49 protein-coding genes and 1 pseudogene (2 of these 50 only partly in view) are annotated in these 57,174 nt (G+C 65.3%); 15 read left to right on the top strand and 35 right to left on the bottom strand.

The annotated features are described in order from the left end of the window. Positions 1-445, bottom strand: partial view of an ATP-dependent Clp protease adaptor ClpS gene (locus ACVMB1_RS31000; protein ID WP_244559033.1) — the 5' portion only. It extends 236 nt beyond the left edge of the window; 445 of the gene's 681 nt are visible here — the first part of the coding sequence; it begins with the start codon at positions 443-445; the stop codon falls past the left edge of the window. Positions 446-755: 310 nt separating this feature from the next. On the opposite strand from ACVMB1_RS31000, the gene ACVMB1_RS30995 reads away from it, so the two are divergent. After that, positions 756-3,101: a mechanosensitive ion channel family protein gene (locus tag ACVMB1_RS30995; RefSeq protein ID WP_076834943.1), complete on the top strand. Its 2,346-nt coding sequence runs from the start codon at positions 756-758 to the stop codon at positions 3,099-3,101. A 53-nt stretch (positions 3,102-3,154) separates the two neighbouring features. Here ACVMB1_RS30995 and ACVMB1_RS30990 read toward each other — a convergent pair whose 3' ends face one another. After that, positions 3,155-4,318: an IS4 family transposase gene (locus ACVMB1_RS30990; protein WP_057015126.1), complete on the bottom strand. Its 1,164-nt coding sequence runs from the start codon at positions 4,316-4,318 to the stop codon at positions 3,155-3,157. 426 nt (positions 4,319-4,744) lie between these two features. Here ACVMB1_RS30990 and ACVMB1_RS30985 point away from each other — a divergent pair, with 426 nt between their 5' ends. Both ACVMB1_RS30985 and ACVMB1_RS30980 read left to right on the top strand, forming a co-directional pair. Beyond that, positions 4,745-5,845: an LLM class flavin-dependent oxidoreductase gene (locus tag ACVMB1_RS30985; RefSeq protein ID WP_076831185.1), complete on the top strand. Its 1,101-nt coding sequence runs from the start codon at positions 4,745-4,747 to the stop codon at positions 5,843-5,845. A 109-nt stretch (positions 5,846-5,954) separates the two neighbouring features. Then, complete coding sequence (locus ACVMB1_RS30980; RefSeq protein WP_057018925.1) at positions 5,955-6,509, top strand: flavin reductase family protein; 555 nt, start codon at positions 5,955-5,957, stop codon at positions 6,507-6,509. Positions 6,510-6,722: 213 nt separating this feature from the next. Here the strand turns inward: ACVMB1_RS30980 and ACVMB1_RS30975 are convergent, their stop codons facing one another. After that, the gene (locus ACVMB1_RS30975) at positions 6,723-7,199 is read right to left on the bottom strand and encodes a hypothetical protein (protein WP_057018924.1); all 477 of its coding nucleotides are present in this window, start codon (positions 7,197-7,199) and stop codon (positions 6,723-6,725) included. A 392-nt stretch (positions 7,200-7,591) separates the two neighbouring features. Here ACVMB1_RS30975 and ACVMB1_RS30970 point away from each other — a divergent pair, with 392 nt between their 5' ends. Next, positions 7,592-8,347 (top strand): SDR family oxidoreductase, encoded by a 756-nt coding sequence (locus tag ACVMB1_RS30970; RefSeq protein ID WP_141342809.1) that lies wholly within the window; start codon positions 7,592-7,594, stop codon positions 8,345-8,347. Positions 8,348-8,356: 9 nt separating this feature from the next. On the opposite strand, the gene ACVMB1_RS30965 is transcribed toward ACVMB1_RS30970, so the two are convergent. The 5 genes from ACVMB1_RS30965 to radC form a co-directional block, all read right to left on the bottom strand. Further along, on the bottom strand, positions 8,357-8,761 hold the full coding sequence (locus ACVMB1_RS30965) for a hypothetical protein (RefSeq protein WP_076831180.1): 405 nt from the start codon (positions 8,759-8,761) through the stop codon (positions 8,357-8,359). Beyond that, positions 8,761-10,344 carry a tetratricopeptide repeat protein gene (locus ACVMB1_RS30960; RefSeq protein WP_076831177.1) on the bottom strand — a complete coding sequence of 528 codons (1,584 nt, stop codon included), beginning with the start codon at positions 10,342-10,344 and terminating at the stop codon, positions 8,761-8,763. The genes ACVMB1_RS30965 and ACVMB1_RS30960 overlap by 1 nt, the downstream gene beginning before the upstream one ends. An 83-nt stretch (positions 10,345-10,427) precedes the next feature. Further along, the gene (locus ACVMB1_RS30955) at positions 10,428-12,293 is read right to left on the bottom strand and encodes a sigma-54-dependent Fis family transcriptional regulator (RefSeq protein ID WP_076831175.1); all 1,866 of its coding nucleotides are present in this window, start codon (positions 12,291-12,293) and stop codon (positions 10,428-10,430) included. Positions 12,294-12,538: 245 nt separating this feature from the next. Next, positions 12,539-14,662 carry a glycogen debranching protein GlgX gene (glgX, locus tag ACVMB1_RS30950; protein ID WP_456849649.1) on the bottom strand — a complete coding sequence of 708 codons (2,124 nt, stop codon included), beginning with the start codon at positions 14,660-14,662 and terminating at the stop codon, positions 12,539-12,541. A gap of 364 nt (positions 14,663-15,026) precedes the next feature. After that, the gene (gene radC / locus ACVMB1_RS30945) at positions 15,027-15,740 is read right to left on the bottom strand and encodes a RadC family protein (protein WP_076831172.1); all 714 of its coding nucleotides are present in this window, start codon (positions 15,738-15,740) and stop codon (positions 15,027-15,029) included. A gap of 124 nt (positions 15,741-15,864) precedes the next feature. On the opposite strand from radC, the gene ACVMB1_RS30940 reads away from it, so the two are divergent. Beyond that, positions 15,865-16,584, top strand: coding sequence for a DNA-3-methyladenine glycosylase I (locus ACVMB1_RS30940; RefSeq protein WP_076831169.1), 720 nt, complete (start codon positions 15,865-15,867; stop codon positions 16,582-16,584). A gap of 25 nt (positions 16,585-16,609) precedes the next feature. Here ACVMB1_RS30940 and map read toward each other — a convergent pair whose 3' ends face one another. Together map and ACVMB1_RS30930 are read right to left on the bottom strand one after the other, a co-directional pair. After that, entirely contained in the window at positions 16,610-17,434 is an 825-nt protein-coding gene (gene map, locus ACVMB1_RS30935) for a type I methionyl aminopeptidase (protein WP_076831166.1), read from the bottom strand. A 166-nt stretch (positions 17,435-17,600) separates the two neighbouring features. Then, complete coding sequence (locus ACVMB1_RS30930) at positions 17,601-18,917, bottom strand: mechanosensitive ion channel family protein (protein WP_076831164.1); 1,317 nt, start codon at positions 18,915-18,917, stop codon at positions 17,601-17,603. Positions 18,918-19,138: 221 nt separating this feature from the next. Here ACVMB1_RS30930 and ACVMB1_RS30925 point away from each other — a divergent pair. Then, positions 19,139-20,933: pseudogene (locus tag ACVMB1_RS30925) on the top strand (potassium/proton antiporter). A 9-nt stretch (positions 20,934-20,942) separates the two neighbouring features. Here the strand turns inward: ACVMB1_RS30925 and ACVMB1_RS30920 are convergent. The 6 genes from ACVMB1_RS30920 to mepA all read right to left on the bottom strand — a co-directional run bounded on the left by ACVMB1_RS30920 (position 20,943) and on the right by mepA (position 26,411). After that, on the bottom strand, positions 20,943-22,247 hold the full coding sequence (locus tag ACVMB1_RS30920) for a hypothetical protein (protein ID WP_141342811.1): 1,305 nt from the start codon (positions 22,245-22,247) through the stop codon (positions 20,943-20,945). A gap of 94 nt (positions 22,248-22,341) precedes the next feature. Then, positions 22,342-23,013, bottom strand: a complete 672-nt coding sequence (modC, locus tag ACVMB1_RS30915) for a molybdenum ABC transporter ATP-binding protein (RefSeq protein ID WP_057019517.1) — start codon at positions 23,011-23,013, stop codon at positions 22,342-22,344. 103 nt (positions 23,014-23,116) lie between these two features. Next, the gene (modB, locus tag ACVMB1_RS30910; RefSeq protein ID WP_076831159.1) at positions 23,117-23,812 is read right to left on the bottom strand and encodes a molybdate ABC transporter permease subunit; all 696 of its coding nucleotides are present in this window, start codon (positions 23,810-23,812) and stop codon (positions 23,117-23,119) included. Between the two features lie 2 nt (positions 23,813-23,814). Continuing rightward, positions 23,815-24,600 carry a molybdate ABC transporter substrate-binding protein gene (gene modA / locus ACVMB1_RS30905; protein ID WP_076831188.1) on the bottom strand — a complete coding sequence of 262 codons (786 nt, stop codon included), beginning with the start codon at positions 24,598-24,600 and terminating at the stop codon, positions 23,815-23,817. A gap of 208 nt (positions 24,601-24,808) precedes the next feature. Then, on the bottom strand, positions 24,809-25,318 hold the full coding sequence (locus tag ACVMB1_RS30900; protein ID WP_076831155.1) for a hypothetical protein: 510 nt from the start codon (positions 25,316-25,318) through the stop codon (positions 24,809-24,811). Between the two features lie 130 nt (positions 25,319-25,448). Then, on the bottom strand, positions 25,449-26,411 hold the full coding sequence (gene mepA, locus ACVMB1_RS30895) for a penicillin-insensitive murein endopeptidase (protein ID WP_057019514.1): 963 nt from the start codon (positions 26,409-26,411) through the stop codon (positions 25,449-25,451). A 195-nt stretch (positions 26,412-26,606) separates the two neighbouring features. Between mepA and ACVMB1_RS30890 the strand changes: the two genes are divergently transcribed. Together ACVMB1_RS30890 and ACVMB1_RS30885 are read left to right on the top strand one after the other, a co-directional pair. After that, on the top strand, positions 26,607-27,044 hold the full coding sequence (locus tag ACVMB1_RS30890) for a L,D-transpeptidase (RefSeq protein ID WP_225163662.1): 438 nt from the start codon (positions 26,607-26,609) through the stop codon (positions 27,042-27,044). 353 nt (positions 27,045-27,397) lie between these two features. Beyond that, positions 27,398-29,599, top strand: a complete 2,202-nt coding sequence (locus ACVMB1_RS30885) for a putative bifunctional diguanylate cyclase/phosphodiesterase (protein ID WP_143271106.1) — start codon at positions 27,398-27,400, stop codon at positions 29,597-29,599. An 86-nt stretch (positions 29,600-29,685) separates the two neighbouring features. On the opposite strand, the gene ACVMB1_RS30880 is transcribed toward ACVMB1_RS30885, so the two are convergent. The 5 genes from ACVMB1_RS30880 to ACVMB1_RS30860 form a co-directional block, all read right to left on the bottom strand. Beyond that, positions 29,686-30,849 (bottom strand): IS4 family transposase, encoded by a 1,164-nt coding sequence (locus ACVMB1_RS30880; RefSeq protein WP_057015126.1) that lies wholly within the window; start codon positions 30,847-30,849, stop codon positions 29,686-29,688. A 128-nt stretch (positions 30,850-30,977) separates the two neighbouring features. Next, positions 30,978-32,141, bottom strand: coding sequence for an IS4 family transposase (locus tag ACVMB1_RS30875; protein WP_229193596.1), 1,164 nt, complete (start codon positions 32,139-32,141; stop codon positions 30,978-30,980). A gap of 259 nt (positions 32,142-32,400) precedes the next feature. Continuing rightward, entirely contained in the window at positions 32,401-32,847 is a 447-nt protein-coding gene (locus ACVMB1_RS30870) for a DUF1801 domain-containing protein (RefSeq protein WP_076831150.1), read from the bottom strand. A gap of 35 nt (positions 32,848-32,882) precedes the next feature. Further along, a complete protein-coding gene (locus ACVMB1_RS30865; protein WP_076831147.1) occupies positions 32,883-33,665 on the bottom strand; it encodes a sulfite exporter TauE/SafE family protein in 783 nt (260 codons plus the stop codon). An 11-nt stretch (positions 33,666-33,676) separates the two neighbouring features. Further along, positions 33,677-34,282 carry a TetR/AcrR family transcriptional regulator gene (locus ACVMB1_RS30860; RefSeq protein WP_057019535.1) on the bottom strand — a complete coding sequence of 202 codons (606 nt, stop codon included), beginning with the start codon at positions 34,280-34,282 and terminating at the stop codon, positions 33,677-33,679. A 107-nt stretch (positions 34,283-34,389) separates the two neighbouring features. Here ACVMB1_RS30860 and ACVMB1_RS30855 point away from each other — a divergent pair, with 107 nt between their 5' ends. Beyond that, positions 34,390-35,301: a sterol desaturase family protein gene (locus ACVMB1_RS30855; RefSeq protein WP_076831144.1), complete on the top strand. Its 912-nt coding sequence runs from the start codon at positions 34,390-34,392 to the stop codon at positions 35,299-35,301. Between the two features lie 21 nt (positions 35,302-35,322). Here ACVMB1_RS30855 and ACVMB1_RS30850 read toward each other — a convergent pair whose 3' ends face one another. From ACVMB1_RS30850 to lepA, 6 genes are all read right to left on the bottom strand, one after another. Next, on the bottom strand, positions 35,323-37,290 hold the full coding sequence (locus tag ACVMB1_RS30850; RefSeq protein ID WP_456849647.1) for a methyl-accepting chemotaxis protein: 1,968 nt from the start codon (positions 37,288-37,290) through the stop codon (positions 35,323-35,325). A gap of 179 nt (positions 37,291-37,469) precedes the next feature. Next, on the bottom strand, positions 37,470-38,387 hold the full coding sequence (locus tag ACVMB1_RS30845; protein WP_076831142.1) for an NADP-dependent oxidoreductase: 918 nt from the start codon (positions 38,385-38,387) through the stop codon (positions 37,470-37,472). Positions 38,388-38,739: 352 nt separating this feature from the next. After that, positions 38,740-39,912 carry an acyl-CoA dehydrogenase family protein gene (locus ACVMB1_RS30840; protein ID WP_076831139.1) on the bottom strand — a complete coding sequence of 391 codons (1,173 nt, stop codon included), beginning with the start codon at positions 39,910-39,912 and terminating at the stop codon, positions 38,740-38,742. A 161-nt stretch (positions 39,913-40,073) separates the two neighbouring features. Beyond that, positions 40,074-41,300, bottom strand: a complete 1,227-nt coding sequence (locus ACVMB1_RS30835) for an MFS transporter (RefSeq protein WP_076831136.1) — start codon at positions 41,298-41,300, stop codon at positions 40,074-40,076. Between the two features lie 252 nt (positions 41,301-41,552). Continuing rightward, positions 41,553-41,882, bottom strand: a complete 330-nt coding sequence (locus ACVMB1_RS30830; protein ID WP_076831133.1) for a hypothetical protein — start codon at positions 41,880-41,882, stop codon at positions 41,553-41,555. Positions 41,883-41,982: 100 nt separating this feature from the next. Next, positions 41,983-43,794 (bottom strand): translation elongation factor 4, encoded by a 1,812-nt coding sequence (gene lepA, locus ACVMB1_RS30825; protein ID WP_057019506.1) that lies wholly within the window; start codon positions 43,792-43,794, stop codon positions 41,983-41,985. A gap of 238 nt (positions 43,795-44,032) precedes the next feature. Between lepA and ACVMB1_RS30820 the strand changes: the two genes are divergently transcribed. Both ACVMB1_RS30820 and ACVMB1_RS30815 read left to right on the top strand, forming a co-directional pair. After that, complete coding sequence (locus ACVMB1_RS30820) at positions 44,033-44,245, top strand: M15 family metallopeptidase (RefSeq protein WP_349629221.1); 213 nt, start codon at positions 44,033-44,035, stop codon at positions 44,243-44,245. Between the two features lie 109 nt (positions 44,246-44,354). Further along, complete coding sequence (locus ACVMB1_RS30815) at positions 44,355-45,968, top strand: glycosyltransferase family 39 protein (protein ID WP_076831131.1); 1,614 nt, start codon at positions 44,355-44,357, stop codon at positions 45,966-45,968. 184 nt (positions 45,969-46,152) lie between these two features. Here ACVMB1_RS30815 and ACVMB1_RS30810 read toward each other — a convergent pair whose 3' ends face one another. The 5 genes from ACVMB1_RS30810 to ACVMB1_RS30790 form a co-directional block, all read right to left on the bottom strand. Next, positions 46,153-46,479: an HPr family phosphocarrier protein gene (locus ACVMB1_RS30810; protein ID WP_028335869.1), complete on the bottom strand. Its 327-nt coding sequence runs from the start codon at positions 46,477-46,479 to the stop codon at positions 46,153-46,155. Then, the gene (locus ACVMB1_RS30805; protein WP_021076632.1) at positions 46,476-46,877 is read right to left on the bottom strand and encodes a PTS sugar transporter subunit IIA; all 402 of its coding nucleotides are present in this window, start codon (positions 46,875-46,877) and stop codon (positions 46,476-46,478) included. The genes ACVMB1_RS30810 and ACVMB1_RS30805 overlap by 4 nt, the downstream gene beginning before the upstream one ends. A gap of 214 nt (positions 46,878-47,091) precedes the next feature. Continuing rightward, positions 47,092-47,532: an HPr kinase/phosphorylase gene (locus ACVMB1_RS30800; protein ID WP_076831128.1), complete on the bottom strand. Its 441-nt coding sequence runs from the start codon at positions 47,530-47,532 to the stop codon at positions 47,092-47,094. Further along, on the bottom strand, positions 47,529-49,337 hold the full coding sequence (locus ACVMB1_RS30795; protein ID WP_057019534.1) for a sensor histidine kinase: 1,809 nt from the start codon (positions 49,335-49,337) through the stop codon (positions 47,529-47,531). The genes ACVMB1_RS30800 and ACVMB1_RS30795 overlap by 4 nt, the downstream gene beginning before the upstream one ends. Positions 49,338-49,447: 110 nt before the next feature. Next, positions 49,448-50,149, bottom strand: coding sequence for a response regulator transcription factor (locus tag ACVMB1_RS30790; protein WP_016843287.1), 702 nt, complete (start codon positions 50,147-50,149; stop codon positions 49,448-49,450). Positions 50,150-50,390: 241 nt separating this feature from the next. Between ACVMB1_RS30790 and ACVMB1_RS30785 the strand changes: the two genes are divergently transcribed. The 4 genes from ACVMB1_RS30785 to ACVMB1_RS30770 all read left to right on the top strand — a co-directional run bounded on the left by ACVMB1_RS30785 (position 50,391) and on the right by ACVMB1_RS30770 (position 53,618). Continuing rightward, positions 50,391-51,125, top strand: coding sequence for a HugZ family pyridoxamine 5'-phosphate oxidase (locus ACVMB1_RS30785; RefSeq protein WP_076831125.1), 735 nt, complete (start codon positions 50,391-50,393; stop codon positions 51,123-51,125). A gap of 53 nt (positions 51,126-51,178) precedes the next feature. Continuing rightward, positions 51,179-51,445, top strand: a complete 267-nt coding sequence (locus ACVMB1_RS30780; protein WP_158074224.1) for a hypothetical protein — start codon at positions 51,179-51,181, stop codon at positions 51,443-51,445. Between the two features lie 112 nt (positions 51,446-51,557). After that, complete coding sequence (locus ACVMB1_RS30775) at positions 51,558-51,824, top strand: hypothetical protein (protein WP_141339785.1); 267 nt, start codon at positions 51,558-51,560, stop codon at positions 51,822-51,824. Between the two features lie 177 nt (positions 51,825-52,001). Continuing rightward, positions 52,002-53,618: a phosphoenolpyruvate carboxykinase gene (locus ACVMB1_RS30770; protein WP_076831120.1), complete on the top strand. Its 1,617-nt coding sequence runs from the start codon at positions 52,002-52,004 to the stop codon at positions 53,616-53,618. A 270-nt stretch (positions 53,619-53,888) separates the two neighbouring features. Here the strand turns inward: ACVMB1_RS30770 and rocF are convergent, their stop codons facing one another. The 3 genes from rocF to ACVMB1_RS30755 all read right to left on the bottom strand — a co-directional run. Continuing rightward, positions 53,889-54,866, bottom strand: coding sequence for an arginase (rocF, locus tag ACVMB1_RS30765; protein WP_076831116.1), 978 nt, complete (start codon positions 54,864-54,866; stop codon positions 53,889-53,891). A 102-nt stretch (positions 54,867-54,968) separates the two neighbouring features. Then, entirely contained in the window at positions 54,969-55,790 is an 822-nt protein-coding gene (locus ACVMB1_RS30760) for an acyl-CoA thioesterase (protein WP_076831113.1), read from the bottom strand. 134 nt (positions 55,791-55,924) lie between these two features. Beyond that, positions 55,925-57,174, bottom strand: the final stretch of a protein-coding gene (locus ACVMB1_RS30755; protein WP_141339784.1) for a glycogen/starch/alpha-glucan phosphorylase. It continues 1,270 nt past the right edge of the window; only the last 1,250 of its 2,520 coding nucleotides appear in the window; its start codon lies beyond the right edge, outside the window; its stop codon occupies positions 55,925-55,927.

The following is a 57,174-nucleotide window of genomic DNA, read 5'->3' as shown; positions in this document are numbered from 1 at the left end:
CGGCAAAATGCCAATCGAGCGCCATGAAGGCATATCTGAACTCCTCGCTCGGTAGATTTTCCGAGCTTGCCCGCGCGGCGATCAGGCAGTTGCCGCACAGGCAGACTGTCCGGCGGATGAGAAACACGTCGGTGACGGGCTCCAGCGCGCCACAGAGATCGCACGGCCGGTCCGCGTCGGCGGCCGATGCGGTGATCAGCAATGGATGCCCGTTGTTGCGGATCAGCTGTTGGGCGGACTCCAGCAGTGCCTTGGCCACCGTCGCGGGATAGGGGCCGCATGCGAATCCGTTCTGGGCCTCGATTCGCGCGGTGACGGCAACAGCCTCTTTCCGGGACTTGCCGAATACCGTGCGCAGCAGGTTGCGCATGAATTCTATCGGTGTCTCGTCGTCATCATGGATGAAGAGCCTGACCGGACCGTTCTCGGCAAAAACGTCGTGCATGAAACCCCCGAAACGCAATTGGGAACAAAAGAACAAAGTAAGAACATCACGGCGGCTCCTGCGCGTCAAGCGAAAGATTCTGCGGTCTCACCCCTGACGTGTAGTGAGCCGGCCGGGAACGCGCACTGGAAGTGTAAACGCGGCTCAACGCCTGTGACGATTGTGTTGCGGCAAATGCCAAGAGATGGCCGTCACAGCGGCAAACTTCCGACACACCATCGGGGCGAAAAGGAGTATCCGACATGGCGCGAGCGCGAGAGCAGATTCCTCCCAAGGGTTTGCGGTCGCGCAGTTATTTTATGAGGCCCTCGTGTCGCACAAACTTCGCCTTGCGCTGCTTCTCGTCTTCACTTTGTTCGTCTCTCCCGCGCTGGCGCAGCCGGCCGCCAAGCCGGCGCCGCCGCAACCCGCTACCGGCGACGCGCTGACGCCCGAGCAGGCGAAACGTGCGCTCGACACGCTGCAGGACGACAAGAAGCGCGGCGAGATCATCAACACGCTGCGCGCCATCGCCAATGCCTCGCCGCAGGCGGCGGCCCAGCCGGCGCCTGCGCCGGAGCAGCATTCGCCGATCCCGCTCACCGCCGACAGCCTCGGCGCACAGCTGTTGCTGATGGTGTCCGAGCAGGTCGGCGAGATGTCGCGCGAGGTCGCCGACGTCGCGCGCACGCTGACGCATTTCCCGGCGTTCTACTACTGGTTCGTGCGTACCGCCAACGATCCGGTCGCCTATGGCCTCTTGATCGATATCGCCTGGAAGCTGGCGCTGGTGTTCGGCTGCGCGCTGGCCGCCGAATGGGTGGTGTTCCGCCTGATCAAGCGGCCGGTCGCGTTCCTGGAAGCGCGGCTGCCGCAGACCGCGCGCATGCCGGTGCAGACGCTCGCCATCGTCGATCCGCCGTCGTCGGTTGCCGACGTCACGCCGGCGCCCGAGTTGCAGCGGCGCCGGCTCAGCCTGGCGCGGGCCTGGCAGTCGCTGGTCCGGCTGCCCTTCGTGCTTGGGCGCCTTTTGCTCGAATTGCTGCCGGTCGTCGTGTTCGGCGGCATCGCCACCGCGCTGCTCGGCACCGAGATCGGCGATCAATCGACCACGCGGCTCGTGATCCTGGCCGTCGTCAACGCCTATGTGTTCTCGCGCGTCTTGATTTGCGCGGTGCGCGCGCTGGCGGGGCCGTTCGGCCTGTTCCGCGTCCGTGCCGAGACCGCGGCCTATATCGAGATCTGGGCCCGGCGCATCGTCGCCGTCGGCGTCTCCGGCATCGCCTTTGCCAATGTCGCGCTGCTGCTCGGGCTGCATCGCGCCGGCTATGCCGCGCTGATCCGGCTCGTGATGTTGGTCGTGCATCTGTTCGTCGTCGTCATCATCCTGCAGTGCCGCCGCCAGGTCGCCGACGCCATCCGCGCGCCGGCCGATCGCACCGGGCTTGCGGCGCGAACGCGCAACCGTCTCGCGGCGCTCTGGCATGTGCTGGCGATCGCGCTCGACCTCGCGCTGTGGGCAGTGTGGGCGCTCAACATCCGCAACGGCTATTCGCTGCTCCTGCAGTATTTCGTCGGCACTGTCGCGGTGCTGCTGGTTACCCGCCTCGTCACCATGGTGGTGCTGAGCCTGATCGATCGCGGCTTCCGCATCAGCCCGGAGTTGATCCAGCGCTTCCCGGGGCTCGAGACCCGCGCCAACCGCTATCTGCCGCTGCTGCGCAAGGTGGTCACGGCGGTGATCGCCTTCATTGGCTTCGTCGCGCTGCTCGAGGTCTGGGGCGTCGATGCCATCGTCTGGTTCTATGGCGGCCAGATCGGAAGCCGCCTGATCTCGGCGCTGGTGACGATCGGCATTGCCGCGCTGGCCGCGGCCGTGATCTGGGAAGTCGCCAATGCGCTGATGGACCGGCAGATCGACACCCTGTCGCGCGACGGGCATTACGCCCGCGCCGCGCGCCTGCGCACCTTCCAGCCGATGCTGCGCACCGCGCTGTTCTGCATGATCGTCGCGGTGGTCGGCCTCACGGCGCTCAGCGAGATCGGCGTCAATGTCGCGCCGCTGCTCGCCGGCGCCGGCATCGTCGGCATCGCGATCGGCTTCGGCTCGCAGAAGCTGGTGCAGGACCTCATCACCGGGCTGTTCCTCTTGATCGAGAACACCGTGCAGGTCGGTGACAACGTCACGGTGTCGGGCCTCTCGGGCGTGGTCGAGAACGTCTCGATCCGCACCATGCGGCTGCGCGCCGGCGACGGTTCGGTGCACGTCGTGCCGTTCAGCGCGGTGACGACGATCACCAATTCCAGCCGCGGCGCCGGCAATGCCGCGGTCAGCGTCAACGTGTCCTACAAGGAGGACACCGACCGCGCCGGCGAGGTGCTGAAGGACATCGTCGCCCAAATGCGCCAGGAGACAGCGTATCGCGCATTCATCCGAGGCGACCTCGAATTGTGGGGCGTCGACAAGGTCGACGGCTCGGTCGTGACCATCGTCGGCCAGATCCGCTGCACCGATAGCGGACGCTGGGCGGTGCAACGCGAGTTCAACCGCCGCATGAAACGGCGCTTCCAGGAGGAGGGCATCGAGATCGCCTCGATGGGCCAGACCATCCTGATGCAGCTTCCTCCATCCTCCGAGCCCGATACCAACGCCCAGCCGCGCCGCGCGGCGGGCTGATCCGGCGCTCCGCTTCACCTCGCCCCGCGCGCGGCAGGGGTGTCCGGGGAAATTCAGGCATAGCGGAGCTCCATCTGGTCAGGTGAGATGGTTGATTTCCGACGGCTGGGGTTGATGGGCGGAGGTTTGTCGATGGCAGCGAGGGATCGACGCGTGAGCAGGAGCTGGCCGACGAGTTCGGCGAACCTGAGCGGGAGCATTTTGATGCAGTTGGTGTGAGCGGCGATGCGCAGCAGCAGGTAGGCAATCATCGCAGCGAGCACCTGAAGGCGGATCGCGTTGTCGTTGGCGCCGAGGAACTTGCGAATATCGAGATGCTGCTTGATCCAGCGGAACAGCAGCTCGATTTGCCATCGGCTCTTGTAGAGGGCGGCGATCTCGACGGCGCTACGGGCAAGGTCGTTGGTCAGGAGTGTGATCTTGCCGCCTTTCTCGCGTCTGATCTTGATGCGGCGGAGCGGGATTGGAAGGCGCGAATCGCCCTTGCTGGTGAGCTTCACCTCGTCATCGGCAAGGATTTCGAAGCCATCCCCGTTACGCTTGCGGATGGCGCGATGCCTGAGCGAGCGAAGACGGATGCTCGTCTTCGCCCGGGTAACGAAGAAAGCCTTGCTATCATTGATCTTCTGCCACCAGTCGAAACGGCAATAGCCCTTGTCAAACACATAGGTGGTGGCGGGCTGGATTGGGGTCTGTCGGCCGATCTCGATGTCATTGACGTTCGCGGCCGTCATCTCGACGCAGGTCGGGACATCGCTCCTTGGGTCGTAGACGACATGCAGCTTCATGCCGCGGATGCGGCCGTTCCACGTCGCCCAACTGCAGACCTTGCCGAGCGGGATCGGACTGGCGTCGATCAGACGCACCATCTCCATGCCTTCACTCCGCAGCTGGCGACGCGCCATCGCCGACAGCGCCGCAAAGGTTTGCGCGAAAATGCCGATCGGACGGCGGGCATTGGCATCGGACAACGTCGAGCGCGACAGCTTGCCGGTTCCCAAGTGATAGTGATGCTGCGAATTGGCGTTGAAGCCAGTCACCACCCCGCGCAGACTGCTGTTGCCGCTAAGCTGGGCATAGATCAGCGCCACCAGATGATCCCAGCTCCTGAACGACTTGTCGTAGGCATCCCCGTCCAGACGATCCACAACCGTCTGAAACTGCCGTCGATTGATCGGTTCAAGCAGCCTTCCAAAAATGCTACCGCGATATCGCATGCTCGGCCCTCTGTGTCTCGACAACCAGAAAAGACCGATTTGCCTCGGTCCTGCCGAGCATGCACCGCGACACAGTGAATCATTCCCCGGACACCCCTGCCGCTTGCGGGGAGAGGTCGAATTCGAGCGAAGCTCGAATTCGGGTGAGGGGGAGTCTCCGCGAGAGTATCTGCTTCCGTGTGTGCGAAGGCAGCCCGAGCCAGCGGGAATGCTTGCCGGCGCGTCTCATGGTTGCGACACGTCTCGCGACGGTGAGACGCCGCCAGCCTTGCCAAGCCCGCTGACCGGCGCGCAGCCGGCCGAAATCCGGCCGTTCTCACCCATTCCCTGCGACTTCCTCCGCTGGCACAGCGCTTGCTGATCGTCATGCAATGCGCGGCAAGACGCATTGCACGACTGAACCCAACGCGAAGGAAGGAAACGCACATGGAGCTTGGATACTTCACCATGCCCTCGCACCCGCCGGAGTGCGGATTGAAGGAGGGCCACGACTGGGACCTGCAGACGCTGCGCTGGCTCGACGAGCTCGGCTACCAGGAAGCCTGGATCGGCGAGCATCACACCGCACCCTGGGAGCCGCACCCGTCGCCCGACCTGCTGGTGGCGCAGGCGCTGCTGCAGACCAAGAATCTGCGCATCGGGCCCGGCGGCTTCCTGCTGCCGTATCATCATCCCGCCGAGCTCGCGAACCGCGTTGCGATGCTCGATCATCTCTCGAACGGGCGCCTCAACTTCGGCGTCGCGGCCTCGGGCCTGCCCAGCGACTGGGCGATGTTCAATGTCGACGGCATGTCGGGCCAGAACCGCGACATGACCCGCGAGGCGCTCGAGATCATCCTGAAGATGTGGTCCGAGCCGGGACCCTGGACGCACAAGGGTAAGTACTGGACAGTGAGCAAGCCGGACACGATGTTCGACTTCCTCAAGCCGCACATCAAGCCGTTGCAGGGGCCGCATCCGCCGATCGGCGTCGCCGGCCTGTCGAAGAATTCGGACACCTTGAAGCTCGCCGGCGAGCGCGGCTTCATCCCGATGAGCCTCAACCTCAACCCGGCCTATGTCGGCAGCCACTGGGATTCGGTCGAGGCCGGCGCCGCCAAGACCGGCCGCAAGCCGAGCCGCAAGGACTGGCGGCTGGTGCGCGAGGTGTTCGTGGCGGATACCGATGAGGAGGCGTGGAAGCTGTCGACCGGCGACATGATGGGCCGGATGATGGGCGAGTACTTCCTGCCGCTGCTCGGCCATTTCGGCTTCAAGGACTATCTGAAGCACGCGCCCGACGTGCCCGACAGCGACGTCACCGTCGAATATTGCGCACGCCGGAATTGGATCGTCGGCTCGCCCGCGACCGTCACCGAGAGGATCGAGAAGATCTACCGGGAGGTCGGCGGCTTCGGCGTCCTCTGTGTGTTCGGCTTCGACTACAAGCACAAGCCGGAAGCCTGGCGGCACTCGCTGGACCTGCTCAAGAACGAGGTGATGCCGCGGCTCAAGCATCTCGGAGCCGAGTTCGAGAAGGCTGCATGACAGCTGCGCGGGGTGCGGGGCTTGCCTCGCACCCCGCCTCGCATATCTTGAACGAAGTGTTTTTACCGAAGCATGATCCGGCGGATCATGCTCAAACAGGGTTTGCGGCATGACGGTCGACGCACAGAGTTTCAAGCAGGCGATGCGCCATTGCGCGGGCGCCGTCGCGCTGGTGACGGTCGGCTCCGAGACCGGGCAGCGCACCGGCCTGACCGTGACCTCGGCCTGCTCGCTGTCAGACAATCCGCCCTCGGTGCTGGTCTGCGTTAACCGTAACGCCAGCGCGCATCAGCGCATCCGCGAGGAGCGCCATTTCGTCATCAACTTCCTGAACGAGGACCACGCGCTGCTGGCCCTGACCTTCTCCGGCCAGAAGGGCGTCAACGGCGACGACCGTTTTGCGTTTGGGCGCTGGACCACCGGCGCCACCGGCGCCCCGGTGCTGGAGGATGCCGTCGCGGCGTTCGACTGCGTGCTGGCGCAGGAGCTCGAGACCAAGACCCATTCGATCTTCATCGGCGAGGTCCAGCACGTCCGCGCCGCGACCACAGTCGACCCGCTGATCTATCTGCGCTCCGGCTTCCAGAGCGTGCGCAACATCCATGATCCGGTCGAGCTCGGCGACGTCGATGCGCGGCGTGTGAGCTGGAACGAATTTTCCTGAAACGTACTGACATCTGCGAGGCGGACGGGTCCAGGTACCCGATCCTCTCTCAATCGTTTGAGAGCTGTCGGGCTGCGTCGCCTTGAGGGCGCAATGCTGACGACCCGTCTTGCACGCGTTTGATGGCTTTGGCCCGGCCGTGCGACCGCTGGCCGAGCCAACGCTCATGTGAGGCGTCGCTGTCCTTGCCGTGGTCCCGCGGACGCTGCGCTGCTATGACCCCGGCGTTCTCACGACCAGTTTGATGTTCAGAAGATTGACCCCCTTGAAGGGGTTCGGCGCGCTTTCGATCGTTCCTGTGCCCGTTGCATTCGCATAAGCGCCCGTGCCCGAAAGGATCGTATATTCGCCGTTTGATTTTCCGTCCTTGATCGCGCCGGTGTAACGCGCGGTGATCGCGCCTTCCTCGAACGTGTAGGTGCTGTAACCGTAATAGGAGCCCGAGCCCTTCAGCATGTCTCCTGAATGGACGAACTCCTTCACCCCGATATGGCCATCACTGAAGATGGCGACACCAAAGAACTTGCCGGAAACGACCGTCTGCCCCTCGACGTTTGCTGCCTCGATGACCTTGACGTCGACAGGCTTGGTGACGAGCTTGAACTCGAGCACCTTCTCACCCGCTAACGCGGTCGACCCCGCAACGACGATTGCCACGCTGGAAACGAAAAAGGTGATAAAATTCCGCATAGACTCCTCCTGCGTTTGCTTGAAATCAAATCAAGGAGTGCACAGCGGGCTAAACGTCATGCCCAGCATTTGCGTTGCAGCACGAAAGAGAGCCCGCGGTGATATCCCGGCAGCGGCCGAAGCTTTCGGTACCCCAGCACGCTGGCTGGAACGCACGCATTAGTCTACGTGACGGTAAGAGGTTCAGCAAGCGTAGCCACCAACGTCTCATGCTCGTCAGACGACGCATCGGATGACAGGTTCCGCGACATCAGAACAGCCGTGGCATGCTATAGTGTGGTTGCTTGCGGGAGAGCGATCGAGGAGGTAGCGCGACGTACCCATGACGATTTCCGCCGGCAAATCCGGCAAGCATGTCTCAAGAAACCTCGTTACCGACAAGGAGCATCACCATGAAGATCGTTGTGATCGGCGGTACCGGACTGATCGGCTCAAAGACCGTTGCCATTCTGCGCCAGCGCAGCCATGACGTCGTCGCCGCCTCGCCGAAGAACGGCATCAACGCCATCACCGGCGAGGGGCTGAAGGAGGCGCTGGCCGGCGCGGCCGTGGTGATCGATCTCGCCAATTCGCCATCGTTCGAGAACAAGGCCGTGATGGAGTTCTTCGAGACCTCCGGCCGCAACCTGCTGGCGGCGGAGAAGCCGGCCGGCGTCAGGCACCATGTCGCGCTGTCGATCGTCGGCACCGACCGGACGCCCGAGAACGGCTACTTCCGCGCCAAGGTGGCGCAGGAGAAGCTGATCGAGGCGTCCGGGATTCCCTACACCATCATCCGCGCGACCCAGTTCATGGAATTCGTCGGCGCGATCGCCGATGCGGGCGCGGTTGGAAACACCGTCAGGCTCTCGCCCGGCCTGTTCCAGCCGATCGCGGCGGAGGACGTGTCCGCGCTCGTCGCCGATATCGCGCTCGAGCCGCCGCGCAACGGCATCGTCGAGATCGCAGGTCCCGACCGCGCGCCGTTCAACGAGATCGTGGCGCGCTATCTGAAGGCAAAGGGCGACCCGCGCGAGGTGGTGAAAGACCCTGACGCGCTTTACTGGGGCGGCCGGGTCGAGCAGCACTCGCTGGTGCCGCTCGGCGAGGCGCGCCTCGGCCGCATCGATTTGAACGAATGGCTGCGCCGCGCGCGGCCGGCGGCGTGACGGTATCGGCTATTTGAGCCAAACCAGCAGCGGGACGGGCGCGCGTCCTTCGCAGGACAGCGTGCCCTCGTAATTGCGCGTCTTGCGCGCGCTGTAGGTGCAGGGCGCGCCGTCCAGCACCAGCTCGGCGGTGACCTGCGAATCCGCGCCCGTGATTTGCAGCTTGATTTCTCCGGCGCGTTCGTCCGGCCCGTCTTGCGTGCAGATGCCCACATGCTTCATCTTGAGCGGTCCGGAGAACTGCCTCGGCGCGTCCGGCGCGCTTTCGGTGAGATGTCCGGTCAGCTCCCATTCGCCGAGCACGCCGGCCTGGCCGAGGATCTCCATCGCGCCAAGCGGCAGGGTATGGCAAAGCGATAGCGCAACGGCGCCGAGCAGCGCCGCTCCACCGTTGCGCCATGTCGCCCGTGGCATCACAGCTTGCTTCCGGTCGTCTGGCGCAATTCGATCAGCTCCGGCCGCGACAGATCGGCATCCGCGGTGAGCCGGGCAATCTGATCAGCGCATTCCCGGATCTTGGCCTGATCGCCGGCCGCCTTGGCGCTCTTGATCATGCCGAGATAAGTCGCCAGCCGGTTGGGCTCCTTCTTGAGCACGGCCTCATAGGCGGCGAGCGCCTCCCTGGCCATGCCGCGATCGAGCAGCATCGCCGCGTAGAGCTCGCGCGCCGGCGCCAGCGGTCCCGGCGTGACGGGGTGCTTCTCGGTCTTGTCTTCCGCCTCCGCGGCGGCATTCATCGCGCTGAGCGCATCGTCGTATTTGCCTTCCGCGTACAGCACCCAGGCGCTCGCGATCTGCTGCTGGATGTCGACGATGTTGGACCAGTAGGCGTCCTTGGCGTCCCTGAGCTTGTCGCGCAACTCGACGAGCTTGGCGACATCGGCCTTGGCGGCGGCGGGGTCACCCGAGCGCGCGGCGCCGACCGCGCGGGCGAAATAGGTGATGGCATCCGCATAGGCGTATTTGGTGGGATGCACTTCAAGCGCGGCGGCACCCTTCCAGTCGCCGCGTTCGAAGACATAGCGGGCCTGGCTTGCCGCCACCGCGAAGGGGCCTGCGAACCGGTCGAGCTTGAACTGAAGCTTGCCGAGCTCGTCGATCACCGCACGCGCTTCCTTGTCTTGGCCGAGCTGGAGATAGGCATACACCAGATAGTCCATCGCGTGCGCCTGGTCCTGCTGCTCGCCGTCTTCCCTGGCGATGCGTGCGGATTCCTTGTTCGAGGCGATCGACTCCTTCCAGTAGCCGACGCGCGTGAAGATGTGCGACGGCATGTGCTGGGCATGCGGCGCGTGTTCGGCGATCTTGGCATAGCGCATCGCCGCGGGGAGGCCCTTCTCCGCGAGCGCCGGGTAGTCGTAGAGATGGATCAGATAGTGGGCGATGCCGGGGTGCTCGGGCTGGCGCTTGAAGATCGGTTCGAGCAGCGCCGCGCCCTTCAGCTGGTTGGCATAGGTCTTGTCGCCCGGCGAGGCCGCGACGTTGAGCGTGATCGCATAGGCGATCTGCGCCTCGTCATCGTCGGCATAGTGCGTCGCGACCTGCTCTTCGGCGGCGAGGAATCGCTGCACGCGGGTGCGGTGATCGACCTTGTCGTAGTCGACATACATCGCCGCGATCGCATCGATGTATTCCCGCTCGCGCGGGGTGCCGGCATTCAGCGCCTGGCCTTTTTTCGCTGCTTCAAGGCCGAGCGGAAGGTTTTCCGGCGGCGGAGGCGCGTGCGGATTGTAGAGATAGCTGAGCGCGATGCCCCAATAGGCGATGGCGCATTGCGGGTCGGCCTCCAGCGCCTCCTCGAAGGTGCGCCGCGACGCGCTGTACCAGAACGAATGCTGATACAGCATGGCGCGATCGAACAGCTCCTGCGCTTCGGGCTTGCAGGATGTCACGAAATGGACTTTGCCCAATCGTTGCTCGGTGGAATCCGAGGCGGCAGGCTGCGAAATGGTCGCGGCAATGAGGCCAACGACCACAGCGAGGGGAAACCGTGTCATGGGACCCGCTCCGTGGCGTTGAAGGCGAAAACCGTACGATATCACCTTTCCCGCACCGCCGGAACAGCAGGGGCCGTTCTGGTCTAGCTGTCCAGCGCGATCCCTAACGCTTTGATCTTTCGGTACAACGTCGCGCGGCTGAGCCCGAGCGCCGTGGCCGCGTCCGTCACTCTTCCGTCATTGGCTCGCAATGCATCGACGATCGCGGTGCGCTCGCCCGCTGTGTGATCGGCCTCCGCGCCGCGTGCGCTGAACGGCGGCAGATCGAGATCGGCCTCGGTGATAAGGCCGTGCTCCGCGGTGGCGCCGGCGAGCCGCAGCACGTGGCGAAGCTGGCGCATGTTGCCGGGAAACGGATAGGCCATCAGCTGCGCCCAGGCGTCGGCCGCGATGCGGCAGTGCGGCGCTTCCTCGTCGGCGATCTGCGCGATGACGTCCTTGCGGTCGGCGCGCTCGCGCAACGCGGGCAGGCGGATCTCCATGCCGCGCAGCCGGTAATACAGATCGGAGCGGAAGCTGCCGTCCTCCGCCATCCGCGCCAGATCACGGTGCGTGGCGCTGATCAGGCGGATGTCGACCGCGACAGGCTTCAGCGCACCGAGCGGCCAGACCTCGCGGTTTTCCAGCACGCGCAGCAGCCTGGTTTGCAGCGAAAGCGGCATGTCGCCGATCTCGTCGAGGAACAACGTGCCGCCGCTGGCTTGCACGATCAGCCCCTTCGATCCCTCGCGCCGCGCGCCGGTGAAGGCGCCGGCTTCGTAGCCGAACAGCTCGGCATCGATCAGGCTCTCCGGCATCGCCGCGCAGTTCAGCGCGACGTAGTTGCGGCCGGCGCGATTGCTCGCCGCATGGATGGCGCGCGCGAACACGTCCTTGCCGGCGCCGGTCTCGCCATGCAACAGGATCGGCAGATCGAGATTGCCGACCGTCATCAGCCGCTTCACGCCCTTGATCAGCACGGGATCGCGGCCCGCCAGCCGGTGCAGGCCGGAAAACTGTCCGGCCGGCTTTTCGCGCGGCGGTGTGGATGGTGGACGCGGCGAACGCGCCCGCACCGGCGGCGCCAGACGGCCGCGTCCCCACGGCGTGCCGTCGGCGCGACGCAGCGCGACCTGCTCGTCCGCGGCGCGTGCCGCGCGATCGTCGAGTTGAACGAGATGCGACAGGTCGATGCCGTCCTCGATCATCGCATCGGTCAGGCCGAACGCGGCGCGCGCGGTGCGGCAGGCGCCGACGACACGGCGGTCGTCGTCATAGGCCAGCATGCCATGCCCGTCGCCGGGCAGCATCGCGATCCAGGAGGCGCGGTAGCGCCGGCGGAAGAACGACTGCTCGATCCGCCGCGTCGCCTCCGTAGTGACGGCGAGCGCCAGCTCATGCGCGCTGCGGCCGAGATCGCTGCGGCACGAGGTGATGTTGACGGCGCCGGCGAGCCGCCCGGCATGATCGAACAGCGGCGACACCGCGCAGGTGAACATGTGCCACTGCTCGCGGAAATGCTCGTCGCCATGCACCAGGATGGGCCGCTGCTCGGCGAGCGCGGTGCCGAGCCCGTTAGTGCCCTCGAAAGTCTCGGCGAAGTTCGAGCCGGTGTAGATCTTCCATTCCAGGAACATCCGCGCGTAGTCGCCGCCGGGCAGCCGGCTCACCAGCATGGTGGCGTTGGGATCGGCGAGATTGACGCAGTAGCCGGAATCGTGGAGCACGCGGGCGAGGTCCTCGAGCTCGGGGATCGCGACCTGGATCAAATCCTCCATCGGCTCGGCGATGTGCCGGATCTCCGCCTCGGTCAGGGTCTGCGGCGGCCCGCGCCGGGCCGGATCGAGGTTGTGATTGACCAGGCAGCGCCGCCAGGACGCGGCGATCCGCGTCTCGGTGTCGACGCCGGCCACCTGGTTGGCCGCCGACAGAACACGGGCGACGTGATTTGAGGCCGAAAGATTGGCCATCCAGAGGTCTCCACCCCTAATTTTCCGCGAAGTCTGGCAGTCCGCGGCCGAATGTCAATTGGCCGACGGCGTCGCGGGACCCTTACCTCCCCTTGCAAAGGGGAGGTCGCTTTGCTCGTGAGAGCAAAGCGGGTGGGGATCTGCTCTCTCGGCTTGCAGCATCGCCTGCGGCTGACCCCCATCCCGACCTTCCCCCTTTCAGGGGGAAGGAGAAGGCGGATCGCAGCCCGAGTGGAGCCAACGGGCTACGGGGATGACTTCACCTCGCCAGCGGTGAAGAGCACGAACGAACGCCCCACCGCCTTGTACGTGCCGTCGAACGCAAACTGCGCGCCTGCCGGCTGTTCCGGCGCGTTGGTGTCGAGCAGCCGCGACCAGCGCGGTCCGGCTGACGTCGGCGGCAGCTTGAAGTCGACCTCGCCCTCGTAGCTGTTGAGGATGACAAGCACAGTGTCGTCCTCGCCCTCACGCGCGATCGCGGTCTTGCGCGCGCGGCCGTCGAGCACGACGCCGAAGCATTTGATCCAGCCGGTGCTCCAGTCGGCCTGCGTCATCTCGACGCCCGAGGTGCTGATCCAGACCACGTCGCGGATCTCGAGCTGCGGATCGCGATCGCCGGAGAGGAAGCGGCTGCGGCGCAGGATCGGATAGTCGCGCCGCAGCTTGATCATCCGCTTGGTGAAGGCGAGCAGCTTCCCGGCGTCGTCGGAAAAATTCCAGTCGAACCACGAGATGTCGTTGTCCTGGCAGTACGCATTGTTGTTGCCGCGCTGGGTGCGGCCGAACTCGTCGCCGCCGAGCAGCATCGGCGTGCCCTGCGAGGCGAGCAGCGTCGCCAGCATGTTGCGCTTCTGCCGTTCGCGCAAAGTGCGGATATCCGGATTGTCGGTAGGGCCCTCGGTGCCGCAATTCCAGGAGTGGTTGTCCGACGAGCCGTCGTTGTTGTGCTCGCCGTTGGCCTCGTTGTGCTTGTTGTTGTAGCTCGCCCAGTCGTTCAGCGTGAAGCCGTCATGGGCGGTGATGAAGTTGACGCTGGCCCAGGTGCGGCGGCCCTCGCGGTTGAACACGTCGTGCGAGCCGAGCAGCCGCGGTGCCAGGCTGCCTGGCGCCGCCTCGCCGCGCCAGAAATCGCGCACAACGTTGCGGTATTTGTCGTTCCACTCCGCCCAGCCCGCCGGGAAGCCGCCGACCTGGTAACCGCCGGGGCCGCAATCCCAGGGTTCGGCGATCAGCTTGACGGTCGCGAGCAGCGGGTCCTGGTTCATCGCCTTGAGGAAGCCGGACTGCTCGTCGAAGCCGTAAACCTCACGTGCCAGGATGGTGCCGAGATCGAAGCGGAAGCCGTCGACATGTATGTGGCCGGCCCAGTAGCGCAGGCTGTCCATCACCATCTGGATCACCCGCGGATGCGACAGGTTCACCGTGTTGCCGGTGCCGGTGTCGTTGATGTAGTAGCGTCGCTTGTCCGGCAGCAGGCGGTAATAGCTCGCATTGTCGATGCCCTTGAACGACAGCGTCGGGCCGCGCTCGTTGCCTTCGGCGGTGTGGTTGTAGACGACGTCGAGAATGACTTCGAGGCCGGCGCCATGCAGCCGCGACACCATCTCCTTGAATTCGCGCAGGCTGTTCGGCACGTCGGCGGCGTAGCGCGGATCCGGCGCGAAGAAGCCGATGGTGTTGTAGCCCCAGTAATTGGTGAGGTGCTTGTCCAGCAGGTTGCTGTCGTTGATGAAGGAATGCACCGGCAGCAGCTCGACCGAGGTGATGCCGAGCGCCTTGAGATGGTCGATCGCAGCGTTCGAGCCGAAGCCGGCATAGGTGCCGCGCAAATGTTCGTCGATGCCCGGGTGCTGTTTGGTGAACCCCTTGACGTGGGTCTCGTAGACCACGGTCTCGTCCCAATGCACGTCCTGCCGCTGCGCCTCCTGGACCCAGTCGAAATTGGGATCGACCACCACGCATTTCGGCATGAACGGCGCGCTGTCGCGCTCGTCGAAGGTGAGGTCGTCGCCGCTCTCCATCTTGTAGCCGAACACCGCCGGATTCCAGGTCAGGCTGCCGGCATGGGCGCAGGCGTAGGGATCGAGCAGCAGCTTGTTCGGGTTGAAGCGGTGGCCGCCGTCCGGCTGGTAGGGACCGTAAACGCGATAGCCGTAGAACGTCCCCGGCTGCACGCCATTGATGAAGCCGTGAAACACCTGGTCGGTATATTCGGGCAGCTCGAAGCGGTGCGTCTCGCGCTCGCCGTCGAACAGGCAGACCTCGACCTTGGTCGCGTTGGCGGAAAACACCGCGAAATTGGTGCCGTGGCCGCTCCAGTGGGCGCCCAGCGGATAGGGCAGCCCCTCCTCAATGACGTAATCGGACATCGGTCCCCCAAGGCCCCTGACAGGCCGTCAGATCAATCTGCAACAAACGCCGCCGCGCGGGAAACGTTGCATGGGCTAGTTTAGCGGCAGTTACGCTTGGTTCGTATGACGCGGGCGGAACGAGATGCAAGGCTCGGCAAGAGATGTCGCGAGAATGCGGTCGTATGACTCTCTGCCACAATCTCGATGTCGTCCCGGGCAAGCGCTGCGCGACCCGGGACCCATAACCACGAAAGCAAATTGGCTTGCAAAGCTGGAGCCACAGCGTGCTTCGACAACGCAACTCCGTAGTTATGGGTCCCGGCCCCCGTGTGCAATTGCGCACTAAGCCGGGACGACAGCGGAGGGCTTGTTGAGTGCAATGCTAAATCAGCCGCATGCCCTTGAAGCTGGTATGCCCGTTCTTGCCGACGATGATGTGATCGTGCACGGCGATTCCGAGCGGCTTTGCGATGTCGACGATGGCTTTCGTCATCTGGATGTCGGCCTGCGACGGCGTCGGGTCGCCGGACGGATGGTTGTGCACCAGGATCAGCGCGGTGGCGGACAATTCCAGCGCGCGCTTGATCACCTCACGCGGATAGACCGGGGTGTGATCGACGGTGCCGGTCTGCTGCACCTCGTCGGCGATCAGCTGGTTGCGCTTGTCGAGGAACAGGAGGCGGAACTGCTCCTTGTCGGCGAACGCCATGCCGGTGCGGCAATAGTCGATGACGTCGTTCCAGGACGACAGCGCGACGTTGCGCCTGATCTCACCCTTGGCGATCCGGCCGGCGGCCGCGGCGAGCAGCTTGAGCTGGTTGATCGAGGCATCCTTGACGCCCTCGACCTCGCGCAGCCGCGCCACCGGCGCGTGCACGACCTCGGCGAACGAGCCGAACTTCTTCAACAGCGCCTTGGCCAACGGCTTGGTGTCGCGGCGCGGGATCGCGGCGAACAGCGCCATTTCCAGCAGCTCATAGTCGGTCAGCGCGTCGGGACCGGCCGCATAGAAGCGCTCGCGCAGCCGTTCGCGATGGCCGTGATAATGTGGCGTCTCGTCGGGCTGATCGGGGCTGTCACTGGCTTTGGCGGGCATCGGCTACAACCATGCCGTGCTCGCGGCGATTTGCAAGAGCCGATGCAACTGCCGGGTTTGCCACGATGCTTCGGGCGAATTACCGTCGGCGGCAACGGTTCGAGAGCAAGAGGGGGAGGGCGGCGTGACATCATTCAAGGTGATCCGCTCGCGCGCGGAGAAGCGCAAGGGCGGGCCGAAGGCGCTGGAGAAACTGCTGCGGCCGCCGGCGGGCGCCAAGGCGCTGGCAAAGCTCAGCGACGACCGCGTGCTGGCCGAGATGACCAGGCGCGTGTTCTGCGCGGGCTTTGCCTGGAGCGTGATCGATGCCAAATGGCCGGGCTTCGAGGAGGCGTTCCTCGGCTTTCAGCCCGCCAAGCTCGCCTTCAAGCCCGACGAATTCTGGGAGAAGCTCGTCAGCGACGCCAGGATCGTGCGCAACGGCGCCAAGATCATGTCGGTGCGCGACAACGGCCGCTTCGTGCAGGAGATCGCGCGCGAGCATGGCAGCTTCGGCAAATTCCTTAGCGCCTGGCCGTCATCGGATGAGGTTGGACTGCTGGAGCTATTGGCCAAGCGCGGCAGCCGGCTCGGCGGCAACACCGGACAGATGCTGCTGCGCTTCCTCGGTTGGGACGGCTTCGTCACCTCGCGCGACGTCGTCGCCTGCCTGCGCGATGCCGGCCTCGATATCGCCGAGGAGGTCAAGTCGAAGCGCGATTTCGCCAAGGTGCAGGCGCAGTTCAACGCCTGGGCGGAGGAGACCGGACTGTCCTATCTGCATCTGTCGCGGATCTGCGCGATGTCGATCGGAGAGAACCATACGCCCGAGGAGATCATCGAGCGCACGCGGAGCGATTATTGACGAGGACGGTTACAGCTGAACCCGATTAGACCTGAACCCACGGCTTCTCGCCATGGCGTTCGGACAGCGTGAAGATCTCGACGCCGTCGGCGGTGACGCCGACCGAATGCTCGAACTGCGCCGACAGCGAACGGTCGCGGGTCACCGCGGTCCAGCCGTCGGACAGGATCTTCACATGCGGCTTGCCGAGATTGATCATCGGCTCGATGGTGAAGAACATGCCGGGCTTCAAGGGCGCGCCTTCGCCGGGGCGGCCGATATGGATGATGTTCGGCTCATCGTGGAACAGGCGGCCGAGGCCGTGGCCGCAGAAGTCGCGCACCACGCTCATGCCCTGCGGCTCGACATAGCTCTGGATGGCATGGCCGATATCGCCGGTGGTGGCGCCGGGCTTCACCGCGGCGATGCCGCGCATCATCGCCTCATAGGTCACCTCGATCAGCCGCTCGGCCTTCCGCGCGATGGCGCCGATCGCATACATGCGGCTGGAGTCGCCGTACCAGCCGTCGACGATGAAGGTGACGTCGACATTGACGATGTCGCCTTCCTTCAGCGGCCGGTCGCCCGGCATGCCGTGGCAGACCACGTGATTGATCGAGGTGCAGGTCGAGTAGCGATAGCCGCGATACATCAGCGTCGCCGGATAGGCGCCGTGGTCGAAGGCGAACTTGCGAACGAACTCGTCGATGACCGAAGTCGGGATGCCCGGCTTGACGATGTCGGTGAGCACATCGAGGCATTTCGACACCAGGGCGCCCGCCTTGCGCATGCCGGCAAAGCCGCTCGGTCCGTGCAGCTTGATCTGACCGGTCTTGCGAAGCGAGGTGTCGGTGGCGTCGATATAGCTCATGGGCGGGCTGTTTCTGCGGGCAAGGGGCTGATTTCAGGCCCTAATTTAATGATCGGCGCGCCCGGCGCAAGCCAGGTTGGGCATGGGGACATGTCCAAACGGCTTGATTTTCAGGCCATATCCGGAACAGCGGCCACCGCTGCGGCGAAAAGACCGCGCTCAAGCGCTAATTGGAGACCTCGACCACGCTCTCGACCGGCAGCGCGCCGCCGCGGATGCGGAGTTCCCGCACCGGGTAGGGCACCCTGACCCCCTCCTGCTTGAAGGCGTCCCACAGCGACAGCATGACGTCGCTCTTCACATTGTCCATGCCGTCGGGGTCGGCGATCCAGAAGGTCAGGGAGAATTTCATCCCGGCCTCGGCGAACTCGGTCAGGATGCAGTTCGGCGTCCGGCCCTTGGTGGCGCGCGGATGGGCCGCCGCGGTCGTGATCGCGAGCTTGCAGACCTGCCGCGGATTGGCGTCGTAGTTGGTGGAGAAGGCGATCTTCACCAGCGTGTTCTTGTCGGTATAGGTCCAGTTGGTGACCTTCTGCGTCACCAGGTCCTCGTTCGGGATCAGGAACTCGCGGCCGTCGCCGGCGGCGACCGAGATGTAGCGGGTCTTCATCGCGCTGATCCGGCCCGAATTGTCGCCGATCGTGACGAGATCGCCGGGCTTCACCGATTTGTCGACCAACAGGATCAGGCCGCTGATGAAATTGGCGACGATCTTCTGCAGGCCGAGACCGATGCCGACGCCGGCCGCGCCGGTGAACACCGCGAGCGCTGAGAGGTTGATGCCGACCGCGCCGAGCGCGATCACGATCGCCGTCACCATCAATCCGATGCGGATGATCTTGACCAGCAGCACCTGGATCGACGGCGTCAGATCGGTGGCGCGGTTGATGCGGCTCTCGGCGAAATTGCCGGCGAGGTTGGTCAGCCACAGCGCCACGATCAGGAGCGCGCCGGCCTTGATCAACAGCAGCGGAGAAAGGCGGAGGCCGCCGACCACGACCGCATACGCATCCAGCGTGTCGGCCGCCCAATCGAGCTGGCCGATGATGCTGAGGGCGGCGACCACCCATGCCGCGATCGAGACTGTTTTCACGATGAAGGCGTTGTCGATCACCGAGGTGACGAGGCGGATCACCAGCCAGGCCAGCGCCAGCTTGGCGGAGACCGCGATCAGATAGCTGCGGCTCGGCCAGGTCGCGTGCCACATCACGATGCGGGAGATGATCATCAGGACCGCGAACACGGCGGTGGAAGCGCTCTTCACCATCACGCGGGCGAAGTGCCGGAGCGGCAGCGGCCAGCGCATCGCCAGCGACGACATGTCGACCCGCGCATGAATGGCGGTGTCGGCGGCGTAGGCGAGGCCGGCGGCGGCGAGGATGATGCCGAATTGCAGATAGAACCAGGGCGAGGCGACCTCGGCGCCGACCGAGCGCGCCGCCATTTGGATCGATTCGAGGACGTCCTTCCAGTTCATGTCCATCGGCAAAATCTCAACTCGAAGCGCGGGTCAGCCAAATGTGATTCGAATGCCCCGCGAGAATCCCACAAAGGCGCACACGCGACCATCGATACAACACAGTGTCGGGGCGACCTAGGGCTGATGAGACCGGGCACATTGCCGCTTATGTCAGAAATCGGTTGGCGTCCCAGTGTGGCGACGATAAGGATGCAATTGCAAGTATTTGAGACCTCCGAAGGCGCATGGCATCCCTCGACTCCGTCAGTATAGCGATCCTGCTCGGTGCGGTGCTGGTGATGGCCGGCATCCTGTCGAGCCTGCTGGCCTTGCGGTTCGGCGCTCCCTTGCTGCTGGTGTTCTTGCTGGTCGGCATGCTGGCGGGCGATTCCGGCCCCGGCCGGCTGCAGTTCGACGACGTCCGCACCACCTATCTGGTCGGCTCGGTGGCGCTGGCGCTGATCCTGTTCGACGGCGGATTGAAGACGCGGTTTGCCAGCATCCGCACCGTGCTGGTGCCCTCGATGGTGCTGGCGACCGCCGGCGTGCTGTTGACCGCGCTGATCACAGCGCCGGTCGCCCGTTTCGTGCTCGACCTCAACTGGACCGAGTCATTGCTGGTCGGCGCCGTCGTGGCCTCGACCGACGCGGCTGCCGTGTTCCTGCTGGTGCACACCCAGGGTCTGCGGCTACGCCCACGCGTCGGCGCGACGCTGGAGGCGGAATCCGGCACCAACGATCCGTTCGCGATCTTCCTCACCTTGATGCTGGTCGAGTTCATCTCGATCGGCCAGAGCTCGGCCTCGCACATCGCGCTGGAGTTCATCCAGGAGGCGGTGTTCGGCGCCATCATCGGGGTGATCGGCGGCCGGCTGGTGGTGATCGCGCTGAACTATGTAGCGCTGCCGCAGGGCCTGCATGCGCCGTTCGTCACCACCGCGGCACTGGTGATCTTCGGCGGCTCGCAGATCGTGCATGCCTCGGGATTTCTCGCGGTGTATCTCGCCGGTATCATCATCGGCAACCGGCCGACCCGCGCGCATAATTCGGGTGGTGACGTTCCTCGACGCCGCGACCTGGCTGGCGCAGATCGTGATGTTCGTGCTGCTCGGCCTCCTGGTCTCGCCGCATCGCCTGCTCTCCAGCGCCGGCGGCGCCGTGCTGGTGGCGTTCGCGCTGATGCTGGTGGCGCGGCCGCTGGCGGTGCTGATCTGCCTCGCACCGTTCAAGTTCAACTGGCGGGAGAAGGTCTTCATCGCCTGGACCGGCCTGCGCGGCGCGGTCGCGATCTTCCTCGCCTCGATCCCGATGCTGGTCGGCCTGTCGAAGGCCTATCTCTATTTCGACGTCGCCTTCGTCGTCGTCATCATCTCGCTGCTGTTGCAGGGCTGGACACTGGCGCCGGCGGCACGGCGGCTGCACGTCGCGCTGCCGCGCGCCGAACGCGGCCCGCGCCGCGTCGAGCTCGATTTGCCCGGCCAGCTCGAGCAGCAGCTGGTCGGCTATCCGGTGCGGCCGAAGAGCCTGTACTTCCGCCGCGGGCTGATCCCGTCCTGGTCGAAGCCGACGCTGGTGATCCGCGACGAGCGGATCCTGACGCCGACCGAGGCCGATCCGGTCGCGCCCGGCGACTACATCTACCTGCTGGCGCCGCCGGAGCGCGCCGAGGCGCTCGACCGCTTCTTCGTCGACATGGCGCCGTCGAGCGCGCCCGATCCGCATCTGCTCGGCGACTTCATGGTGTCGGCGGAGCATACGCTCGGCGAACTCGCCGAGATCTACGGCGTCAAGGTCGACGAGCACCAGGCCAAGCTGACGCTCGCCGACTATTTCGACGTCAATCTCGACCGCGCGCCGAAGGAAGGGGCCGAACTGGCGCTCGACGAGATCGTGCTGGTGGCGCGCAGCATCAGCGGTGGCCGCGTTAACGTCGTCGGCCTGCGCCTGCCGGAGGAAGAGGAGAAGGTCGCGCCGCAAACGCGGATGCAGATCGTCAAGCGCAAGCTCGCCGATATCTGGGCGTCGGTGGCGGGGGTCTGAGGCGCGCCGTTACGTCTTGCGCAGGAAGCTCGAATCCGGCGCGAACTTCCTGATCATGTCGGATAGCCCGTCGTCGGCCGGCGGACCGGATGGGCCCTTGGACGCCGCGTCCGGCTTGGTCTCGCCCTTGATTTTCTGGCCGGAAATCTCGGCCAGCGCCGCGAGCAGCGTCTCGTCGAGATTGTCGGCCGCTGTCTTCGCAGGTGGTGTCGTCGCAGCTGGCGTCGTGGCGGGCGCAGCGGGAGCCGGCGGAGGTGGCGTCGGTGGAGTGGGCGCGACCGCACGGATTTCGGGCTCGCGCCGCGCCGGCGGCGCTGACTCCGGTGCCGGCTTGGACGCGTCCTTGGACGCATCCTTGAACGCATCCTTGGGGGCGTCCGCCCGCCGGGCGGCGGCCTCGCTGACGGCGGCGATCAACGATGCTTCGAGAGCGGCGGGCGTGTCGGCCGGCATGGGCGGCGGTGTAGCCGGCATCGGCGGCGTTGTGACCGGCACCGGCGGCGGCCCGGCGGGCTTCGCGTCCCGGGTGGCGCGACCGAACAGCGGTTCCCGCTGGCTCGCCGCCTGCGGTCGGCTGTCGGTGGCCTTGCCCGGCTCCTTTCCAGGCTCCTTGGCAGGCTTGAAGAGACCCGCGCGTTCGGCGGCCATCTTGGCGGAAGCCTCCTCGACCGTGGCGAGCAGGGACGCTTCGAGCGCGTTTGCGCGATTGCTTGGCGAAGCCGCCGCCTTGGCGGCAGGGATGATCACCGGCTTTGGCTGCGGCGGGGGCGGCAGCGGTGGCGGCCGAGATGCTTCGACTGGTGCGGGCGGCGGCGGGATCGGCTGACCGTCCCCGGCGCGCGCGATGATGCCGTCGACGATCGCCGCCAGGCGGCCCTTATCGGGGGCGGCCAGATAGCTCGCCGCCAGCTCATCGACATATTGCGGGCCGTAATCGGCGAGCACATTGGCGATCTGGGCGAGATCAGGATCGCTGTCGACAAGCCGGCGCCAGGCCTCGCGGTCGTAAGTCTCCCGGCCGTAGGCTGCGTCCCCCTTCTTGTCGGGCCAGGCCACCCGGCGCGACTGACGCTGCCCGGTATCCTGGCCTGCGATCGGATCGAGGGTCGGCGGCTGCAGCCCGTCGCTGAGGCGCGGCGGGGTAAATCCCGAGGCGCCGGCCGGCACGGCGGCATCGGCCGGACGCCGGGGCCGCTCGTCGACCTGCAGCGCGATCAGGCCGACGCCCATCAGCAGGAAGCCGAGCGCGGCCCACGAAATCGTGGCGCACAGCAGCCCGCCGATCAGCAGCAACACCCAGCCAGTCAGTCGCACAAATACACCCTTCCCTATGCCCGATCGGACGTCCCGACGCGGGCCTGGCAGACAAGATAGGCTATCTTATGCCGACTTTCGGAAAAACGGCCAGCTAGGCGCCCGCCGTCAGCACCTTGACACCGCCGAACGCGGTCACCTGGCCGCCGCGCAGCATCACGATCTGGGTGGCGAGCTGGCGCAGCTCGGCCGCGTCGTGGCTGACATAGACCATCGGGATGCCGGCTTCGTCGCGCAGCCGCACCAGATAGGGCAGGATCTCGAGCTTGCGGCTTTCGTCGAGCGCCCCCAGCGGCTCGTCGAGCAGCAGCAGCCGCGGCTTGGACAGCAGCGCCCGGCCGAGCGCGACGCGCTGGCGCTCGCCGCCGGAGAGCTTTCCGGGACGGCGGTCGAGCAGGGCGCCGATGTCGAGCAGGTCGACGACGCGCCGGTGTTGGGCGGGATCTTCGGTGAGGCCGTTCATGCGGCGGCCGTAGTCGAGGTTCTGGCGGACATCGAGATGCGGAAACAGCCGCGCGTCCTGGAACACGTAACCGATGCGGCGGCGCCAGCTCGGGACGTGGATGCCGGTCGCGGTATCGTCGACGGTCTCGCCGTCGATCACGATGGTGCCGCGGTCGGGACGCAACAGTCCCGCGATGGTGTTGATCAGCGAGGTCTTGCCGGAGCCGGACGCGCCGAACAGACCGGTGACGCGGCCCTCGCTGGTGAACGAGGCTGCAAGCGAGAACTCGCCGAGCTGCTTGGTGATGTCGACGCGCAGCATGGCTAAAGCGCGATGAGATTGAGTTGAATCGTCATCGCGCTTTAGCTCCTTGTTTGAGCATGGCCTCTTCGGAAAACCGCTTCACACTTTTCCGGATCATGCTCTATTGCCCATGCAGGCGCGCGGTGGCGCGACGCGCGAACACTTCAGCCGCGACCAGTGCGCCGACCGCGAGCACGATCGAGATGATCACGAGCCGCGCGGCGGCGGGGTCGCCATCCGGCGTCTGGATCAGCGAATAGATCGCCGACGAAATGGTCTGGGTCTCGCCGGGAATGTTGGAGACGAAGGTGATGGTCGCGCCGAACTCGCCGATCGCCTTGGCAAAACCGAGCACCATGCCGGCCAGCACGCCGGGCAGCGCCAGCGGCAGCGTCACGGTTGCGAACACCCGCCACGGCGCGGCGCCGAGCGTCTCGGCCGCCTGCTCGAGGCGGCGGTCGACCGCCTCGATCGAGAGGCGGATCGGCCGCACCAGAAGCGGAAACGACATCACGCCGCAGGCGAGCGCCGCGCCGGTCCAGCGGAATGCGAACACGATGCCGAGATGGTCGGCCAGCCAGCCGCCGACCAGGCCGCGCTTGCCCAAGGTCAGCAGCAGCAAATAGCCGGTGACGACGGGCGGCAGCACCAGCGGCAGATGCACGGCGGCATCGAGCAGCGACTTGCCCCAGAAATCGCGCCGCGCCAGCAGCCAGGCAAGCGCTACCCCGAACGGGGTCGCCACCAGTGTTGCGATGACGGCGACCCGCAGCGACAGCAGGATCGCCGTCCATTCGGTCGGCGAGATCTCAAACACGCTTAGGTCGTCGGGCTGATCAAGAACTTGAAGCCGTACTTCTCGAGGATCGTCTTCGCCGTCGAGGAGCGTAGGAAGGCGAGATACTCGGCGGTCTCCGGTTTCGCGGTCGTGGTCGCCGCGACCGGATAGATGATGGCCGGATGGGTGTCGGCCGGGAAGGTGCCGACGATCTTGACGCCCGGCTCGACCTTGGCGTCGGTCGAATAGACGATGCCGAGCACGGCTTCGCCGCGCGCCACCAGCGTCAGCGCGGCGCGCACGCTCTCGGCCATCGCGAATTTCGGCTCCGCCGCCTGCCATGCGCCGAGCTTCTCCAGCGCGGCCCTGGCGTATTTGCCGACCGGCACCGCCTTGACGTCGCCGGTCGCGATCCTGCCGTCGCCGGCGAGCTTGGCGAGATCGAAGCCGGGTCCGATGTTGACGTTGTCGAGCTTGGAATCCTTCGGCGCGATCAGCACGATCGAGTTGCCGAGCAGGTTCACCCGCGTCTGCTCATTGATGTTCTTCTGCTTGATCGCATAGTCCATCCAGTCGGTGTCGGCGGAGACGAACACGTCGGCTGGCGCGCCCTGCTCGATCTGTTTTGCCAATGCCGAACTCGCGGCATAGCTGGCGGTGATCTTGACGCCGCTCTTGGCGGTATAGGCCGCGTCGATGTCGTCGAGCGCGTTCTTCATCGAGGCGGCGGCAAAGATGGTGAGCGTCTTGTCCTCGGCGCTCGCGGGCGAATGCAGCGCGCCGAGCAGGATGACGAAAGCGGTGAAAAGTCCGGCAAGCCTTGAAATTGAAAGTCGTGGCATGGAAAGCGCTCCGTGCGAGTTCGCGCGCGAACGATCGCGCGCAAATCAGGCGTTGGGTTGGGGTCTGGCCTGCGACGGACGGAAGCGCTGTTCCGCTGGTCCCCGATGGACTTACGGTCCTCAGGGATATCGCACTGCAAACATAGCAGGCTGGGGCTTACGGTAAAGGCGACCGTTTGTCTAACCGCCCGTCCTATTCATCCGCCGGCTGGATAGCGATCGACAGCGAGTTCTCTTTTGAGCCGCTGACCTGCAGCACGAAGGGGCTGGCGGCGAGGTCGTATTTCACGGTCTTGCGGATACCGTCGCAATCGGTCGCGCCGCTGAACGCCTTGGGCTTCAGGAGATGCCCGTCCTGCACCAGGTCGACCCAGGCCCCGGCCGACAGGCTGACGGTATAGAGCCCGGCCTTCGGCGCGGCCTTGAAGTTGGTGAAGCCGGCGAAGGTGCCTTCCTTCGGCGCGCGCTCCGGCGGGGTCGGCAATTTGGCGTCGCCGGGGGCCACCAGCGCCAGCGTGATCGCGGTCGCCGGCAGCGCGGCCTGCTCGCTTCCCGATACGACCCGGGCACGATTGGGTGCGGTCAGCGCGGCGCGTGCGCGCTCGATCGACCATTTGAACTTGTCACAGCCGCTCGGCTCCTCCGCCGCGAAAGCGGAAGTCGAGACGAGCACGAGCGATGCGGCGAGGAGCGATTTGCGCATGTCTGGTCCATTCATGATGACGGATAGAATAGATCAGCCGCCCCGATCCATCGCCCGAACGCCTTACGGCGCGACGGCACGAGATCATATCGTAGTTCGAGCCGGCCGGCATAGCCGCCTGACAAAGATGTTATTGCCCTGGCAGCTGCTGTTTGGCGTCGGGGGCGTTCAGCACCGTCCTGCAGTCAGCCGGCATCTGCGCAAGCGTCATCGGCGGGCGGGGTTTCGGCGGCTTCGGCGGAGGCTTCGGATGCAGCACCGAATCCTTGAACCAGAAGGCGAGATCGGACGGCTTGCAGCCTTCGCCCTCCGCTTGCGGCTTCTGTCCCTCGCAGCTAGGGCTGCCGGGCGGACATCGCATACGAATGTGGAAGTGGTAGTCGTGGCCCCACCACGGCCGGATCTTCGACAGCCAGCCGCGATCGCCCGTGGCCTCGCGGCACAGCGCCTTCTTGATCGCGGGATTGACGAAGATGCGCTGCACCGCCGGCTCCCGCGCCGCGTCGCGGATGACGAGCACGTGGCCCGGCGTGAAGACGCGTGGATCGATGTCGAGCCGGTCGTCGCGCACCATCATCACCGCCGACATCTCCTCGCGGTCCTCGCGCGATAATTTGCGATCAGGCATCGGCGTCAGCCAGATGTCGGCGTCGAGTCCGATCTGGTGGCTGGCATGACCGGAGAGCGCGGGGCCGCCGCGCGGCTGGCCGATATCGCCGACCAGGATGCCCGGCCAGCCGGCGTCCTTGTGCGCGTTGGCCGCAAGCCGCTTCAGCAGCGCGATCATGTTGGGGTGACCCCAGTAGCGGTTGCGCGACAAGCGCATCACCTGCCAGGTCTCGCCGTTGAGCGGCATCTGCGCGGCGCCGGCGAGACAACCCTTGGTGTAGCCGCCGATCGACCGGGTCGGCAACGCCGCCGGCAGCACCTTGCGCGCGAACAGCTGCTTCGCCCCGATCTTTGGATCATTGGGGTTGGCGAGCGGCGGCAGCGGCTGTGGATTGAGCGAGCCCCTGTCCTGCGCCCGCGCGGAGATGGTGCAGGCGACGAGGGCTAAGATCAGGAGTGGGAACAGACGCAGGCGGGGTGTCATTCGGATCACTCTGTCGGCGCAAGGCTAGCATGGATTCGGAGCAGGCGGACCGCGCTTTCATCCCATTCGCTTGATCGCCCACAGGGTGGATTAAGATTACCTGCGGCTTCCAGGCTCCGATGTGAGCCACGCCACTTTACAAGCGCACGTTGTGGGCGACATCATGTCCGCAATAATTTCAGGGTAGGCGTTATTGTGACGAGCGTATCGTGCGTACGGCTGGCGTTTGCCGCCGCGATTGCCGCGCCGATTTTGGCGCTCTCGCCGGCGCGGGCCGACGTCGTCGTTCACATCGATAAATCATCGCAGCGCATGGCGGTCAGCGTCGATGGCGCGAGACGCTACAACTGGCCGGTGTCGACCGGCCGCCGCGGCTATGGCACGCCGAGTGGGGTGTTCCGTCCGCAGATGCTGGCGCGCCGCTGGTACTCGAAGAAGTACTATAACTCGCCGATGCCGCACTCGATCTTCTTCCACCGCGGCTTTGCCATCCATGGAACATACGAACTCACGCGCCTTGGCGGGCCGGCCTCGCATGGCTGCGTGCGCCTGCATCCCTCGCACGCCGCAATGCTCTATGGGCTGGTCGAGCGCAACGGCCGAGGCGGCACGCGCATCGAAATCACCAACTAAGGTATGATCCGGCAAAATCCGAAGGCTGAGGCGCACCGCGCTTTAACCGCGCGATAACCCTGCCGCACGCTGACGAACATTGATGCGCTTGAAGCGTCTTCGGCGCATTCATTGTGCAATCGCGCGCCGGTTTACGCTTCCTTCACCAAGCGCCGGCGCTTCCACGCTGCGAATCTGTGCCGTGCGCCGCCGGCGCGCCGGGAGCAAACTCGCGCCCGGCGTGAATTCGCCTGCAAAGCAGGCATGCAAGGGTTTCTCAGGCAGCGCAGCTACTCGCCAAGAGATACCAATTTTTCAGAGACTTATCGCAGATATATCGCCGAACTGGAATGCGCGTGGGGCGTGCGATACCGATGATGCGGCCGAAGAAAAAGACCAAGAAACCGAACCAGGCCAAACTGTCCCGTCCTCGGGGCCGTCGTCCCACACCGATGCCGAAAGTGTCGGGCAGATCGCGCCGCCCCGCGGTCGAGATCGGCGAACTGGTGCGCCAGCGCGCGCAGGCCGAAGCCGCGATCGCCGAGGCGCGCAAATCCAACGCGCGGCTGCGTGAGGCGATCGACATCCTGCCGCAGGGCATCGTGTTCCTGGATCCGGAAGGCCGCTACACACTCTGGAACAAGAAATACTCGGAAATCTACAAGCGCAGCTCCGACCTGTTCGAGCACGGTGCGCGCCTGGAAGACACCATCCGCATCGGCGTCGCGCGCGGCGACTATCCCGAGGCTGCCGGCCGCGAGGAAGAGTGGATCGCCGAACGGCTCAGGAAGATGTACCAGCCCGGCGAGCGGCACGAGCAGGTGCTGGCCGACGGCCGCGTGGTGTTGATCGAGGAGCGGCTGACCGCAGATGGCGGCATCGTCGGCCTGCGCGTCGACATCACTGAACTGAAGCAGCGCGAGGCGTCGTTCCGCCTGCTGTTCGACGGCAATCCGGTGCCGATGATCCTGTGCGCGCTCGACGGCGAGCGGATCCTCGCGGTCAACGACGCCGCGATCGCGCATTACGGCTATGTCCGCGCCGAATTCGAGCGGATGACGATCAGGAGCCTGCAGGCGTTCGATGCCGAGCTGCCTTGGGCGGCAGGCCGCAGCAGCGACGAGCAGGCGGCGCGGACCTGGAAGCATGTGCGCGCCGACGGCACGCTGATCGACCTTGCGATCTATTCGCGCCAGCTGATGCATGGCGACCAGCCGGCGATGCTGCTCGCGCTGATGGACATCACCGAGCGCAAGCGCGCCGAGGCGCGGCTCGCCTTCATGGCCCAGCACGACAGCCTGACCGGCCTGCCCAACCGCAATCTGCTGCGCCAGCAGATGGACGAGATGCTGCAGCACACCCGCCGCTCGACCGACAAGGTTGCGGTGCTGATGCTGGGTCTCGACAATTTCAAGGCGGTCAACGAGACGCTCGGCCACGGCATCGGCGACAAGCTGCTGCGCGCGGTCGCCAAGCGCCTGCGCTCGACGCTGCGCGAGGAAGATGCGCTGGCCCGTCTCAACTCCGATGAGTTCACCATCGTGCAGGGCGGCGTGATGCGGCCCGAGGACGCGGTGCTGCTGGCGCGGCGGATCTTGGATGCGATCGGCGAGCCCTATCTGCTCGAGGGGCATTCGGTGGTGATCGGCGCCAGCATCGGGATCGCGATGTCGCCCGGCGACGGCGAGGATTCCGAAAAGCTCCTGAAGAGCGCCGACATGGCCTTGTCGCGCGCCAAGAGCGAATTCCGCGGCACCTTCTCCTTCTTCGAGGCGGAGATGGACGCGCGCGCCCAAAGCCGGCGCAAGATCGAGATCGACCTGCGCGATGCGATCCAGAACGAAGGCCTGCGGCCCTATTACCAGCCGCTGGTCGATCTTGCGAGCGGGCGCATCACCGGCTTCGAGGCGCTAGTGCGCTGGCCGCATCCGGAGCGCGGCATGATCTCGCCTGGCGAGTTCATCCCGGTGGCCGAGGAGACCGGGCTGATCAATCCGCTGGGCGCGCTGATGCTGCATCGCGCCTGCATGGACGCGGCGCAATGGCCGGATGACGTGCGCGTCGCGGTCAATTTGTCGCCGCTGCAATTCCGTACCGGCAATCTGCTGGCGCTGGTCACCGACGCGCTGCGGCAATCCGGCCTGCCGGCGCGGCGGCTCGAGCTCGAGATCACCGAGACGCTGTTGCTTGAGAAGAGCAGCCAGGTGCTGGCGACGCTGCATGCGCTCCGCGCGCTCGGGGTTCGGATGTCGATGGACGATTTCGGCACCGGCTATTCCAGCCTCAGCTATCTGCGCAGCTTCCCGTTCGACAAGATCAAGATCGACCAGTCGTTCGTGCGCGACCTCGGTGCGAACCCGGACGCGCAGGCGATCGTGCGCTCGATCGTCAGCCTCGGCATCGGGCTCGGCGTCACCATCACCGCCGAGGGCGTCGAGACCGAGGCGGAGTTGAGCCGGCTGCGCGCCGAAGGCTGCCACGAGGGCCAGGGCTTCTTGTTCAGCCGCGCCCGGCCGAACCCCGAGGTCATCAGCCTGCTCAAGGCGCAGCGCGTCGCGACGGCGCTGGTGGCGTAGTGGAGCCTAGAGGCAGAGATGTAACCTCGATCGAGCGTCGGGCTCCCCTTACCTCGCCCCGCGTGCGCAGGGGTGTCCGGGGAAATTCAGGCATAGCGGAGCTCCATCTGGTCAGGTGAGATGGTTGATTTCCGACGGCTGGGGTTGATGGGCGGAGGTTTGTCGATGGCAGCGAGGGATCGACGCGTGAGCAGGAGCTGGCCGACGAGTTCGGCGAACCTGAGCGGGAGCATTTTGATGCAGTTGGTGTGAGCGGCGATGCGCAGCAGCAGGTAGGCAATCATCGCAGCGAGCACCTGAAGGCGGATCGCGTTGTCGTTGGCGCCGAGGAACTTGCGAATATCGAGATGCTGCTTGATCCAGCGGAACAGCAGCTCGATTTGCCATCGGCTCTTGTAGAGGGCGGCGATCTCGACGGCGCTACGGGCAAGGTCGTTGGTCAGGAGTGTGATCTTGCCGCCTTTCTCGCGTCTGATCTTGATGCGGCGGAGCGGGATTGGAAGGCGCGAATCGCCCTTGCTGGTGAGCTTCACCTCGTCATCGGCAAGGATTTCGAAGCCATCCCCGTTACGCTTGCGGATGGCGCGATGCCTGAGCGAGCGAAGACGGATGCTCGTCTTCGCCCGGGTAACGAAGAAAGCCTTGCTATCATTGATCTTCTGCCACCAGTCGAAACGGCAATAGCCCTTGTCAAACACATAGGTGGTGGCGGGCTGGATTGGGGTCTGTCGGCCGATCTCGATGTCATTGACGTTCGCGGCCGTCATCTCGACGCAGGTCGGGACATCGCTCCTTGGGTCGTAGACGACATGCAGCTTCATGCCGCGGATGCGGCCGTTCCACGTCGCCCAACTGCAGACCTTGCCGAGCGGGATCGGACTGGCGTCGATCAGACGCACCATCTCCATGCCTTCACTCCGCAGCTGGCGACGCGCCATCGCCGACAGCGCCGCAAAGGTTTGCGCGAAAATGCCGATCGGACGGCGGGCATTGGCATCGGACAACGTCGAGCGCGACAGCTTGCCGGTTCCCAAGTGATAGTGATGCTGCGAATTGGCGTTGAAGCCAGTCACCACCCCGCGCAGACTGCTGTTGCCGCTAAGCTGGGCATAGATCAGCGCCACCAGATGATCCCAGCTCCTGAACGACTTGTCGTAGGCATCCCCGTCCAGACGATCCACAACCGTCTGAAACTGCCGTCGATTGATCGGTTCAAGCAGCCTTCCAAAAATGCTACCGCGATATCGCATGCTCGGCCCTCTGTGTCTCGACAACCAGAAAAGACCGATTTGCCTCGGTCCTGCCGAGCATGCACCGCGACACAGTGAATCATTCCCCGGACACCCCTGCCGCGTGCGGCAGGGGTGTCCGGGGAAATTCAGGCATAGCGGAGCTCCATCTGGTCAGGTGAGATGGTTGATTTCCGACGGCTGGGGTTGATGGGCGGAGGTTTGTCGATGGCAGCGAGGGATCGACGCGTGAGCAGGAGCTGGCCGACGAGTTCGGCGAACCTGAGCGGGAGCATTTTGATGCAGTTGGTGTGAGCGGCGATGCGCAGCAGCAGGTAGGCAATCATCGCAGCGAGCACCTGAAGGCGGATCGCGTTGTCGTTGGCGCCGAGGAACTTGCGAATATCGAGATGCTGCTTGATCCAGCGGAACAGCAGCTCGATTTGCCATCGGCTCTTGTAGAGGGCGGCGATCTCGACGGCGCTACGGGCAAGGTCGTTGGTCAGGAGTGTGATCTTGCCGCCTTTCTCGCGTCTGATCTTGATGCGGCGGAGCGGGATTGGAAGGCGCGAATCGCCCTTGCTGGTGAGCTTCACCTCGTCATCGGCAAGGATTTCGAAGCCATCCCCGTTACGCTTGCGGATGGCGCGATGCCTGAGCGAGCGAAGACGGATGCTCGTCTTCGCCCGGGTAACGAACAAAGCCTTGCTATCATTGATCTTCTGCCACCAGTCGAAACGGCAATAGCCCTTGTCAAACACATAGGTGGTGGCGGGCTGGATTGGGGTCTGTCGGCCGATCTCGATGTCATTGACGTTCGCGGCCGTCATCTCGACGCAGGTCGGGACATCGCTCCTTGGGTCGTAGACGACATGCAGCTTCATGCCGCGGATGCGGCCGTTCCACGTCGCCCAACTGCAGACCTTGCCGAGCGGGATCGGACTGGCGTCGATCAGACGCACCATCTCCATGCCTTCACTCCGCAGCTGGCGACGCGCCATCGCCGACAGCGCCGCAAAGGTTTGCGCGAAAATGCCGATCGGACGGCGGGCATTGGCATCGGACAACGTCGAGCGCGACAGCTTGCCGGTTCCCAAGTGATAGTGATGCTGCGAATTGGCGTTGAAGCCAGTCACCACCCCGCGCAGACTGCTGTTGCCGCTAAGCTGGGCATAGATCAGCGCCACCAGATGATCCCAGCTCCTGAACGACTTGTCGTAGGCATCCCCGTCCAGACGATCCACAACCGTCTGAAACTGCCGTCGATTGATCGGTTCAAGCAGCCTTCCAAAAATGCTACCGCGATATCGCATGCTCGGCCCTCTGTGTCTCGACAACCAGAAAAGACCGATTTGCCTCGGTCCTGCCGAGCATGCACCGCGACACAGTGAATCATTCCCCGGACACCCCTGCGCGTGCGGGGAGAGGTCGGATCGCATCATCAGATGCGATCCGGGTGAGGGGGATTCTCCGCGAACGCAGCTATTACCGAATGTGCGGAGACGGCCCCTCACCCCAACCCTCTCCCCGTAAGAACGGGGAGAGGGAGCGCACCGCCGTCGCCTTCACGCCCTACGATTCTTTCTTGTTGAGATGATAAGTCAGCGCCAGCGCCACGCAGTGGCGCAGCGCGGGCTCCGGCAGCTTGCCCGCGACATCGAGCAGGATGGCGCGGTTGCCGCTGTAGCTGAGCTCGGGATAGAGTTCGCGGAAGGTCTCGACCAGATTGGTCTGGCAGTGGAAGTAGACCGCGACCTGGTCGGCAGCCGGCTTCACCTGATCAATCCGGACCGTGCTGCCGCTGCCGGTCTCCGGCGTGAGGTAGCTCGGCTGGCCCCACTTCAATGTCTCTTCCAGCGCGCCGACGCCCTTGGTTGCCTTCGCGGTCTCGAAGATCAGCCGCCGCAGCGCCAGCAGCTTGGCTCTGACCGGGGCAGGGTACGTGTCGAACAGCGCAGCTGCCGGTTTAGCGTGCGGCCGTCGCGCCGCCTTGCTGGTCGATGCTGGCGGCTTGCGCATGGTGGGCTCCGTGAGGAGGACGTACCTATATCTATCTACCACAGCGCCTTGAAGGTCATATAGACCGCCATCAGCGAGACGAAGACGATCATCGCGTTGCGTAACCGCGCGCGGTCGATGCGGTTGGCGGCGCGGGCGCCGAGATCGGTGCCGGCCAGCAGGCCGACGATCACGCCCGCCAGCACCGGCCAGGACGCCAGCGAGCCCTCGCTCCAATAGATCCAGGCCGAGGGGATCGTGGTCGGGATCAGCGACATCACGAGGCTTGCCATCTGCGCCTGATGCTGCGGCACCCCGAGCACGGCGCTTAAGCCCACCACGGTCGCCAGTCCGCCGCCGATGCCGAGAAAGCCCGACGACAGGCCCGCCAGCAGCCCGACAATGAGCAGCGCCGGCCAGGATATTTCGCGCGCGGTGACTTTGTCGTCGTGCTTCGCCTGGTCGCGTCCGCCGCGCAGGATCAGCATCGCGTCGAGCACGACGAGATAGGCCATATAGGTCCAGCGCAGCGCGGGCTCGGCGACATGGTTGGCGGCGAGTGCGCCGGCCGCGCCGCCGGCGACAAAGCCGAATGTCAGCAGCGCGATCCAGCGCAATGGGGTGCGGTTGCCGCTCTGCCAATAGCGCCGGATCCCCGTGAGGCTGGTCGGCGGCACCTGCGCGACCAGCGAGATGCCTTGCGCGACATGTTGGCCGGCGCCGAGCAGTAGCATCGAGAAAACGACCAGTCCGCCGCCGGGGCTGACGCCGAGCAGCCCGGCGGTCAGACCGCCGGCGAGGCCCGCGCCGATGCCGGCGAGGAGGTCGGGGACGATCACCGCATCCCCCGTCAGCGCCTGGCGGCAAGGCCGGCAAGGAAGATGTCGAAGGCGTGCATCGCTTCCGCGGTCGAGACGGTTTCGCCCCACAGCCGTTGCAGCACGATGCCCTGAAACATCGCGACCATTGCCCGCGCCGCGCCGCGCGGCTGCACGCCGCGGTCGATCGCGCCGCTCTTCTGGCCGCGCCGCAGCAGGTCCACGATCAGGGCGATCGGCTGGCGGATTCCGCTCAGCACCTGGTCGCGGACCACGTCGTCGCGCAGCGCCTCCGCCCAGAGCTGCAACGCGACGCGGCGGGCGCGCAGGCCTTCTTCCTTCTGCAGGTCGCCGAGAAAGCCGCGGGCGATCGAGCGCAGGCTCTGCAACACATCGTCCGGTGGACCCTTGAGCGCCAGCAGCGCGCTGTCGCGGCCATGGCGGCTTTCGCCGATCGCCTGGATCAGCTCCTCCTTGCCCGTGAAATGCCCGTAGATGCAGCCGGCGCTGAGCCCGGACTGCTTGATCACGTCCTGGATCGTGGTCTGGTGAAATCCCTGGCGGGCAAAGCAGATCTCCGCGGCCTGCAGAATCTCCTCGCGACGGATCGCGAGCGTCTCGGGTTTCACCTTCGGCATAGTCGGTCCTTGTCAGGTCGCGGCCGGCCGATGCGGCGGGCTTGACGATCATTCGTTGCCATTATAAAGAACGAATATTCGTTTTGTAAAGAGGGGAGGCTGACGGCATGATCGGCTTTGCAAAGCTTCTGTGGCATCCGGGCGCGGCTGAGATGGCTCATGTCGAGCTGCCGTCGACCGGCGCGCGGATCGCGTTCCTGCTCGCGTCGTTCGCGATCGTGCTGCTGTTCGAGGCCGCGTTTCCGCTGTTCAGCTACGGCCGCAGCGACCGGATGCGCAATATCGGCCGCAACGCCGCCATCACCGTGATCTTCGTCGGCGTGAACCTTTTGCTCAGCCCGCTGTCGCCGCTGGCCGCGCAATGGACGCTGGATGCGAAATTCGGCCTGTCGCACTGGCTCGGCCTGTCACCCCTGAACCAGCTCCTGCTCGGCATCATCGGGCTCGACCTGTTTGCCTATTTCGCCCACGTCTCCATGCACAAGCTCGGCTGGATGTGGCGCTTCCATCGCATGCACCATGCCGATCGCTTCGTCGACGTCACCACGACGTTCCGCGAGCATCCCGGCGAGACGCTGTGGCGGATCGGCTGGCACATCGCCGGCGTCTTCGTGTTCGGTACGCCGGCCTGGGTGCTGGTTACCTATCTGACGCTGTCGGCGCTGAACGCCCAATTCGAGCACGCCAATATCCGCCTGCCCGAGCGGCTCGACCGCTGGCTGCGGCTCGTCTTCGTGACGCCGAACATGCACAAGATGCATCATTCGCGTCATCAGCCGGAGACCGACAGCAATTATTCGAACCTGCTCTCGATCTGGGACCGGCTCGGCGGCACCTATAATCGTGGTCCACGCTTCGCGGAGCTGCGCTATGGCCTCGACGGCTTCGATGATCCCGAGAAGCAGTCGCTGCGCGGCCTGCTGAAGATGCCGTTCATGCGCGATTGGGGGCGGGTCGACGCTCGGCCGGACGACAAGTCCGACCGGTCCGCTCCGCCGCCCGTGCTGCCCTGGCCATGACTTGAAGCCCGGCGCCGCCGCTCAGGCGGCGTTGCGCAGTCCGGCGAGGAAGGTGTCGACGCTGTGCGACAGCGCGGCGGCGTGATCGCCGAGCTGGCCGGACGTATCCAGCACATTGCCGGTGAGGGCGCGGGATTGGCTGGCGGCCTCGCTCGCGCCCGCGATATTGGCGGAGACCTCGACGGTCCCGGTGGACGCCTGCTGCACGCTGCGGGCGATCTCCCGCGTCGCCGAGTCCTGCTGCTCGACGGCGGCCGCGATCGCGGTGGCGATACCCGAGATCTCGCGGATGGTGCCGCTGATGTCGCCGATCGCGCTGACGCAGTTGCCGGTGGCGGACTGGATCGCGCCGACCTGGCCGGCGATCTCCTCGGTCGCCTTCGCGGTCTGGCTCGCGAGGTCCTTCACCTCGGCGGCGACCACGGCAAAGCCGCGGCCGGCCTCGCCGGCGCGCGCCGCCTCGATGGTGGCATTGAGGGCCAGCAGATTGGTCTGGCTCGCGATCGCGCTGATCAGGCGCAGCACGTCGCCGATCTTCTCTGCCGATGCGGCGAGGCTCGTCACCATCTCGGTGGTCTCCATGGCCTTGGTCACGGCGCTGTCGGCGACGCGGCTGGAATGGGTGACCTGGCGGCCGATCTCGGTGATCGAGGACGCCAGCTCCTCGGTTGCGGCGGCGACCGCGTTGACGCTGGCCGAGGCTTCCTCGGACGCGGCGGCTGCCGCCGAGGTCCGTTCGGAGGCGCCGTTGACGCTGGCGGTGATCTCGCCCGCGACGCGCTGCATGTCGCCCGAGGACCGCGCGACGGCGGCGACCATGCCCTTGACGTCGGCTTCGAAACGATCGGCCATCTGCCGCTGCAAGGCCTGCTTGTCGGCCTCCGCCTTCACCTTGTCGGCCTCCTGCGCCTCGCGCAGCGAGGAGGTTTCGACCATGCTGCGGCGGAACACGTCGACCGCCTTCGCCATCGTGCCGAGCTCGTCGCGGCGCTCGCTGCCGGGTATGGTGACGCTGGTGTCGCCGCTGGACAGGCGGTTCATGACCGCGGTGATCGCGGTGAGCGGCCGCGACAGGCCACGGCCGAGCAGGAACGCGAGCAGCACGGCGGCGGCCATGATCGCGACCACGCCAAGGATCAGATTGCGCTGCGCGCTTGCCGCGGCGGCTTCATAGTCGCTGGTGTCCTTGACGATCTCGAGCACGGCGACCGGTTCGCCGGCGTAGTTCTTGATCTGGCCGAGATAGAGCTCCACCGCATGGCCGTCGAGAACGGCGTCGCGCAGCAGGGCCGCACCGTTCATCACACGCTTGAGCTCGTCCTGGGTCGCGACCACGGTATCGCCGAAGGTCGAGGACAGCCGCTTGAAGCTCTGGCCGTCGAAGGAATGCACCGCAAGGTCGATGCCGAAGCGCTTTTTGGCGCGGTCGACGAATTCCTTGCCGAAGGCGGCGCCGACGTCGACATTGGCCAGCGTCTTGCCCTCGTGCATGATCGGGGTCATCCCGAAGATCGAAAGCGCCTCGCGGCCGGGCTCGACGCCGACGATCGGCTTGCCGGTCTTGTTCGATTCCACCACCGTCGTGCGCCGCGTCGTGGCGTCATCGCCGAAAGTCTTCGGCGCATGGACCCGGTAGAAGCTGGTCGCCGGGGGCTGCCAGAACGAGATCAGCGGGATGCCCTGCGCCTTCATCGACGCCCAGGAGGCGCCGAGCAGCTTTCCGAGGCCGTCGCGGTCGCCCTTGGCGATGGCGTCCTCGACCGGCGGCAAGGCGGCGATGACCGCCGAGACCGCGAGCGCCGCGCGCCCCTCGTAGTCGATCGCTGCAATCACGCTGTCATATTGCAGCTTGAGCTGCTGATCGAGCGCGAGCCGCGTCAGCGCCCGCTGCTGGCTGATGGAGAAGCCGCCGAGGATGGCGCAGGCGACTGCGACAGTCAGCGAAATCGCCAGAATCAGGCGGGCGGCAATCGATCGAAGCGTGAACATGGGACCAGCGAAACTCCAGGCATTAGCGCCGCCCGCAAAGTCTCAGAAAAAGCTTAACAACCGGATGTTGCGCCGCCGGTATTCGTGCCGCGACCATGGCCGCCGGTGCTACTTTCGTACTGTTCAACGTCTGGCCTGACAGGGCCGGCCGGCTGCGCGCATCAATAGGCATGTGTCACTCAGGGGCGAACGCGGATGATCGTACTCCCTTTGCGTCGACCGGTCGGATTCAAGGCAGCGACGGCCTCGTCGAGAGTCGAGACGTTGCCGATGTTTGTCCGCAGGCGTCCGTCCCGCACCCGCCGGACGATCTCACTCAGTTGGGAACGATCGGACTCGACGACGAAGTCGACCGCCAGGCCGTCGGAAGGTCGCGCCCCGGCCGGCCCAACGACCGTCACCAGCATTCCTCCGCCTCGAATCAGTTTTGCCGACCGCTTCTGGATTTCACCGCCAATGACGTCGAACACCAGATCGACTTTGCCGACGTCCTCAAGGGCGTCGTTGTCGAGATCGACGAACTCCTGCGCGCCGAAGTCGAGCACAGTCTGACGGTCGGCGGACCGCCCGGAGCCGATCACATACGCGCCGGCCTCTCGCGCGAGTTGCGTCACCATCGACCCGACTGCGCCGGCCGCGCCGTGTGCGAGGACACTCTGCCCCGCCTGGAGGCGGCCGTGCTGAAATAGTCCTTGCCATGCCGTCAGGCCCGAGACCGGAAGGCTTGCGCCCATTGTGAAGTCGACGTCGCCCGGTAGCGGCGCGAGGTTGCGCGCCTCGATCGCCACATACTCGGCCAGCGTGCCGTCGCGATACCAGTCCGCTAGACCGAACACCCGCTGTCCCACCGATAGCCCTGTAGTGCCATATCCGAGAGCGGTGACCACTCCGGCCAGCTCGTGCCCCGGGATCGACGGTGTTCGGTCACGATCGAGGCGATCGGTCCAGGTCGAGGGCCACGCCAGCTCAGTCGGGACAAATCTCGACGCATAAACCTGAACGACGACGTCGTTTATCGCTGCCTGCGGCTCGGGCCGGTCCACCAGCTTCATCCCGGCCGTTCCCGCGGCTTGGTCCGTTACAACGATGGCCTTCATGGGAATACTCCTTGTCTCTTGGTGGAACTGCTGCAGAGCGCGCGGACGCGCCGACTAACCAAGAACTGCCAAGGCAGTTCGGTTGCTTAGTACGAACGAATAGATGCGCTGCGCCTGCTCATAAAACAGCACCAAGATTGCGAATTTTGGCTGTACCAAGCGCGACGGCTGCCCTCTGCGAGCTCAATGCGTTACCGCACCGCTGAAAAATCCGGGCAGTCGACAGAATCCATTTTGCACAGTCGGGGACAGAATTCAGATTGCGAGGGCCGCCAGTCGTCATGCCCACTGTTGGGCCCAAAACCGACATGATCTTTTCGGAAAACCGCTTCGCACTTTTCCGGATCATGCTTTAGCGCGCGGTCGGCGGAGCGCCGAGATTGCCTGCCAAAATCGCCTTGCCGGCGTCCTCGTACTGGGTGTCGCGGGCCTGGATCTGCTGCGCGATTGCGTGCATGTCGCGAAACCGTCGCTCGAACGGATTCTTGGCGAACACCGCCGTTGCCCCCGACATGTGATAGGCGATGTCGACCACTGCGGCCGACTGGTGGATGGTCCAGGTCGAGGCGATGCGGATCGCGACGCGATGTGCCTCGGTGATCGGGTCGCCGCGGACGAGATCGTTCCAGACCTCGTGGGCCGTCGCGTACAGATAGGCGCGCGCGGCGCGCAGGCTGGCCTCGGTGCGCCCGATCTGGCCCTGCACGGCATTGTTGTCGCGCATCGCCTTGAGGCCTTGCGGGGTCTTGCCGCGGGCAAGCTCGGTCGCCGCGTCCAGCATGGCGCGCGCGACGCCGAGCGAGGTGGCGGCAAAGCCCATGCTGAACACCATGTTGGTGGAGAGCTTGTAGAGCGGCCCCGGCTCGCGGCACGCGGCGGGATCGTCGCGCAGCGCGGCGAACTGCTCCGGAATGAAGAGGTTGTCGACCGAGTAGGAATCGGTGCCGGTGCCTTTCAGACCGATCACGTCCCAGACGTCATACATTGTCGCTGACGACATCGGGAACAGGATGGTGCGGATCTCCGGCGAACCGTCGGCCTTCTTGCGCGGTGAGCCGTCGTCCTCGACGACGCGGACATGGGCGCCGAGCCAGCTCGCCTGCCGCGAGCCCGAGGCGAAATCCCAGCGCGCGCTGGCGCGATAGCCGCCGGGCTCGGCGCGCACCTCATGGGCGATAGCGCCCCAGGCGAGGATGCCGGGCGTGGTGTTGAAGATCTCGTTAGCTGCGTCGGGTTCGAGATAGGCCGCGGTCATGGCGCAGACGCTGCACTGGCCGAGGCACCAGGCGGTCGATGCATCGGCCTTGGCGATCTCCTCCTGCATCTGCATGAAGGCGTCCAGTGTCGCCTCGGCGCCGCCAAAACGCTTCGGCAGCAGCGCGCGATACAGCCCGTTCTCGACCAGTGCCGCGGTGACGGATGGCGTCAGTCGCCGTGTCCGTTCGATCTCGTCGGCTTCACTCGTGATCAGCGGCGCCAGCGCGCGCGCCCGCTCGACAAGGTCGAATCCCTGCGGCTTGTTCATGCGTGTCCTCGGCGCCTTCTGTCATTCTTGTTGGGCAGGCCGGGCGATGGTGGCTCATTCGGCAGGAGAGGGCAAGGGAAGGCAAGGCAGGACGGCGCCGATGCAGATCAGCTATCCATCCGCTGTGCCGGTGCGCGCGAGTGTGACGAATGCAGCCGCGCTCAGGCGGCGGCGCGGCCGAGATCGAGCGACGGCTGGCGCTTGGTCGAGAAACTCAGCGCCACGGCGACCGCGGCGAGGCCGATCGCAAAGGAACCGGCGTGCAGCCACGTATAGCCGTGGAACGTGTCGAACACGTAACCGCCGGCCCACGGCCCGAGCGCCATGCCGAGGCTCGCGAAGGCCGACACCGCGCCGAACACCGTGCCCATGATGCGCGCGCCGAAGAACTCGCGCACCAGCACGGCGTAGAGCGGCATCACTCCGCCATAGGCCAGCCCGAACACGACAGACAGCGCGTAGAACTCGCCGAGCTGCGCCACCGCGAGATAGGTCGCGATCGACAGCGCCTGCACCAGGAGGCCGCCGACCAGGACCGGCTTGGCGCCGAGCCGGTCGGCGAGCACGCCGAGCAGCAGCCGGCCGCCGAGCCCGGAGAAGCCGGCGAGGCTGTAGACTGTGACCGCGGTGAGCGGCGCGATGCCGCACACCATGGCGTAGGACACCATGTGGAAGATCGGTCCCGAATGCGCCGCGCAGCAGGCGAAATGCGCCAGTGCCAGCGTGATGAATTGCGGCGTGCGCAGCGCCTGCGCCGCGGTCCATTCAGTTTGCGGCACGTTCGCGGCGGTCGGGATTGCGACGTCCGTTCCCTGCGGCGCCGGGCGCACCAGGAACGATGCGGGGATCAGCAACGCCCATGCGGCGATGCCGATCACGAACATCGCAAAGCGCCAGTCATAGGCCGTGATCAGCCAGCTCGCGGACGGCGCGACGGTCAGCGGCGATACGCCCATGCCGGCCGACACCAGCGCGACCGCGAGGCTGCGATGCTTGTCGATCCAGGCGCTGGCGAGCGCCATCATCGGCGCATAGAAGCTGCCGGCGGCGATCCCGATCAGCACGCCGAAGCAGAGCTGGAATTGCCACAGGCTCTGCGCCTGGCTTGCCGTCACGAGGCCAAGCCCGAGCAACAGGCTGCCCGCCAGCACCACGATGCGGGTACCGAAGCGGTCGGACAGCGCGCCCCAGGCGAACGCCGCAAAACCCATGCAGAGGAAATCCAGCGTCGCCGCCGCCGAGACGCCGGCGCGCGACCAGCCCATCGCATCCGAGATCGGCTGCAGGAACACCGCGAGCGACAGCATGGTGCCGAAGCCGACGCAGGTCATCAGCGCGCCCGCGCCGACGACGACCCAGCCATAGTCCAACCGAGCGGCCTTGCTCATGCGTTTCCCCGGCGCTGTTGTTTGTTGTGGTGCGCGCAGGGAGGATGCTGGCCTATCTGAGGTCCAGGGGCAACATGACGGGCAACATGCCTCTCATTCCGGGATCAGCGGATTGTGCGTTGCATGCGCAAGATGTCGCAGCGAGGTGCGGCTAGAGCCTTTTCCGTTCCGATAGAATCGGAACGGGGCTCTAGATTCTTGCTTTGACGCGTTTTCTTCACGCGAACCGGAGCCACTTCGCTCGAAAACGCTCTAGCCGCACTGCCAGGCGCGCCCGATCGGCGTCCAGGTCCAGCACGGGCCAAAACTGCCGCCATTGTAGCGGCCGCGGTAGAATCCGGGGCGGCCGAAATAGTACCAATCCCCGCCATACCAATATTGCGGCGAATAGTCCGGGTAGCCGCGGGCGGCGCCGCGCGGGCCGAACACCGGAATGGTTTGGTTCGGCGGCTGCCGGTAGCCGGGCAGGAAGCCATAGCCGTGCCAGCGGGTGCCGTGCCGCTTCTTCGAGGAGGCGGCGGAGCTCAGGTCCGGCTGCAGCAGTGCGAGGATGACGATAAGGAGGAACAGGATGCGCAACATGATCGCAGTCTAGTCGGAGCGCGATGCAGTGGCGATTCAAATCATGGTGCGTTTTGTTGCTGGGACAAGAATGGGCAACAGTCGCGCCGGTAGCGCCGCCTCAGCTGTCCACCTTGAGCGCGGCGATGAAGGCTTCCTGCGGGATGTCGACCTTGCCGAACTGCCGCATCTTCTTCTTGCCTTCCTTCTGCTTCTCCAGAAGCTTGCGCTTGCGCGTGATGTCGCCGCCGTAGCACTTCGCGGTGACGTCCTTGCGCAGCGCGCGGACGGTTTCGCGCGCGATCACCTTGCCGCCGATCGCCGCCTGGATCGGGATCTGGAACATGTGCGGTGGAATCAGCTCCTTCATCTTCTCGACCATGGCGCGGCCGCGGCCCTCGGCGCGGGTGCGATGCACCAGCATCGACAGCGCGTCGACCGGCTCGGCGTTGACCAGGATCTGCATCTTGACCAGATCGGCCGGCTTGTAGTCGGTCAGATGATAGTCGAACGAGGCGTAGCCCTTGGAGACCGACTTCAGGCGATCGTAGAAGTCGAACACCACTTCGTTGAGCGGCAGGTCGTATTTCACCATCGCGCGGGAGCCGACATAAGTGAGCTCCTTCTGCGAGCCGCGGCGGTCCTGGCACAGCTTCAAGACGCTGCCGAGATATTCGTCGGGCGTGAGGATCGTCGCCTCGATCCACGGCTCCTCGATCTCGGCGATCTTGACCACGTCGGGCATGTCGACCGGGTTGTGGATCTCGAGCTCGGTGCCGTCGGTCAGCTTCATCTTGTAGATCACGCTCGGCGCGGTCGCGATCAGATTGAGGTCGAATTCGCGCGACAGCCGCTCCTGGATGATTTCCAGATGCAGCAGGCCGAGAAAACCGCAGCGGAAGCCGAAGCCGAGCGCGGCGGAGGTTTCCATCTCGTAGGAGAAGCTTGCGTCGTTGAGCCGCAGCTTGCCCATCGCCGCGCGGAGCGTTTCGAAGTCGTTGGCGTCGACCGGAAACAAGCCGCAGAACACGACCGGAATCGCCGGCTTGAAGCCCGGCAGCATCTCGCTGATCGGCTTCTTGTCATCGGTGATGGTGTCGCCGACGCGGGTGTCGGCAACTTCCTTGATCGCCGCGGTGATGAAGCCGATCTCGCCGGGGCCGAGCTCCTCGACCTGCTCCATCTTCGGCGTGAAGAAGCCGACGCGTTCGATATCGTAGGCCGCGCCGGTGCCCATCATGCGGATGCGGCTCCCCTTCTTCATCACGCCGTCGACGACGCGGATCAAGACGACCACGCCGAGATAGACGTCGTACCAGCTGTCGACCAGCAACGCCTTCAGGGTCGCGTCGCGGTCGCCCTTCGGCGGCGGCAGGCGGGTGACGATCGCTTCCAGCACGTCAGGCACGCCGACGCCGGTCTTGGCCGAGATCATCACGGCGTCGGACGCATCGATGCCGATCACGTCCTCGATCTGCTGCTTGACCTTCTCGGGCTCGGCCGCGGGCAGGTCGACCTTGTTCAGGACCGGCACGATCTCGTGATTGTTGTCGAGCGCCTGATAGACATTGGCGAGCGTCTGCGCCTCGACGCCCTGGCTGGCGTCAACCACGAGCAGGGAACCCTCGCAGGCCGCCAGCGACCGCGAGACCTCGTAGGCGAAGTCGACATGGCCGGGCGTGTCCATCAGGTTGAAGATGTAATCCTTGCCGTCCTTGGCGCGGTAGTTCAGCCGGACGGTCTGCGCCTTGATGGTGATGCCGCGCTCGCGCTCGATATCCATCGAATCGAGCACCTGCTCCTTGCCCGCCATTTCACGATCCGACAGGCCGCCCGTCATCTGGATCAGGCGGTCGGCAAGGGTCGATTTGCCATGGTCGATATGGGCGACGATGGAGAAGTTGCGGATGTTCGAAATCGGGGCAGTTGTCATGGGCGCGGGATAGCATCCGCACCCCCGCGCGGGCAACCAAATTGCGGTATTTTGCAGCGGTGTGACGACGAATCACGGCGCCGTTTCCGGCTGGGTTGCCGTGACCGATTCCCGGGCATGTTCCTGCCAGGTTCGGCGGCCCGAAAATCGTCTTTCGCGTCGCCGACACCGGGCGGATGAGCATGCACGGCTACGCCGCCGCCATCGACCTCAACCTGAAAGTTCGGGATGACCGGCTGTGGGCCGGCAAAGGCAAGACCATCCCCTGCAACAACTGGATGCGGCCGGGATCGTCGGCATCTTCGAGCGCCACGGATTCATTCGGGGCGGCAAGCGGCGTCACTACGATACCATGCATTTCGAGCACCGGCCGGATTTCCCCGAAAGTGAATCCGCTGGCTGGAGGCGTTCTCACGCCAAGCTGATTTCACTGGCCACAAAAACGCGCTAAAGCGCGCTGAAATGCGGATGAGCACTCATCGCGCTTCCGCTTCCATTCGGGCATGATCCTTCCGGGAAACCGCTTTCCACTTTTCCGGGGCATGCCTCAGGCACAGGCCATGTCGACCGCCTCCACGCTCCCCGCCGCCCGGCGCACCAACCGTAAGCTGACGATCCGGCGGATCGCCGCCTGGATCGCCTCGCGCGCCACCGATCCGAGGACCAGCCTGTGGTTCGTGATCGGCTTCGCGCTGGTTCATGCGGTGCTGTGGACGCTGATCCTGGTCAAGCTCAAGGCCGCACAGGACATCCATATGGATGTTGCGGAAGCCTATGCCTGGGGCCAGCGCTTCCTGCTCGGCTATGGCAAGCACCCGCCGCTGTCGGGCTGGATCGCCGGGGTCTGGTTCAGGATTTTTCCCGTCACCAACTGGTCGACCTATGCGCTTGCGATGACGACGGTCAGCTTCGCGCTGGTGGTGTGCTGGCTGATCGCGCTGCGCGTCGTCGATCGCCGTCGCGCGTTCTTCATGGTGGTGATGCTCGCGCTCTACCCGATCTTCAATTTCAAGGGCTTCAAATACAACGCCGATCTCGCGCAGCTGGTGCCGCTGCCGCTGCTGGTGCTGGCCTATCTGAACGCGTTCGAGAAGCGCAGCTTCAAATCGGGTCTCTGGCTCGGCTTTGCCGGCATGCTGGCGCTGATGACCAAGTACTGGGTGGTGACGATGATCGGCGCCGTCGGGCTGGCCGCGCTGATCCATCCGCAACGGACGCAATTCCTGCGCTCGCCGGCGCCATGGGTTGCGATCGGCACGATGGCGGTGGCGATGATCCCGCACCTGGTGTGGCTGGAGGAGGTGGACTTCGTGCCGTTCACCTATGCCGGTGACGTCTACGCGCTGTCGAGCCGCGCACTCAATGTGCAGCTCGTGATCGGCTATGTCGTACACAATGTCGGGCTGCTCGCGATTCCCGTCGTGCTGGGCCTGGTGGCGCTGCTGCTGGGCTCGGTGCCGTGGCGGCCGTCGGACGTGCTGGCGCGGGTCTGGTCGCGCGGACCCAATCCCGCCGTCAACCTTCCGCAGGCGCTCAACGTCTGGATCATCCAGCTGATCGTCGCGATCGGGCCGCCGCTCGGCGCGCTGGCGTTCACCGTCTATATCAAGACCGATTGGGGCATCCCGCTGTTCTTCCTGGTGCCGCTTGCGCTGGTCGCGATTCCCTCGCTTCGCTTCCCGCGCATGGCGCTGTTCTCGATCACCGCGATCTGGTTCGTGGCCACGATCGCCACGCTGATCGCCGCGCCCAGCATCGCCACGCAGGAGATCGCGTCCAACCATGTCGGCGGCTCGACCTACGCCGCGCGCTCCGAGCTCGCGCGCGAACTCACCCAGACCTGGCAGGACAGATTCCATTCGCGCTGGGCCGTGGTCGTCGCGCGGTCCGATATCGGCGAGCCGATGACGTTCTACAGTCCGGATCATCCGGCATCGCTGGTGCCGGGCGAAGCCTGGTCGTCGGGGCTGACGTCGCTCGACGAAGCCAAGCGTCTCGGCTTCATCGGCGTCTGCGACACCACCGATCCGGTGTTCCTGAAGCCCTGCGAGGCGTGGATGGCGGAGCACGCCAAGGACGCCGAGCCGCTGGTGATGACCACCATGCGCTTCTTCAACGGCCATCCCGGTCCGTCGACGGTCTGGAAGGTCTATCTGGTGCCGCCGGCGAAGTAGCTGTCGCTCCCTCGCCCCGCGCTTGCGGGGTCGAGACGAGCGAAGCTCGCTCTTAGAGAGTTGGGGTGAGGGGCTCTCGCCGCGATGGCGATCTATCGATAGACCTGTACCCCTCACCCGGATCGCATCGTTCGATGCGATCCGACCTCTCCCCGCAAGCGGGGCGAGGTGAGAGGTGACTGCCTTACGTGCCTTCCTCGTTGAACTTGCTGGCGACGAGTTCGGCGATGGCGTCGAGCGCCTGCTGCGCTTCGTCGCCCTTTGCTGAGACCACGACCGTGGTGCCGGGCCCGGCGGCGAGCATCATCAAGCCCATGATCGAGGTGCCGCCGACGGTCTCGGTGCCGCGGGTGACCCAGATCTCGGCGTTGAATCGCTCGACCAGCTGGACGAACTTGGCCGATGCCCGCGCATGCAGGCCGCGCTTGTTGACGATCAGGAGCTCACGGGAAATGGCGCCCGCTGGCACGCCCGGGCCGACCTGATTTCCGCCCGGGGCCTCGTCGCTCATTTGCCTGCGAGAACGCGGCTGGCGATGGTGACGTATTTGCGGCCGGCTTCCTGGGCCATCGCGATCGCGTCGGGCAGCGAACGCTCCTCGCGAACCTTGGCAAGCTTGACCAGCATGGGAAGGTTGATGCCTGCGAGCACTTCCACCTTCGGGCGGCTCATGCAGGAGATCGCAAGGTTGGACGGCGTGCCGCCAAACATGTCGGTGAGGATCGCAACGCCGTCGCCGCTATCGACGCGGTTCACCGCCTCGATGATGTCGCTTCGACAGAGATCGGAATCGTCCTCGGCCCCGATCGTAATCGCTTCAATTTGTTTCTGCGGACCCATGACGTGTTCGAGCGCCGCTCTGAACTCGTCGGCAAGGCGCCCATGGGTCACCAGCACTAGACCAATCATTGGAAACTCCTCGCGGGCGCCCTTTGGTGCACCGCACGAACGCGCCACTTTGACCATCCAGAGGCCCTACGCAAGAGGGCATCTTGGCTAGTCTCCCGGTTCCTGGCGATAGAGAGGGGAGGCTGCGCCGGCAAAATCCGACGCGATAGTGGATGTGATATGGTTACCAATTCCCTTCCCACAATTGGCCGCAAGATTACGGGAACATGAACTTTCAGGTTGTCGTCAGCGCGGCGACAACCAGCGGCAGGGGTTGGAAGCCAACGCCGACGGGAATTCGCGGTAACAAAGCACCATTAAGGCGAATCGTGAGCGCCTCCGGCGGCGGCAGCCGCTCGGCGTCGTCAGCGGCGAGGTCGACGATCAGCCCCACCACGGCTTCATCTGCGAACGGACAATGGCGGATTCCGAGGCCTCGGATCTCGATCAGACCAGCCAATTGCTGGACCGGACGAACCCACAATTGTTCGCCGGCTGTGTCGAGACGGACACGGTCATCCCCCACCAAAATGGCCGGCGGAAGCGCTCCGGTGCGCCCGGCGAGAATCAGGTCAAAGGCCAGACGCGACTTGCCGGCGCCCGACGGGCCGCGGATCAGCACCGCACGCTCGCCGACCAGAACGGCGGATGCGTGCACGCTTGAATTGTCGCTCATAGTGTCGGCAGCCTGACCACGAAGCGTGCGCCGGCGATGGTGGGCTTGCCGTCTGCGTCCGCAGGGCCAGCGCGGTTCTCGGCCCAGATGCGTCCGCCATGGGCTTCAATGATCTGCTTGGAGATCGCAAGCCCGAGGCCGGAGTTCTGGCCAAACCCTTGGTGCGGCCGGTCGGTGTAGAAGCGCTCGAAGATCCGCTCCAGCGCGTCCTCGCCGATGCCGGGCCCGTCATCGTCGACCACGATCTCGACCTCGCCGCGGTTGCGGCGGCAGACGATGCGCACCTTGTCGCCCGGCTTGGAGAATGATTGCGCGTTCGACAGCAGGTTCGAGATCACCTGGCCGAGCCGTGAATCATGGCCGGGCACAGAGAGCGTATCGGTCGGTCCGCGGCCCTCGAAGCGGGCTTCGACGGCGACGTCGTGGCCGAGCCTGGTCTCGTTGGCGACGCCGGTCAGCGTCGTCAGCAGCCGCCGCAGATCGACCGGCGCCATGTCCTGGCGCTGCAATTCGGCATCGAGCCGGCTGGCGTCGGAGATGTCGGAGATCAGGCGGTCGAGCCGCCTGACGTCATGCTCGATCACGGCGAGCAGCCGCGCGCGGCTGTTGTCGTTGCGCGCCAAAGGCAGCGTCTCGACCGCGGAGCGCAGCGAGGTCAGCGGATTCTTCAGCTCATGGGCAACGTCGGCGGCGAACATCTCGATCGCCTCGATGCGGCTGTACAGCGCGTTGGTCATGTCGCGCAGCGCGCCGGAGAGATGGCCGATCTCGTCGCGGCGCCCGGTGAAGTCGGGAATCTCGACGCGGGTCTGGATGCGGTGGCGGACGCGCTCGGCGCCGTCGGCGAGCCGTCGCACCGGGCCAGCGATCGTGCTCGCCAATAGCAGCGACAGCATGATCATGACGGCGGAGGCGACGCCGCCGATCTTGAGGATGGCGAGGCGCTCGGACATCACCAGCTGGTCGATGTCGTCGCCCTGCGTGGTCAGCATCAATGCACCGCGCACGGCGCGGAAATGCTGCACCGGGACGGCGACCGACACGATGATCGCGCCGCGCTCGGTGACGCGCACGGCGCTGCCCTTCATGCCCTCGAGCGATTGCGCGACTTCGGAATAACCCTTGCCGCCTTCGGGACCGAGTTCGCGATAGATCGGCAGGTCGCCGCGGTTGAGCCAGGTCTTTATGGTGGCCTTGGTCCTTTCATAGAGCGACGGCTTCTCCGACGGCGGCGGCAGCTCCATGCGCAGCACGTCGCCGCGCGCGAACAGATTGCGGCTGTCGAGGATCAGGCCGCCATCGCGGTCGAAGATGCGGGCCCGCGTCTTGGTCGGCGCGATCAGGCGGCGCAGGACCGGCGCGACCCGCTCGGGATTGATCGGGAAATCCGCCGATTCATCCGGCTGGCCATAACTTTCGCCGGGCTTGAGGTCGAGCAGGCGATCGGGGTCGATCGTGACGGTGTTGCCTTCGACGGTGGCCGAGGCCGCGATCGCCTCCGAGATGATCTCGGCATAGACTTGGAGGCTCTGCGTGCGCGCCTCGATCAGGCCAGCGCGGAATTGCGAGAGATAGAGGATGCTGGCGACCAGCGCGACGAGGCCGGCGAGGTTGAGCGAGACGATACGGCGCGTCAGGCTCGAGAACGACAGCGCGAAGAAGAACTGACCGGCGCGGCGCAGCCAGCCGAGCGGACGGCGCCAGCCCTTGTCCTGCGCCACGTCTTCGGCAACGGCGTCCTGATCGAGGAGCTGTGACGCGTCCTCGGTGTTCAGGCCTTGCTCGAGCTGCGTTCGATCAAGCACTGGCAAAGCTGCCGGTTGGTATGGATGTCGTCCCGCGAAGCAATCGTTCGCCCGAGCTTACCCCAGCCGTGCGGAGCCTGTCAGTTAACAAGCCGCCCGGGAAGCGCAGATCAGGCTTCCTTGAAGCGATAGCCGACGCCGTACAGCGTCTCGATCATCTCGAAGTCGTCGTCGACCACCTTGAACTTCTTGCGCAGCCGCTTGATGTGGCTGTCGATGGTGCGGTCGTCGACATAGACCTGGTCGTCATAGGCCGCGTCCATCAGCGCGTTGCGGCTCTTTACGACGCCGGGGCGGGTGGCGAGCGCCTGCAGGATCAGGAATTCGGTCACGGTGAGCGTCACCGGCTCGTTCTTCCAGGTGCAGGTGTGGCGCTCCGGATCCATCCGCAGCAGGCCGCGGTCCAGCGCGCGGGCGTCCGGCTCCTTCGGCGCGGCGGTCGGATCCTTCGGCTGACCGCGGCGGAGTACGGCCTTGACCCGTTCGACCAGCAGGCGCTGCGAGAACGGCTTGCGGATGAAATCGTCGGCGCCCATTTTCAGGCCGAACAATTCGTCGATCTCCTCATCCTTCGAGGTGAGGAAGATCACCGGCAGGTCGGACTTCTGGCGCAGCCGGCGCAGCGTTTCCATGCCGTCCATGCGCGGCATCTTGATATCGAGGATCGCGAGATCGGGCGGCGACGTGCGAAACCCATCCAGCGCCGACGCACCGTCCGTGTAGGTCATGATGCGATAGCCTTCGGCTTCGAGCGCGATCGAAACCGAAGTGAGAATGTTGCGGTCGTCGTCGACCAGGGCGATTGTGGGCATGTGCTGCTTTCACAATGAGAGTGGCTTAGACGGCGGGCACTCTGGCGACGCGCCGTAGAATTGGGCTTCGAACGCGGTCAACGAGCAATGCAAGCTGGGCTGAAGTGTGACCGAGTTCCGCAAAAATCCGCTTCTGCGACCCACGCGATGGGTCCCCATATAGCACCCTTAGACCATGAGAAAAGGCCCTTTTTTCATAGGGAACCCACCCGATTCGCGCATAAAATGACCCGATAGGCCCATGCAACCGACCGCCGACTTCGATCCTGCCCACCTTGCCCGCTCGCTGCTCCGCCGCAGCCGCCAGGGCGCCCTCGCCACGTTGATGGCCGGCACCGGCGATCCCTATTGCTCGCTGGTCAATCTGGCCAGCCATCCCGACGGCTCGCCGATCCTGCTGATTTCCCGGCTGGCGCTGCATACCAAGAACGTCCTGGCCGATAGCCGGGTGTCGCTGATGCTGGACGAGCGCGCCGAGGGTGATCCGCTGGAGGGCGCCCGGATCATGCTGGCGGGCAAGGCGGAAGAGGTCGGGGAGGCCGGGCGGGAGCTCGTCCGAAGGCGCTATCTCGCTGCCCATCCGTCAGCGGAAGCCTTTGTGGAATTTAAGGATTTCTCGTTCTTCCGGATCAAGCCAAGCGGTGCCCATCTGGTCGCCGGGTTCGGCCGCATCGTGGACCTCAAACCCGCGCAATTCCTGACCGATCTCGGCGGAGCCGAGGCGCTGCTCGAAGCCGAGCCCGGCGCGGTGGCGCATATGAACGAGGATCACCGCGAGGCCATGAACCTTTACGCGACGCGGCTGCTCGGCGCGGAAAGTGCCGACTGGCTCTGCACCGGCTGTGATCCGGATGGCATGGACATGCAGGCCGGCCGCGACACGCTGCGGCTGGATTTCCCTGAGCGCGTCACCACCGGCACCGAGCTGCGCAAGATGCTGGTGCGGCTCGCCGGCGAGGCGCGCGCCAAGGGATAGCAAGGATAGGAGAAAGACCTGTCCTCACGGCGGCGCTGCGGCTGTGGCGAGGCATGGTGTCGCATGGCTGCGGCGGCGCGATTGCGCGGTCCGGATTTGACAGCGCGATCATTTCGCACGGGCGTGTCGTGTCATCGCCCGTTGGCTCGATCTGCATGCAAGAATGTCTGGCGCGGCTGCATCCGAAAATCAGCCGGATCGCGATGTCGACCGCGATGACGCGCGCGTGCGACCACGCTGATTGCGTTATCATCGATCGCGGGGTCAGCGATCGCCTCGCCGCCGAACGCTACGCGTTGCGGAACGTTCACGGCAGTTGAGCGTTGCACCAATCGGGCTTCAACGAAGGTGTGTTGAGCGCAGTCGAAACTGCTCATCAGCAGCTTCTCACTTGCAGCTCAATGCCGATCAGGTGGTGCCGCGTGCAACACGATGGTCATGCTCGGCTCTGCAGCGCTGCGTCAACGCGCGGCGGCTCATCTCAACGATACATCCTCAGCGCGAAATGCATACCCGGCATTCTCCGCGCCGTTCGCCTCGATCGGCGAACGCGCCGCCCGCCGGCTGGCACTTTTTGTGCATCGCAAAGCTCCGTGCGCGGCGGGAAAGGCGATGAAACGTCGCCCGACTGCCGGCAAAACAATGAGAAAACGAAAGCAAGACGAAAGGGTTTCGCGCTGCGGTATTCGCGCCAGATGATGGGCCTGCCTTGGAATCAGCCAAAAGCCGTTCGATTGGCTTGGCAAGCCCGGCGATCCCCACTATTAGGTCGCCGGACCGAAGCCGAGAGGCTATATTCTGATCACGGTCACCGCGGCGGGGCGCGACTAGCGACATTCGCGCGAACAAGGATACGCGGGTTCGAGGAGGTTCTTCGTGCAAGAGACGGGCGTGCATAACGGTGCCTTCGGCGCCGACAAATTCGGCTTAAAAAAACTCAAGGGCGTGCATTGGAATTATGGCGCACCTCAGCTTTACGAGCATTCGCTGCGTAATGGCGAAGCGGTGCTGTCGGCCGATGGCGCGCTTTGCGCGGATACCGGTGTGTTCACCGGGCGCAGTCCGAAGGACAAGTTCACGGTCCGCGACGATCTCACCGACAAGAACATGTGGTGGGCCGGCAACCAGTCGATCACCTCGGAGCAGTTCGCCACGCTCCATGCCGACTTCCTCAAGCATGCCGAAGGCATGACGCTGTTCGCGCAAGATCTTCACGGCGGCGCCGATCCGAAGCATCGCATCAAGACCCGCGTCTTCACCGAGCTTGCCTGGCACTCGCTGTTCATCCGCACGCTGCTGATTCGTCCCGAGGCGTCGGAACTCGCGAGCTTCGTGCCCGAACTGACGATCATCGACCTGCCGAGCTTCCGCGCCGATCCGAAGCGTCACGGCTGCAAGTCGGAGAACGTCGTCGCGATCGATTTCGCCCGCAAGATCGTCCTGATCGGCGGCTCGCAATATGCCGGCGAGATGAAGAAGAGCGTGTTCACCACGCTGAACTATTACCTGCCCGAGAAGGGCGTGATGCCGATGCACTGCTCGGCCAATGTCGGCGCCGACGGCGACACCGCGATCTTCTTCGGCCTGTCCGGCACCGGCAAGACGACGCTCTCGGCCGATCCCAAGCGCACGCTGATCGGCGATGACGAGCATGGCTGGAGCGAGGACGGCGTCTTCAATTTCGAAGGCGGCTGCTACGCCAAGTGCATCAAGCTGTCGGGCGAGGCCGAGCCGGAAATCTACGCCGCCAGCAAGCGCTTCGGCGCGGTGCTGGAAAACGTCGTGCTCGGCGCCAATGATCGCGTGCCCGATTTCGACGACGGCTCGAAGACCGAGAACACCCGCTCGGCCTATCCGCTCGATTTCATCCCGAACGCTTCGCGCACCGGCTGCGCACCGCATCCGAAGAACGTCGTGATGCTCGCCGCCGACGCCTTCGGCGTGATGCCGCCGATCGCCAAGCTGACGCCGGCGCAGGCGATGTATCACTTCCTGTCCGGCTACACCGCGAAGGTCGCCGGCACCGAGCGCGGCCTCGGCAACGAGCCGCAGCCGGAATTCTCCACCTGCTTCGGTTCGCCGTTCCTGCCGCGCGATCCGTCGGTCTACGGCAACATGCTGCGCGAGCTGATCGCCAAGCACAATGTCGATTGCTGGCTGGTTAACACCGGCTGGACCGGCGGCAAGTACGGCACCGGCCGCCGCATGCCGATCAAGGTGACCCGCGCGCTGCTCACCGCGGCGCTGAACGGCTCGCTCCGCAACGCCGACTTCCGCACCGACAAGTATTTCGGCTTCGCGGTGCCGACCTCGCTGCCGGGCGTCGAGCCGCACATCCTCGATCCGATCAAGACCTGGGCCGACAAGGTCGAGTTCGACAAGACCGCGCGTGCGCTGGTCGGCATGTTCCAGAAGAACTTCGCCAAGTTCGAAGCGCAGGTCGACGCCGAAGTCCGCGCCGCCGCACCGGAAGTGAAGCTGGCGGCGGAGTAAGCCGCGCAAGCGATACGCGATTTGAAAAGGCGGCCCTCGTGGCCGCTTTTTTGATTTTTGACGCAGTCAACGAAGCGCGCACCTTTTCGATCCGGCAAGCTGAGCAGCCAACGGCGCCACATACTCCAGTGTCGTCCCGGCGAAGGCCGGGACCCATACTCCGCAGCGGATGTTGTGGTTGGGACTCGTCATTCCACCGGTGCGCAACAATGACAATCGGTGGTTATGGGTCCCGGCTTTCGCCGGGACGACATCGCGTGTGTTGCTCCACTACTCCCCCATCTCCGGCAGCACCGCGTTGCTCGGCGTCTGCCGGTCGGTGATCTGCAGGCCGAACAGGCTGCCGATCAATTCGACCGCGACGCGCGCGGTGCGGCCGCGCTCGTCGAGGAAGGGATTGAGCTCAACGATGTCGAGCGAGCGCACCAGCCCGGAATCGTGCAGCAGCTCCATGATGAGATGGGCTTCCCGATAGGTCGCGCCGCCGGGCACCGTGGTACCGACGCCGGGCGCCACCGCCGGATCGAGGAAGTCGACATCGAACGAGACATGCAGCACGCCGTTCTTCGCCCTGACGCGTTCGATGACGCGGCGCGTGAGCACGGCGACGCCGAACTCGTCGATCTGGCGCATGTCCGCGATCGACACGTTGCGCTGCCGCAGCAGCTTGCGCTCCAGCGGATCGACCGAGCGCGTGCCGATCAGGTCGAGCTGATCGGGCGGGATCGAGGCGCGCGGCAGTCCGCCGAGCAGATCGTCGAGACCGGGCTCGCCGCACAGGAACGCGGCCGACATGCCGTGCATGTTGCCGGTGATGGTGGTGGCCGGCGTGTTGTAGTCAGCATGCGCGTCGACCCACAACGCAAACAGCGGCCGGCCCTTTTCCTGCCAGTAGCGCGCGACGCCGTTGATCGACCCCATCGACAGCGAGTGATCGCCGCCCATGAAGATCGGGATCGCGCCGGAATGCGCCAGCCAATAGGCGCGCTCGGAGAGCGCGCGGGTCCAGGTCTTCACCTCGTCATAGAACCTGGTGTTGGCCGGCACCGGGCCGTCGGCGACGACGGCGGGGATCGCAAGGTTGCCGTGATCATCGACCTGGAAGTCGAGCTGCTCGAGCAGGCGCGCGATGCCCGCGGTGCGCAGCGCATCCGGTCCCATCAGCGGGCCGGCCTGCGATGCGCCGATCTCGATGGGAACGCCAAGCAGGGCGATGCGCGAGGGCTTTGACGTGTCGGCTTCGGACATGCAGCAGTGCTCCCAAAGGTGTGGAACAGAAGCGACGTGCCAATGTTCCCTCAACCCTTGAAATAGGCAATGCGGTCGTAACAGACCAATGTGGATATTTGGCTACGCCTTGAAATAAGCGATCTGCGTCGTGGTCGCGAGCAGCCGGCCGGACGGCGACCACAATTCGCCGTGCTGGTCGCCGTAGCTCTTGTGGAAGCTCTTGGCGTCGGCGGTGGCGAGCACGCGGGTGGTATCCTCCGCGTCCAGGTCGGCCGCGTCGGCGTGGAAATAGGTCGTCAGCGACACGGTGCCGAACGGCACCAGCTCGTGCCTTGCGTGGAAGACGCGGCCGAAGAACGCGTCCGACATCGACATCAGCGACAGCGCATCGAGCTTGCGCGGCACACGGTCGGCGATCCAGAGCTTTGAATAGGGGCTCGACGGCTGTTTCGCGCCGCCGCCGCCGGCGAACTTCGGCTCGCCCTCGGCGAAGCGGAAATCGTACTGGTTGGCCCAGGTCATCTTGAGCTTTGGAAAGGACCGCAGATGTTCGAACGGCACGGCGCCCGGAAACCCGGCCGGTTGGTGCGACCAGGACGGGCGGCGCTCGGCGAACACGGCGGTCGCCAGTGTCGCGACCTCGCCGCCGCCCTGCGTCATGTCGACCGACCAGTGCTGGCTCGAGCGGTTGGCCTTGACCAGGCGGACATCGAGATCGAACGCGCCCTCGGCGACCGGCGCGCAGTAGTTGACCGTCAGCGCCAGCGGATCACCCGCGCGCTGCGGATGCTGCATCAGCGCGCGCAGGATGGTCGCGGCCGTGCAGCCGCCGAACGGGCCGACGAACGCCCAATAGTCCGGGCTGGTCCGTCCCTGCCAGCGGCTGTCGCCGGCGGTCACGGCGGTTGCTTCATCGAAAAGGTGCGGGGTCTTGGTGAGCATGCAGGTCTTTCAATATCGACTGGCGCTTCCGTATCGCCATACGCAATGACGAGCAATGACGTTCGTCATGCAATATCGCGAGCATTGCGCTGATTTCAATGACGTCGGGCGTAATCGATTTCCGCGTCCCGGGATTATCCCTTCGCCTCGCGCTGGTTGCCGAGCTGCGGCGAGGCACCCGGATGCATCGGCACGTGCCAGATGTCCTCGGCATATTCGCGGATGGTGCGGTCGGAGGAGAACCAGGCCATGCGCGCCACATTGAGGATCGAGGCGCGGGTCCATGCCGGCGCTACCATCCAGCGGGCGTCGATGCCGCGCTGCGCGTCGTAGTAGGAATCGAAATCGGCCGAGACCATGTAGTGGTCGAGGTAGCGCAGCGCGTGCCCGATCGAGGCGAAGCGTGCGGGATCGCCGGGCGAGAACTCGCCGCTCTCGATGGCGCGGATCGCGCGCTCCAGCCGTGGCGATTTGCGGATCGCGTCGCTGGCGTCCAATCCCTGCTTGCGGCGGACCATGACGTCGCCGGCCTCGAGGCCGAAGATCGCGATGTTCTCCTCGCCGACATTGTCGCGGATCTCGATATTGGCGCCGTCGAGCGTGCCGATCGTCAGTGCACCGTTCAGTGCGAGCTTCATGTTGCCGGTGCCGGACGCCTCCATGCCGGCGGTCGAGATCTGCTCGGAGAGATCGGCGGCCGGAATGATCACCTCGGCGAGGCTGACATTGTAGTCGGCGAGAAAGGCGACCTTCAGCCTGCCGCCGAGCGAAGCGTCGTTGTTGACGACCTCGGCGACGTCGTTGATCAGCTTGATGATCAGCTTGGCGTAGCGGTAGCTCGCCGCCGCCTTGCCGGCGAAGATTTTCACGCGCGGCACCCAGTCGCGCCGCGGATCGTCCTTCATCGCGTGATACAGCGCGATCGTCTCCAGGATGTTGAGCAGTTGCCGCTTGTATTCGTGGATGCGCTTGATCTGCACGTCGAACAGCGCCGACGGGTCGACCTTGATGTGGTTGCGCTCGCCGATCAGCCTTGCCAGCGCCAGCTTGTTGTGATGCTTGACGTCGCGGAAGCGCTTCTGGAACTCCAGGTCGCTCGAATGGGTCTCGAGCCGCTCGAGCAGCGAGAAGTCGTCGAGCACGGCCTCGCCGCAGGCTTCGCGCAGCAGCGCGGTCAGCCGCGGATTGGCCAGCATCAGCCAGCGGCGGAACGTGATGCCGTTGGTCTTGTTGGTGATGCGCGACGGATAGAGATGATGCAGGTCGTGGAACACGGTCTCCTTCATCAGGTCGGAATGCATCGCGGAGACGCCGTTGATGCGGTGCGAGCCGACGAAGGCGAGCTGGCCCATCCGCACGCGGCGGCCGCTGCGCTCGTCGATCA

The sequence above is a fragment of the Bradyrhizobium sp. USDA 4504 genome (assembly GCF_054063995.1).
The sequence above is the reverse complement of the archived record's forward strand: the minus strand, read 5'-3'. Positions and strand labels throughout refer to the sequence as shown.

What these genes read in the sequence shown, in the direction of transcription:
- ACVMB1_RS30990 (WP_057015126.1), bottom strand. Translation starts at nt 4,318, where the DNA reads ATGCGATATCGCGGTAGCATTTTTGGAAGGCTGCTTGAACCGATCAAT.
- ACVMB1_RS30985 (WP_076831185.1), top strand. Translation starts at nt 4,745, where the DNA reads ATGGAGCTTGGATACTTCACCATGCCCTCGCACCCGCCGGAGTGCGGA.
- ACVMB1_RS30980 (WP_057018925.1), top strand. Translation starts at nt 5,955, where the DNA reads ATGACGGTCGACGCACAGAGTTTCAAGCAGGCGATGCGCCATTGCGCG.
- ACVMB1_RS30975 (WP_057018924.1), bottom strand. Translation starts at nt 7,199, where the DNA reads ATGCGGAATTTTATCACCTTTTTCGTTTCCAGCGTGGCAATCGTCGTT.
- ACVMB1_RS30970 (WP_141342809.1), top strand. Translation starts at nt 7,592, where the DNA reads ATGAAGATCGTTGTGATCGGCGGTACCGGACTGATCGGCTCAAAGACC.
- ACVMB1_RS30965 (WP_076831180.1), bottom strand. Translation starts at nt 8,761, where the DNA reads ATGCCACGGGCGACATGGCGCAACGGTGGAGCGGCGCTGCTCGGCGCC.
- ACVMB1_RS30960 (WP_076831177.1), bottom strand. Translation starts at nt 10,344, where the DNA reads ATGACACGGTTTCCCCTCGCTGTGGTCGTTGGCCTCATTGCCGCGACC.
- ACVMB1_RS30955 (WP_076831175.1), bottom strand. Translation starts at nt 12,293, where the DNA reads ATGGCCAATCTTTCGGCCTCAAATCACGTCGCCCGTGTTCTGTCGGCG.
- glgX (WP_456849649.1), bottom strand. Translation starts at nt 14,662, where the DNA reads ATGTCCGATTACGTCATTGAGGAGGGGCTGCCCTATCCGCTGGGCGCC.
- radC (WP_076831172.1), bottom strand. Translation starts at nt 15,740, where the DNA reads ATGCCCGCCAAAGCCAGTGACAGCCCCGATCAGCCCGACGAGACGCCA.
- map (WP_076831166.1), bottom strand. Translation starts at nt 17,434, where the DNA reads ATGAGCTATATCGACGCCACCGACACCTCGCTTCGCAAGACCGGTCAG.
- ACVMB1_RS30930 (WP_076831164.1), bottom strand. Translation starts at nt 18,917, where the DNA reads ATGGACATGAACTGGAAGGACGTCCTCGAATCGATCCAAATGGCGGCG.
- modC (WP_057019517.1), bottom strand. Translation starts at nt 23,013, where the DNA reads ATGCTGCGCGTCGACATCACCAAGCAGCTCGGCGAGTTCTCGCTTGCA.
- ACVMB1_RS30900 (WP_076831155.1), bottom strand. Translation starts at nt 25,318, where the DNA reads ATGCGCAAATCGCTCCTCGCCGCATCGCTCGTGCTCGTCTCGACTTCC.
- mepA (WP_057019514.1), bottom strand. Translation starts at nt 26,411, where the DNA reads ATGACACCCCGCCTGCGTCTGTTCCCACTCCTGATCTTAGCCCTCGTC.
- ACVMB1_RS30885 (WP_143271106.1), top strand. Translation starts at nt 27,398, where the DNA reads ATGATGCGGCCGAAGAAAAAGACCAAGAAACCGAACCAGGCCAAACTG.
- ACVMB1_RS30880 (WP_057015126.1), bottom strand. Translation starts at nt 30,849, where the DNA reads ATGCGATATCGCGGTAGCATTTTTGGAAGGCTGCTTGAACCGATCAAT.
- ACVMB1_RS30875 (WP_229193596.1), bottom strand. Translation starts at nt 32,141, where the DNA reads ATGCGATATCGCGGTAGCATTTTTGGAAGGCTGCTTGAACCGATCAAT.
- ACVMB1_RS30870 (WP_076831150.1), bottom strand. Translation starts at nt 32,847, where the DNA reads ATGCGCAAGCCGCCAGCATCGACCAGCAAGGCGGCGCGACGGCCGCAC.
- ACVMB1_RS30860 (WP_057019535.1), bottom strand. Translation starts at nt 34,282, where the DNA reads ATGCCGAAGGTGAAACCCGAGACGCTCGCGATCCGTCGCGAGGAGATT.
- ACVMB1_RS30855 (WP_076831144.1), top strand. Translation starts at nt 34,390, where the DNA reads ATGATCGGCTTTGCAAAGCTTCTGTGGCATCCGGGCGCGGCTGAGATG.
- ACVMB1_RS30850 (WP_456849647.1), bottom strand. Translation starts at nt 37,290, where the DNA reads ATGTTCACGCTTCGATCGATTGCCGCCCGCCTGATTCTGGCGATTTCG.
- ACVMB1_RS30845 (WP_076831142.1), bottom strand. Translation starts at nt 38,387, where the DNA reads ATGAAGGCCATCGTTGTAACGGACCAAGCCGCGGGAACGGCCGGGATG.
- ACVMB1_RS30840 (WP_076831139.1), bottom strand. Translation starts at nt 39,912, where the DNA reads ATGAACAAGCCGCAGGGATTCGACCTTGTCGAGCGGGCGCGCGCGCTG.
- ACVMB1_RS30835 (WP_076831136.1), bottom strand. Translation starts at nt 41,300, where the DNA reads ATGAGCAAGGCCGCTCGGTTGGACTATGGCTGGGTCGTCGTCGGCGCG.
- ACVMB1_RS30830 (WP_076831133.1), bottom strand. Translation starts at nt 41,882, where the DNA reads ATGTTGCGCATCCTGTTCCTCCTTATCGTCATCCTCGCACTGCTGCAG.
- lepA (WP_057019506.1), bottom strand. Translation starts at nt 43,794, where the DNA reads ATGACAACTGCCCCGATTTCGAACATCCGCAACTTCTCCATCGTCGCC.
- ACVMB1_RS30815 (WP_076831131.1), top strand. Translation starts at nt 44,355, where the DNA reads ATGTCGACCGCCTCCACGCTCCCCGCCGCCCGGCGCACCAACCGTAAG.
- ACVMB1_RS30810 (WP_028335869.1), bottom strand. Translation starts at nt 46,479, where the DNA reads ATGAGCGACGAGGCCCCGGGCGGAAATCAGGTCGGCCCGGGCGTGCCA.
- ACVMB1_RS30805 (WP_021076632.1), bottom strand. Translation starts at nt 46,877, where the DNA reads ATGATTGGTCTAGTGCTGGTGACCCATGGGCGCCTTGCCGACGAGTTC.
- ACVMB1_RS30800 (WP_076831128.1), bottom strand. Translation starts at nt 47,532, where the DNA reads ATGAGCGACAATTCAAGCGTGCACGCATCCGCCGTTCTGGTCGGCGAG.
- ACVMB1_RS30790 (WP_016843287.1), bottom strand. Translation starts at nt 50,149, where the DNA reads ATGCCCACAATCGCCCTGGTCGACGACGACCGCAACATTCTCACTTCG.
- ACVMB1_RS30785 (WP_076831125.1), top strand. Translation starts at nt 50,391, where the DNA reads ATGCAACCGACCGCCGACTTCGATCCTGCCCACCTTGCCCGCTCGCTG.
- ACVMB1_RS30780 (WP_158074224.1), top strand. Translation starts at nt 51,179, where the DNA reads ATGGTGTCGCATGGCTGCGGCGGCGCGATTGCGCGGTCCGGATTTGAC.
- ACVMB1_RS30775 (WP_141339785.1), top strand. Translation starts at nt 51,558, where the DNA reads ATGGTCATGCTCGGCTCTGCAGCGCTGCGTCAACGCGCGGCGGCTCAT.
- rocF (WP_076831116.1), bottom strand. Translation starts at nt 54,866, where the DNA reads ATGTCCGAAGCCGACACGTCAAAGCCCTCGCGCATCGCCCTGCTTGGC.
- ACVMB1_RS30760 (WP_076831113.1), bottom strand. Translation starts at nt 55,790, where the DNA reads ATGCTCACCAAGACCCCGCACCTTTTCGATGAAGCAACCGCCGTGACC.